Here is a 55,769-nt window from a genome sequence, read left to right as displayed (position 1 = left end):
GGCCGATGTAGCCGCCGCCGACCACGGCCAGGCGCTTGGGCAGGACCTTGGGCGCCAGGGCCTCGGTGGAAGAGATGATCGGACCGCCGATGGGCAGCATCGGCAGGTTGACGCTCTTGGAACCGGTGGCCAGCAGCAGGTGTTCGCACTGGATGCGGGTATTGGCACCGTCGATTTCCACGGTCTTGCCGTCGATCACCCGGGCCCAGCCATGGATCACCTGGACCTTGTTCTTTTTCAGCAGGGCGGCCACACCGGTGGTCAGGCGGTCGACGATGCCGTCCTTCCATTCCACGCTCTTGCCGATGTTCAGGGTCGGCGCCGCCACTTCGATGCCCAGTGCCGAGCCCTGGCTGTGGTGGCGGGTCTGGTGGAACTGCTCGGCCACGTGGATCAGCGCCTTGGACGGGATGCAGCCGATGTTCAGGCACGTGCCGCCCAGGGCCTGGCCTTCCACCAGGATGGTGGAGATGCCCAGCTGGCCGGCACGGATTGCTGCGACGTAGCCGCCAGGGCCGCCGCCGATGATCAGCAGCTGGGTGTTGAGAGTCTGTTGCATGCCTGCTCCTCTTGATCAGTCCACGAACAACGTGGCGGGTTGTTCGAGCAGGCCGCGGATGGCCTGGATGAATTGCGCGGCGTCCATGCCGTCGACCACCCGGTGATCGAAGGAGCTGGAGAGGTTCATCATCTTGCGGATCACGATCTGGCCCTTGATCACCATGGGCCGCTCGACGATCTTGTTGACCCCGACGATGGCCACTTCCGGCAGGTTCAGCACCGGAGTGCTGACGATCCCGCCCAGGGCACCGAGGCTGGTGAGGGTGATGGTCGAGCCGGACAGCTCTTCACGCGCGGCCTTGCCGGCGCGGGCGGCCTTGGCCAGGCGCACGATCTCCTCGGCGTTGCCCCACAGGCTGCGGGCCTCGGCGTGGCGTACCACTGGCACCATCAGGCCGACGTCGCTCTGGGTGGCGACCCCGACGTGCACCGCGCCGTGGCGGGTGATGACCTGGGCTTCATCGTCGTAGCGCGCGTTGATCTGCGGGAAGTCGCGCAGGGCCACCACCATCGCCCGTACCAGGAACGGCAGCAGGGTCAGCTTGCCGCGGGTAGCGCCATGCTTCTCGTTGAGGTGGATGCGCAGTTCTTCCAGGGCGGTGACGTCCACTTCCTCGACGTAGCTGAAGTGCGCGGCGCGGTGCTTGGATTCCTGCATGCGTTGGGCAATCTTGCGACGCATGCCGATCACCTGGATCTGCTCTTCGTCGTGGCGCTCGGCATAACCGGCACCTGGCGCCGAATGGCCACCGAACGGCTGGCTGCCCTGGGCCAGGTAGGCGTCCAGGTCTTCATGCAGCACGCGTCCGGCGGGGCCGCTGCCTTGTACCAGGCGCAGCTGGATGCCCAGGTCCAGGGCATGCTTGCGCACCGCCGGCGAGGCCAGCGGGCGCTCGTTGGCTTCCCGGGCGACCGGAGCCTGGGCCGGACGGCTGGCAGCGGCCTGGCAGGCCGGTGCCGGTTTTTCCACTTGTGGTGCGGCGGCTACCGGCGCGGCGGTCGGTTTTTCCGCGGCGGCTGGCGCCTTGCTCGGCGTCGGCAGTTGGTCGGAGTCCTTGAGGTTGCCCGCGCCCTCCACCTCGATGCTGATCAGGATGCTGCCCACCGCCATCACTTCACCCGGCTCGCCGCCCAGGGCCAGCACTTTGCCGTGGACCGGGGAGGGGATGTCGACCATGGCCTTGTCGGTCATCACGTCTGCCAGCACCTGGTCTTCGACCACCAGGTCGCCGACCTTCACGTGCCACTGCGACAGTTCTACTTCTGCGATGCCTTCGCCGATGTCCGGCATCTTGATAACGTGCGTGCCCATTCAGACCTCCATGACCCGTTGCAGCGCCGCGCCCACTCGGGACGGCCCTGGGAAATATGCCCACTCCTGCGCGTGGGGATACGGCGTATCCCAACCTGTGACGCGCTCGATCGGGGCCTCCAGGTGATGGAAGCAATGCTCTTGCACCAGCGACACCAGCTCGGCGCCGAAACCGCAGGTACGGGTGGCCTCGTGCACCACCACGCAACGGCCGGTCTTCTTCACCGACTTGACGATGGTGTCCAGGTCCAGTGGCCACAGGCTGCGCAGGTCGATGACCTCGGCGTCGATGCCGGTTTCCTCGGCCGCCACTTGCGAGACATAGACCGTGGTGCCGTAGGTCAGCACGGTGACGTCCTTGCCGGGGCGGGCAATGGCTGCCACGTCCAGCGGGACCTTGTAGTAGCCGTCCGGCACCTGGGCCGACGGGTGCTTGGACCACGGGGTCACGGGACGGTCGTGGTGGCCGTCGAACGGACCGTTGTACAGGCGCTTGGGCTCCAGGAAGATCACCGGGTCATCGTTCTCGATGGAGGCGATCAGCAGGCCCTTGGCGTCGTAGGGGTTGGACGGCATCACGGTGCGCAGGCCGCAGACCTGGGTGAACACCGCCTCGATGCTCTGGCTGTGGGTCTGGCCGCCATAGATGCCGCCGCCGCAAGGCATGCGCATGGTCAGTGGTGCGGTGAACTGGCCGGCGGAGCGATAACGCAGGCGCGCTGCTTCGGAAATGATCTGGTCGGTGGCCGGGTAGACGTAGTCGGCGAACTGGATTTCCGCCACCGGCCGCAGGCCATAGGCGCCCATGCCGACGGCGGTGCCGATGATGCCGCTTTCGGAGATCGGCGCGTCGAACACTCGCGAGGTGCCGTACTTGGCCTGCAGGCCTTCGGTGCAGCGGAACACGCCGCCGAAGTAACCCACGTCCTGGCCGAACACCACGACGTTGTCATCACGCTCGAGCATCACATCCATGGCCGAGCGCAGGGCCTGGATCATGGTCATGGTGGTGGTGGTCATGGCGGTGTCCAGCTGGATATTGTTGTTGTGATCGTTCATCTCAGACCCCCAGTTGCTGGCGTTGGCGTTTCAGGTGTTCGGGCATGTCCTTGTAGACATCCTCGAACATGGTCGCGGCGCTGGGGATCTGGCCGCCGGCGAGGGTGCCGAACTGTTCGGCTTCCTTCTGCGCGGCGATGACCTGGGCTTCGAGTTCGGCACTGACTGCGGCGTGTTCCTCTTCGGACCACTGGCCGAGCTTGATCAGGTGCTGCTTGAGGCGGGCAATCGGGTCGCCCAGGGGGAAGTGGCTCCAGTCGTCGGACGGCCGGTACTTGGACGGATCGTCGGAGGTGGAGTGCGGGCCGGCACGGTAGGTGACCCACTCGATCAGGGTCGGGCCGAGGTTGCGGCGGGCACGTTCGGCGGCCCAGCGCGAAGCGGCGTAGACGGCGATGAAGTCGTTGCCGTCGACCCGCAGCGAGGCGATGCCGCAGCCCACGCCGCGTCCGGCGAAGGTGGTGGCTTCACCACCGGCGATGGCCTGGAAGGTGGAGATCGCCCACTGGTTGTTGACCACGTTGAGGATCACCGGCGCCCGGTAGACGTGGGCGAAGGTCAGGGCGGTGTGGAAGTCCGACTCGGCGGTGGCGCCATCGCCGATCCAGGCCGAGGCGATCTTGGTATCACCCTTGATTGCCGAGGCCATGCCCCAGCCCACGCCCTGCACGAACTGGGTCGCCAGGTTGCCGGAGATGGTGAAGAACCCGGCTTCTTTCACCGAGTACATGATTGGCAGCTGACGTCCCTTGAGCGGATCGCGCTCGTTGGACAGCAGCTGGCAGATCATGTCCACCAGTGGCACTTCGCGGGCCATCAGGATGCTCTGCTGGCGATAGGTCGGGAAGCACATGTCGTCGATGTTCAAGGCCAGCGCCTGGGCGCTGCCGATGGCTTCCTCGCCCAGGCTCTGCATGTAGAACGACATCTTCTTCTGACGCTGGGCGACCACCATGCGGTTGTCGAAGATGCGGGTCTTGAGCATGGCCCGCATGCCCTGGCGGAGGATCTCCACGGGCACATCCTCGGCCCATGCGCCCAGGGCGTTGCCCTGGTCATCGAGTACTCGGATCAGGCCACGGGAGAGGTCGGCGGTATCGGCGGGTTCTACATCGATCGGGGGTTTGCGCACCAGGCCGGCGTCGTTCAGGCGCAGGTAGGTGAAGTCGGTCTTGCAGCCGGGACGGCCCGAGGGTTCGGGAACGTGCAGGCGTAGCGGTGCATACGCTGGGGTCATGGCTTTCTACGCTCGATCTTGTGGATTTCTTGTAATTGGGCGCGCTAGCTGACAGTCCTTCCCTGGGTAAGGGAAATCTTGTCCTACAAACATCATAGGCCGGGAGAAGGAGAATATTTATCTCTGTTTCGTTGCGCTAAAACTCATTTGCAGATAAAAAATCTCTATAAACATAAAAAAAAGGATGTTTTATCTCATGCGTAAACTGGACCGCACCGACATCGGCATTCTCAACAGCCTTCAGGAGAACGCCCGCATCACCAACGCCGACCTCGCCCGCTCGGTGAACCTGTCGCCCACGCCTTGCTTCAACCGGGTCAGGGCCATGGAGGAACTGGGGCTGATCCGCGAGCAGGTGACCCTGCTGGACGCCGACCTCCTGGGCCTGCACGTCAACGTGTTCATCCATGTCAGCCTGGAGAAGCAGGTGGAAGAGGCCCTGCAGCATTTCGAAGAGGCCATCTCCGATCGTCCGGAGGTGATGGAGTGCTACCTGATGGCCGGCGACCCGGACTACCTGATCCGGGTGCTGGTACCCAGCATCCAGGCCCTGGAGCGCTTCATGATGGACTTCCTGACCAAGGTGCCCGGGGTGGCGAATATCCGCTCCAGCTTCGCCCTCAAGCAGGTGCGCTACAAGACCGCGCTGCCGCTGCCCGCCAACGGCCTGACCCTGGGCACCTGAGTCTCAGGCCGGCGTTTCCCGCCACCATCGGTCGAGTTCCTTGAAGTCCCGATTGCCCAGGGCTTTGCGGCCGGCTATGCGCTCCTGGCCCAGGATTCAGGCGCGCTCGGGCACGCCCTGTTCGCGTCGCAACACCCGGGGTCGAAATGACCGGCTCAGGGGGGCTGCGCCGGAGCGCCCCGGCCGGGCTTCAAGCGCGGTCGTGGTGATGCCTGGCGGTCACCGCCTCCTGGGCGGCGCCGGGAGTCTCACGCCGGTTTCTGTGCCAGCGCCCGATGGTGCCCCAGCTTTTGCAGGACCAGAATGTCCTGCTTGGGCGTGGCCCGGAAGAACCGAGCGTATTCCCGTACGAATTGCGAAACGCTCTCGTAGCCGACCTTGTAGGCAGCGGCACTGACATTCATGCCTTCATCCAGCATCAGGCGCCGGGCCTCGAACAGACGCAGTTGCTTCTGATACTGCAGGGGCGTCGCTCCAGTCAGTAATTTGAAATGACTATGAAATGAGGAGAGGCTCATCCCGCTTGCCTCTGCCAATTCGGCGACGGGGAGGGACTCCGTGAATCGGGTTTTCACCACCGAGATGGCGTTCATGACACCTCGCGAACGGGTTCCTGCCAGCCCCAGGTCCGCGAAGGCTGCGCCCTTGGGGCCAGTCAGCAGCCAGTAGCACACTTCGCGCATGATGCCTCGGGTCAGCAGGGGGATCGCGTCGGGCACGGCAACCAGGCGGATCAGGCGTTCCAGTGCATGTTCCAGATCGCTTCCCACATCGACGACGAACAGTCCTGGTTCCGGCCTGGCCCCGGCGGGCGGGCGCTGGGTGCCTGCGGCCATCTCCCGCAGGACTTCCAGGTCCAGCGTCAGCATGATGCCCAGGTAAGGCCTGTCGGCACTGGCTTCGACCACGCTGCCCGTGGCGGGTGCATCGATTCGGGCCGCGAGGGCTTGCCCGGGCCCATAGGTCATGACCCTGTCGGCCACCCGCGCTTCCTTGAGCCCTTGCAGGGTTACGCAAATCGCCGGTCGGTACAGCTGGTGATAGAGCGCAATGGGTTCGGTTGCCACGACCAGGAACAGGCCATCGATGGCTGTGCGCAGGAATCCGGTGCGGTGTTCCGGGCTGACGTGTTGTTCGACCATCTGCTTCAGCGCCGTTGCCATGGATGAGTCCCTGCATGAAATGACTATTTTCCAGCCTATTCGCAGTCGTTGGCGGCAACCAGTACATCAGGCGAGATTGCAGGAACAGGTGAAAAATTTGGATGTTTGTTCGTTTCCAAGGCGCATCGGCAGCCATAAAGTTCAAGGACGTTCCCTGCACAGTGTCAGTGGCCCGGCTCGCCATGCAGCCTGGGCAAAGCCCCGAGCTTCCTGGAACGCCGCCAGGCCCGCAGGGCTGACCATCATTCGCATTCAAGGACATCCTCATGGCCACATTTCCTTCCGACATGCCTTCTTGCCTGGCGATGCAGAGCTACCGCACGTTCAATCCGGCAACCGGAGAACTTCTAAAGGAATATCCCACCCTGACCGATGAGCAAGCGCACGCGCTGCTCGAAAAGGCGCACGAGGCCTATCTCGGGTGGCGTGGCGAGCCGCTTTCGCGGCGCATCGGACTGTTCCGGGAGCTGGCCGACATCATCGATGCCAGCGTCGAGCGCCTGGCCAGACAGATTACCGTCGAGATGGGCAAGCCCCTGGAGCAGGCAAGATTCGAGGTCGGTGTGGCTTCGGCCATGCTCCGTTACTACGCCGACCATGCCGCGCAATTCCTGGCTGACTCGGCCGTTGCGGTCTCGGGGTTCTCGCGGGTCTACACCCGGCGTGAACCGGTAGGAGTCGTCGTTGGCATCGAGCCCTGGAACGGGCCGTTGTACCAGGCCATGCGGGCGGCCGTTCCCAACCTGATGCTCGGCAACACCATCATTCTCAAGCCTGCCGAGATCACTGCAGGATCGACGCTCCTCCTGGAAGAGCTGCTGGTCGAGGCAGGGCTGCCTGAAGCGGTCTTCCAGGTCGCCCTGGTTTCCAGGGAACAGATCTCCAACTACATTGCCGACCCCCGTGTGCGGGGAGTGACGTTGACCGGTTCCGATCGGGCCGGGATGGAGATAGGCGCACAAGCCGGGCGGCACATCAAGCCGATGATCCTTGAGCTGGGGGGCTCGGACCCATTCATCGTCCTGGACTCTGCCGACATCCCCAGTGCCGCGGGTACGGCGGCCCTGTCCCGCCTGGCCCTGGGGGGACAAGTCTGCGTCTCGCCCAAGCGCGTCATCGTGACCGAGAAGGTGGCCGATGTGTTCATCGAGGCCTACAGCGACATCTTCAGGAACCAGAAGATCGGTGACCCACTGGATCCGCAAACCACCCTGGGGCCGCTCTCCAGTCCCGTGGCCGTCGATACATTGCAGGCCCAGTACGACGATGCCGTTGCAAAGGGGGCCAAGGTCCTGGTGGAGGGTGGGCGCATCCCCGGGCCGGGGGCTTATTTCAAGCCGGCGGTCCTGGCCGGGATCACCGCCCAGATGCGCCTCCATCACGAGGAAGCCTTCGGGCCCATTGGCATCATCTATCGCGTCGCCGATGCCGATGAAGCCGTCGCGCTGGCCAATGACAGTCCCTATGGCCTCGGTGGCACGGTCTATGGTCAGGATCTGGGCGAGGCTAACCGGGTCGCGCAGGCGCTGGACACCGGGATGGTCGGCATCAACCAGTACCTGGGCGGCCCCATCGAGATACCGTTCGGAGGCACGAAAGCGTCTGGCGTCGGCCGCGAACTGGGAAGCACCGGCATGGATGCGTTCTCCAATATCAAGACCTACGCGCTGGCCTGACGGTACCAGGCCGAATTCCCATGCCCGCTTGGGGCCTGTCATCAAGCCGGCGCTGCTCCATTTCTGGCACGCGGTCGCCCCATCGCGCCTCCCGGATCACTCGGGAAGGCGCCTCGAGTCTGCTTCCAGGGCCACGCCAGGCGCTGGGTTGTACGGGAGAAGTCTTATGAAAGCATCGGTATGTCGAGGAGTAGGGCTGGGTTTTGAAACGATGGATGTCGAAATCGACCATCCCATTGGGTCAGAGGTGCTGATCGATGTCCGTGCCTGTGGTCTTTGCCATACGGACTTGAGCCTTGCGGAAGCGGACTACGGTTTCACTTTTCCCGCGGTCTTCGGCCATGAAATGGCCGGTGTGGTCAGGGAAACCGGACCGCTGGTGAAGGATATCTGCGTTGGCGATCATGTCGTCGGCTGCCTGATTGCCTTCTGCGGACGGTGCGTGGCCTGCCTCAGTGGCCGCACCCATGAATGCGGCAAATCAGGTGCGACCCTGCGTTCGGCCGACGAACCGGCGAGACTGTCGCTCGCCGGAACCGCGATCACCCAGGGATTCGGCATCGGCGGATTCGCAGAGCAGGCACTGGTCCATGAAAATCAGTTGGCGGTGATCACCAGGGACCTCCCGTTCGCCCAGGCCGCGATCCTGGGGTGTGCGACAGTGACGGGCGCAGGCGCAGTCATCAACACGGCCCGGGTCCGTCCCGGCGAAACCGTCGCGGTGTTCGGCACTGGCGGGGTGGGGCTGAATGCGATCAATGCCGCTCGGCTCTCTGGCGCGTCGAGGATCATCGCGGTCGACATCATCGACTCCAAGCTCAAGCGCGCCCTCGATTTTGGGGCTACCCACCTGGTCAACGCCAATGACTCGGACCCTGTCGAAGCGGTTCGGGACATCACTGGCGGCGGAGTGGACTTCGCCTTCGAAGTCATTGGATTGCCCGCGACGCAGGAACAGGCGATTCGCGCGACACGCCATGGAGGGACAGCGCTGCTGATCGGATTGGGCAAGCCTGGCTCGCGTATCACGCTGGATACGTCGATCTCGATGCTAGTCGAGCACAAGACCATTCGAGGGGTGGCCATGGGGTCGACGAATCTGAAGCGGGATATTCCAATCTATGCCGATTTCTGCGTGGACGGACGCCTCCTGGTGGGTGAGCTTGTCAGCGAGGAAATTTCCATCCATGAGATCTCCAGTGCTTACCAGCGGTTGATGCTGGGCGAGACCCTGCGGTCCGTTGTCACCCGCTGGTAGTTACCACTGCGCTGGGCTGCGCGGGCATGGCCGGCGGCCGCGCTGCCGCTGCCGGCCAACGGCCTGGCCCTGGGCACCTGCGGCTCAGGCCGGCACTTCCCGCCACAACCGGTCGAGTTCCTTGAAGTCCCAGTTGCCCGGGGCTTCGCGGCCGACGATGCGCTCCTGGCCCTGGACCCTGGCGAGATCGATCACGCTCTGCTCCAGCGGCAGGTTCGAGCGGGTGGAGAAGAACACCCTGACCTTGGGCGTCAGCAAGGCCTCGGGGTGCTGCTCGAGCACCACCGCCAGCCGTCCGCTCTCCAGGCGTACCAGGGAGCCCACCGGGTAGATCCCGACACTCTTGACGAAGGCCTGGAACACCCGCTGGTCGAAGTGACCGGTCCAGGTGGACATCCGCTGGATCGCCTCGGCCGGGTCCCAACCACGGTTGTAGGGGCGGTTGGAGGTCACTGCGTCGTACACGTCGCAGACGGCGCCCATCTGTGCAAACAGGCTGATCTGCTCGCCCTTCAGGCGATGGGGGTAACCCGAGCCGTCGACTTTTTCATGGTGGTGCAGGCACACATCCAGTACCAGGGCATCCACGGCGCCGTTCTGGCGCAGGATCGCGCCGCCTGCCTCGGGGTGCAGCTTGACCTGTTCGAACTCGTTGTCCGAAAGCCGCTGGGGTTTGTTGAGGATGGTGTCGGGGATGGTCAGCTTGCCCACGTCGTGCAGCAACCCGGCGACCCCGGCAAGCTGTACCAGGTGTTCCGGCAGGCCCAGTTGGCGAGCCGTGGCCAGCATGAGGGCGCAGACCGCCACCGAATGCATGTAGGTGTAGTCGTCTGCACGCTTGAGCCGCGCCAGGCTGATCAGCGCATGGGGATGACGCAGCAGCGACCCGGTGATCATGCTCACCAGTTCGTTGACCGGCTGCACCTGGATCACCTGGCCCATGCGCACTTCCTGGAACATCTGCATCACCGCTTGGCGCGAGTGGGCGCAGACCTTGATGGCCCGCTGCAGCTCCTCGCCCATGCTGGCCCGGGGAACAGGGGTCGGGGAGGGCGAGGCGGGTGCTTCTGGTGTGCGCGGTTGCGCCTCGTCGGGCGCGGGCAGGTCGCGCCCCTTGGCCGGGTCGATCCACAGGCCGCTCAGGTTCGAGCGTTGCAGGCGCCGCAGGTCCTCATGGTTGTTCAGGACAAAACCGGCCTTCCAGAACGAGTGGTCCAGCCAGGAACCACAGAATTGATGGATGTACATGCCCATTTGCAGCTGTTGCACCGAGATCAGTTTCAACATGATCCGTACTCCCACAGAGCGCTCGACACTCATCCTCCCGGGGCTGCCTGGCAGCCGCCGGAAGGTGAACTGCGAACCACACGAGCGTTGTTCAACCGGTTTCGCCAATGCCGCGCGGCGTCACAGGGCGAAGCGTGCCACCAGTTTGTTCAGGCCGACGGCCAGCGACGACAGTTCGCTGCTGGCCAGGGAGGTCTGGCTGGCGGCGGATGAGCTTTGCAACGCCAGGTCGCGGATGCTCATCAGGTTCTGGTCCACCGAGCGCGCCACCTGCGCCTGCTCTTCGGAGGCGGTGGCGATCATCAGGTTGCGTTCGTTGATGTCGCTGATGGCATCGGTGATATGGCCGATGGCGCTGCCGGCCTCATGGGCGATCGCCAGGGTTTGGTTGGCATCCTCGCTGCTCTGCTGCATGGACAGCATGGCCTTGCTCGAGCCGTTCTGGATGCCCTGGATCATCTGCTCGATTTCCTGGGTCGACAGCTGGGTACGATGGGCCAGGGCTCGCACCTCGTCGGCCACCACGGCGAACCCACGGCCTTGTTCGCCGGCGCGGGCCGCCTCGATCGCGGCGTTCAGGGCCAGCAGGTTGGTCTGTTCGGCAATGGCGCGGATCACGTCCAGGACCTTGGTGATGTCCTGGGCCTGCTGGGCCAGGCCGGCCATTTCCACCCGGGTGTTCTCCACGGTGCCGGTGAGCTTCTCGATGGCATGGATGGTCTGCTCGACCCGTTCCTTGCCCAGGCCCGCCGAGCGTTCCGAGGCCTGGGTCGATTGCGAGGCGGACACCGCGTTGCGCGCCACTTCCTCCACCGCCGCGGTCATCTCGTTGACCGCCGTGGCGGCCTGGTCGGTCTCCATGCTCTGTTGCTGGATGCCGGCGTTGGATTCACGGGTGATGGCGCTCATCTCCTCGGCGGCCGAGGCCAGCTGGGTCGAGGAGTCGCTGATATGGCGAATGGTCGACTTGAGGCTGTCGAGCATGGACTGGGTCGCCGCCTGCAGGTCGGTCAGTTCGTCCTGGCCACTGACTTCCACCTGGGTGCGCAGGTCGCCCTCGGCGATCTTCCGGGTGCTGGCCAGCAACGACAGCACGGGCCGGGTGATGCTGCGGGTGAACAGCGTGGCGATGAGAATCGTCAGCACGATGGCCAGGACGATGATCACCGAGGTCACGACCAGGCCGCTGTTGAACTGCTCGTCGGCGACCACGGCGGATTGTTCGGCACCGCGTTCGTTGATCCTGATCAGCTCCTCGATGGCGGCCTGCAAGGTGTTGGCCAGCGGCACCGTGACCTGGTTGATGTAGTCGGCCGTCTGCTGGGCGGTGTTGGTCTGGCTGGAAGCGATCATGATCGCCAACTTGTCCAGGTAGTCCTGGGCGCCACGCTGGACCTGGGTGTAGGCGGTTTTTTCCTCGGGGCTGGAGACCAGCGGCTCGTAGTCCTTGATGACTTGGGCGAGGGTGGTCTTCAGGGTGCCCAGCTTGCCCAGCGAGGCAGCTTTCTGATTGTCGCTCTCAGTGGCGTAGTGCAGGGCCTCCAGGCGCACGCGCAAGGTACCGGATTCGATTTTCGTGGCTTGCCTCACGCTGGGCAGCCAACTGGATTGCAGGTCCTGCGCTACATCATGAATCTGTCCCATTTTCCACAATGCCAGCCCCCCCAGGCCGATCAGTAGTATGCAGATGGCGCCGAAGCTCAGCAGCGCCCTGGAAGTCAGTTTCAAGTTTCTTGTCACCATAAAGGCACCTTGCAGGTTGGAGTGATACAGCCAGATTCGCGTCGACTCCTTGTCGCCTTGATATCACTCTGACTCCTAAACCATGAAAAATCTGTAGAGGTGTTAAAAAATATTTCTGTAAACGATTCTCCGTTTCACCTAACACCCAGAACCCTGTAGTCGCTACCGAGCTGGCGAGGCTGCGCCCGGGCGCGCAGCGGCCGCAAACCAAACGATGCGTTCCCGCAGCCATGCCGCGCAGGCCGGCCTGGCGGCTCGTGCCGAGCCTGCGGCAGTGGCTACACGAAGCCTGCGGTCCCTGGCTTGACGCCCATCAACGCGCCTTTTGCGCTTTTGCGCCATGCTTGGCGCCCGTCCAATGGAGAAGGAAAGGCCCATGACTACGCCCCTGACAACGGCGCCCGCGGCCAAGGCTGCATTACCGATTGGATTGCTGATCGCCGTGCTGGCCATGATCGGCGTGCTGTTTCTGCCGCTGCCGGCCGACCTGCCCGTGGCGGGGCACCGGATGCTGGCGATCCTGGCATTTGCCGTGGTGGTATGGATCAGCGAAGCGGTGTCCTACGAGGCCAGCGCGATCATGATCACCGCCCTGATGGCGATCCTCATCGGCACCGCGCCGACCCTGAACGACCCGACCCAGCTCTACGGCAGCTCCGCGGCCATCAGCCTGGCCCTGACCGGTTTTTCCAACTCGGCCCTGGCCCTGGTGGCCGGCGCCTTGTTCATCGCCGCCGCCATGACCCACACCGGGCTGGATCGGCGCATCGCCCTGGTGACCCTGGCCCGGGTCGGCACCAGTACCCGGCGCATCCTGCTGGGTGCCATCGCCGTGACCATCCTGCTCAGCCTGCTGGTGCCCAGCGCCACCGCCCGCAGCGCCTGCGTGGTGCCGATCATGATGGGGGTGATCGCCGCGTTCGGCGTCGACAAGCGCTCGAACATCGCCGCCGGGCTGATGATCGTCGTCGCCCAGGGCACCAGTATCTGGAACGTCGGCATCCAGACCGCCGCCGCACAGAACCTTTTGACCGTGGGCTTCATGGACAAGATGCTCGGCCAGCGCGTGGCCTGGCTCGATTGGCTGATCGCCGGAGCCCCCTGGGCCGTGATCATGTCCCTGGTGCTGCTGTGGCTGGTGCTGAAGATGCTGCCCCCGGAAACCGACAGCATTCCCGGCGGCAAGGAAGCGGTGGCCAAGTCCCTGGCGGACATCGGGCCCATGACCGGACCGCAAAAGCGCCTGCTGGCGGTGTCGCTGCTGCTGCTCCTGGCCTGGTCCACCGAAGGCAAGCTGCACCCCTTCGACACCACGACCACCACCTATGCGGGCCTGGTGATCCTGCTGCTGCCGCGGATCGGCATCATGACCTGGAAGGATGTGCAGTCGCGCATTCCCTGGGGCACGGTGATCGTCTTCGGGGTCGGCATCAGCCTCGGTTCGGCGTTGCTCAGCACCCAGGCCGGGCAATGGCTGGGCACCCAGGTGGTGGCCCACACCGGGCTGGACCAGGTGGGGCCACTGGCAGTCTTCGCCATCCTCGGCGCCTTCCTGATCCTGATCCACCTCGGGTTCGCCAGCGCCACCGCACTGACCTCGGCCTTGCTGCCGATCCTCATCGCCGTGTTGCAAACCCTGCCGGGCGAGTTCAGCCGCCTGGGCATGACCATGCTCCTGGGGTTCGTGGTCAGCTACGGGTTCATCCTGCCGATCAACGCGCCGCAGAACATGGTCTGCCTGGGCACCGAGACCTTCACCGCCCGCCAGTTCGCCAAGGTCGGGTTGCTGGTGACCCTGGTCGGCTACCTGCTGATGCTGGTGTTCGCCATGACCTGGTGGAAGTGGCTGGGCTGGTTGTGAGCCGATCCCGGGGCAGGGCAGGCGCTACAGCCAGCCACTGAACACCCGGGTCACGCTGCCGGCCAGGCGCACCTTGCCCTGGCCGTCCCAGCTCACCGTCACCGGGCCGCCATCGCACAGCACCGTCACCGGGCTGTCCAGCAAGCCGCGGCGGATGCCGTTGACCACCGCCCCACAGGAGCAGGAACCCGACCCCAGGGGAATGCCACCGTTGCGTTCCCAGATCCGCAGGCGAACGGTCTGGCGATCGATGACCTGGATGAAATGCACATTGGTCTTGTGCACGAACAACGGGTGGGTCTCGACCGGTGGCCCCAGCTGGGCGATGTCCAGATGCTCCACCTCTTCGACGAAGAAGCTGCAATGGGGGTTGCCCATGCTGCACGCCGCCGGTTCCCCGGGCAGCGGCAGGCGCAGGCTGTCCAGCTCCCGGGCCAGAGGAATGTCCTGCCAGGCGAGCCCGGGAACTCCCATCTCCACTGACACGCTGTAGTCGGCCAGGCGCTGGCACTCTTGTATACCGCGAGCGGTCTTCAGGCGCAGCGAACTGGCACCGCTTTCGCGCATCAACAGTTCGGCGGCACCACGGGTGGCGCTGCCGCAGGCATCGAGGCTGGAACCATCGGCATTGAAGAAGGTCAGTTGCGCCGCGCTCTCGCGACAATCGCCCAGCACCACCAGTTGATTGAAACCTATGCCGCGTCGACGGTCGCCCAAGGCCCTGGCGCGTTCGGCGGTGATCGGCTGGCCGCGACCACGGGCGTCGATCACCACGAAATCGTCGCCATTGGCATGCATCTTCACGAAATTAAGCGGCATTCATGCTCCCAGGGACAGGACAAGATTTGAAACCCGGCCAGGATCGACCGGTCAGCGGCACTCGTCGCCACCCGTTGCAGGATTTCGAAAAAACGCCGGCGATGCCAGCGTCTTGAAATAAAATTCACCCAATGCATTCCAGGTTCGCCTGGGTCCCGGGGTTTGCGGCACACTGCCGGTCACCGGGATGAGTGCCGGTGGCCTCGGTATCGGCCAGAACACTAATAAGGTCACGGCATGGATCACTACGCCCCGCGCAACTGGCAGCCCCACGAAAAGCCCAGCTTGCCCGGTTCCCCCTCGACACCGCTGCACCCCACCCACAAGCGCCTGGCCTATGCGCTGGTGGGCCTGCTGGTGGCGATCACCGGCGGCCTGGGCAACTCCCTGGTGATCGCCAACCTGCCGTACTTGCAAGGGGCTCTGGGGGCCACCACGGCGGAAATGGCCTGGTTGCCGGCCGCCTATGTCATGACCAACGTCTCGATGAACCTGCTGCTGGTGAAATTCCGCCAGCAGTTCGGCCTGCGCGCCTTCACCGAAGTGTTCCTGGTGCTCTACGCCCTGGTGACCTTCGGCCACCTGTTCGTCAACGACCTGAGCTCGGCCATCGCCGTGCGCGCGGCCCATGGCATGGTGGGCGCAGCCTTGAGCTCCCTGGGCCTGTACTACATGGTCCAGGCCTTCCCGGCCAAATGGCGACTCAAGGCCCTGGTGCTGGGCCTGGGCACTTCGCAACTGGCCTTGCCCCTGGCCCGGCTGTTTTCCGAAGACCTGCTGCAGATCGCCGAATGGCGCGGCCTGTACCTGTTCGAGCTGGGGTTGGCGCTGGCCTCCCTGGGATGCGTGTTCATGCTCAAGCTGCCCCCCGGGGATCGCTTTCGCACCTTCGAGAAACTCGACTTCCTGACCTTCGCCTTGCTGGCCACCGGCGTGGCGCTGCTGTGCGCGGTGCTGTCCCTGGGGCGCATCGACTGGTGGCTGGAAGCACCGTGGATCGGCTACGCCAGCGCTGCCTCGATCCTGCTGATCATGGCCGGCCTGTGCATCGAGCATAACCGCAGCAACCCGATGCTGATGACCCGCTGGCTGGGCAGTGGGGCGATGATCCGCCTGGCCCTGGCGGTGATCCTGATCCGCATGGTGCTCTCGGAGCAGTCCACCGGCGCCGTGGGTTTCCTCCAGGCGCTGAACATGAGCAGTGAGCAGATGCGCCTGCTCTACGGGGTGATGCTGCTGGGCAGCATCGCCGGGCTGGCCACCAGCGCCCTGACCATCAACCCGGGGCACCTGTTCATGCCCCTGGTCATCTCCCTGGCACTGATGGCCACCGGTTCGGTGATGGACAGCTTCTCCAGCAACCTCACGCGCCCGGCCAACATGTACATCAGCCAGTTCCTGCTGGCGTTCGGCGGCACCTTCTTCCTCGGACCGACCATGGTCCTGGGCACCCGCAACGTGCTGACCAACCCACGCAACCTGGTGAGCTTCTCGGTGCTGTTCGGCATCTGCCAGAACCTCGGCGGGCTGATCGGCTCGGCCCTGCTGGGGACCTTCCAGATCGTGCGCGAGAAATACCACTCCAGTCATATCGTCGAGCAACTGACCTTGCTCGATCCCCAGGTCCTGGCCCGGGTGCAGAGCGGTGCGGCGGCCTACGGCAAGGTGATCGCCGACCCTGACCTGCGCACGCTGCAAGGCATGCGCAGCCTGGCCTCGGCGGCCACCCGCGAAGCCAACGTGATGGCCTACAACGATGTATTCATGCTGATCGCGGTGATCGCCGTGCTGACCATGATCTGGATCTTCATCCGCAGCCTGTGGCTGATGAGCACCACCAAGCCCGTCGCGCCGCAGGCTCCCGTCCAACCCAGTGGTGCCTCTTCTTCATGAGCGAAACCGTCAATCCCACCACCAATGCCATCGCATCGGCCCCCGAACCCAGTGGCCCGCCGACCCTTCCCGCCACCGAGCCCCGGCCGCTGGCGGTGCGGATCATCTCGTCCCTGGGGTTTGCCGCGATCGCCATCGTCGGTGTGCTGATCGTGCTCTACGCCTGGCAGTTGCCGCCGTTTTCAAGCGCCATCGAAAGCACCGAGAACGCCCTGGTGCGCGGCCAGGTGACCATCATCGGCCCGCAGCTCAGCGGGTATGTGTTCGAAGTGCCGGTGCAGGACTTCCAGCACGTCAAGGCCGGCGACCTGCTGGTGCGCCTGGACGACCGCATCTACCAGCAGCGCCTGGACCAGTCCCTGGCCCAGCTGGCGGTGCAGAAGGCCTCCCTGGCCAATAACCTGCAACAGCGCAACAGTGCCGAAGCCACCATCAAGCTGCGCCAGGCGGCCCTGGCCGATAGCCAGGCCCAGGCGCGCAAGAGCGCCGCGGACCTGTCGCGCAACGAGGCGTTGATCGCCGACGGCTCGGTGTCGCGCCGTGAGCTGGACGTGACCCGCGCCGCCAATGCCCAGACCGTGGCGGCGGTGGCCCAGGCCCAGGCCCAGCTGGAAATTGCCCGCCAGGACCTGCAGACCGTGATCGTCAATCGCGGCTCCCTGGAGGCGGCGGTGGCCAACGCTGAAGCGGCGGTGCAACTGGCGCGCATCGACCTGTCCAACACTCGGGTCCTGGCGCCGCGCGATGGCCAGCTGGGGCAGATCGGCGTGCGCCTGGGGGCCTACGTCAACTCCGGGGCGCAGTTGATGGCCCTGGTGCCGGACCAGCTGTGGGTGATCGCCAACATGAAGGAAACCCAGATGGACAACGTCCGGTTGGGGCAACCGGTGAACTTCACCGTGGATGCGTTGAACCATCGCAAGTTCACCGGCAAGGTGCAGCTGATCTCGCCGGCCACTGGCTCGGAATTCGCCTTGCTCCAGGCGGACAACGCCACCGGCAACTTCGTCAAGATCGCCCAGCGGGTACCGGTGCGCATCACCGTCGACCCCGACCAGCCAGGGCTTGAACGCCTGCGCCCGGGCCTGTCGGTGGTGGTCAGCATCGACACCTCAATCACCCCTGGCGCTACAGACCTGTAGCCGCTGTCGAGCTTGCGAGGCTGCGCACGAGGACGTAGTCCTCGCCAAACCTGCCGATGCATTCCAGCTGGACAATCGCGGTGCCTGTTTTCACGGGTGCTGCGCCCCCGGTCGCAGCCGCGCTGGCGCTTGGCAGCGGCTACAAGATCAAGGGCTGCACCCTGTAGCCGCTGTCGAGCTTGCGAGGCTGCGCACGAGGACGCAGTCCTCGCCAAACCGGCCCCTGCATTCCAGCTGGACAATCGCGGTGCCTGTTTCCACGGGTGCTGCGCCCCCGGTCGCAGCCGCGCTGGCGCTTGGCAGCGGCCAGAGGGGTTACAGCAGGGCGGCGCCGACCAGGCCGCAGACGATGCCCACCAACATGGTCAACACGGCGACGGTGACCAGCACCCGGGTGTCGAAATCCTTGCGCAGCATCAACAGCGACGGCAGGCTGATGCTGGGCAGGGTCATTAGCAGGGCCACGGCGGGGCCGGTGCCCAGGCCCAGGGTCATCATGGTCTGCACGATGGGGATTTCCGCGGCGGTAGGAATCACGAACAAGGTGCCGGCAATCGCCAGGGGCACCAGCCACAGCAGGCTGTCGCCCATGGCCCCGTCGATATGCGGGAACAGCCAGACCCGCGCCGCGCCCAGCAGCAGGACCGCCACGATATAGATCGGGATGGTGCTCCAGAACAGCTGCCACAGGGTCTTGCCCCAGCGTGCCAGGAAGGGTTCTTCGTTCGCCGTGCTGGCTTGCACCACCGCATCCACCGCGGCTTCCGGCAATTGCTCGGGCCGAGCCACGCGCTGGGCGATCAGCGATACCCCCAGCACCAGGACGATGCCCGCCACCAGGCGCAGGGCGCTGAAACCCCAGCCCAGGACAAAGCCCATGAACACCAGGGTTGCGGGGTTGAGCACCGGGTTGGCGATCCAGAAGGCCAGCGCCGCGCCCACCGACACGTTCTGCCGGCGCAGGCCGGCGGCTACCGGAGCGGCGCAGCAGGAACACATCATGCCCGGCAGAGCGAACAGCCCGCCGCGCAGGGTCGAGCCGAAGCCTGCGCGGCCGAACAGGCGCAGCAACCAGTCCCGGGGGATCAGCACTTGCAGCAGGGAGCCGAGGATCACCGCCAGCACCGCGGCTTTCCAGATCGCCAGGAAGTACACCTGGGCATAGGCCAGGGCGGCGCTCCAGGGTGAGCTTTGCTGATCGTTGAGGATCGAGGCGCCGATGCTGTGGCTGTCGGCAGCGACGAAGGCCTTGAAGTAGTAGGGCGACCACTTCACGTAGTACAGGCCGATAGCGGCGATCAGCAGGAACAGCAGGGGTTTCCACCAGAACGACCAGCCACGGGCGGGCTGGGTGGAGGCGAGGTTGGACATGAAGGGAGTTTCCACACTAAGACAATAAGCGCGAATTGTAGCCGCTGGCGCCTGTGCGCCGCGAACCGATCGACGCGTGTAGCCGCTGTCGAGCCTGCGAGGCTGCGCAAAGGCCCGCAGGGCCTTGCCTGGTGATCACCCGCCGGACGCGTAGCAGCCTCAGGATCGCGGCGTCTCCCGCGCAGTCGTTCGCAGCCTGTGGCAGTGGCTACAGGGGAGCGATTTTCAGAGGGTGCGGATCGAGGCGCGGATCGCCCGGGCGCATTCGATCACTGAAGGCGCGAGCTTGCGTTCGGCTTCTTCCAGGGTCCAGCGGCTGCTGGGCACCACCCCATGCACGGCGGCCACCGGCAGGCCCTGGCTACCGAGGATCGGCGCCGCGATGCTCATGTCGCCCAGAAACAGCTCTTCGGCATTCAAGGCATAGCCGCGCTGCTGGCTGGCCTCGATTTCCCGCAGGATGTCCGTGAGTTCGGTGAGGGTATGTCGGGTATGGGCCTGGCGCTCGCTGTCCTCCAGAATCTGCCCGGCGTCGGCTGCCGGCAGGGCGCTGAGAAGGGCGCGTCCGGAGCCGGTGCAGTACAGCGGGATGCGGCTGCCGATGGGCATGTGGATGGGGATGAACTTGGGCGCCACGAAACGCGCCACGTAGACCATGTCCAGGCCATCGGGCCCGGTGAGGTTGGTGGTTTCCCCGGTGACCTGGGCCAGTTCGGCAAGGAACGGGTTGGCCACGCCCACCAGGGTGTCGGCGGGCAGGTAGTTGTAGCCGATCTCCATCACCCGCGGGGTCAGCTGGAAGCGCTTGGTCCGTTGCCCGCCGGGCTGCGCCAGAGCATCTTGCCCGGTGGAGAGGTGTGTTCCGATGCCCGGCGCCTGCTGCTGTACTTCAAGCAGGATGCCCAGGGGCGCCTGTTGCTGGGTGGGTGCGGGCCGTTCTCTGAACCGCGCCGGGATGCCGGCTGGAGCCACCTGGAACGCTCGTTGCTGAGCCTGTTTCCGCAACTGGCGGGCATCCCCATCGAGTATCGCTGGAGCGGGCGCTGGCCCTGACCCCGAGTTTCCTGCCGCAATTGCATGAGCCGGCGCCGGGGTTGTCGATCCTCTTGGGCTACAACGGTCGCGGCATTGCCTTGTCGACCTTGCTGGGCAGGCACCTGGCGCAACGCTTGATGGGCACAGGGCAGGGCTTTCCATTCCGCTTACGCCGCTGCGACCGATCCCGCTGCATGGCTTGCAACGCCTGTACCTGGGGGTGGGGATTGCCTGGTTGCGAATGCTCGATGCCCTGGGCTGATCAGCTCGGGCAATCCTGCGCGCCGTTGTCCAGGCCCTGCTTGTAGCTCTGGCTGTGCAGGCTCGCCTTGCCGTCGCGCCAGACCAGGGTCAGCACATACAGCGAGTCGAAGTCGTTGGACGCCCAGTCTTCGGTGATCGGGCGTTTCTCGCCCACGGCCTCTTCGGCGACCTTGTTGATCAACTCCGGCAGGTAACCGTGGGACCAGGCGGTGTAGATGATCGAGTTGTGGTAGCGATCGTGCAGCAGCTCGTCCGCCAGGTCGCTGGTGTCGTTGGCGGCAAAATCGATGTTCACCGGCAGGCCGAGCTTGATGGCACTGGGGCTGATGGTCATCAGGGGGCGGATGTAGCTGTAGGAGTTGTCCAACTCGCCTTCCTCGACGTTGCGCGTCGGGTCGGCGGCGAACACGTACTGCGCCTTGCCGAACTTTTCCGGCAGCAGCGAGGCCAGGTCGATGGCCCGGTTCAGGCCCTGGCAGTTGAGCTGGCCGAGGCCGCCGGCGGGTTTTTCCGCGTGGCGCAAAAAAACCAGGGTCTGGGTGCCATCCACCGGTTGCGCGCGGCTGATGCTGGATTCCAGGGACAGGCACAACGCGCTGCCCAGCAGCAGGGCCGGGAGCGGCAGGTAGCGGCGGTGCAGGACGGAGCGGGCAAGGCGGCGGGGCAGGCTCATGGGCTTGTCATTCTTCGCAGGCATTGATGGTGGCTGACAAACCCGTGGTCCTTGTCATTGTTCACGGCCTGTCGGGGCCGTGGGTTCTGAGTCTCTGAATGGCATTTGGTTCGATCACTGGCAGGTTAAACGCTGCATGTTGCCGATTTAAGAAAAGCCGGCGGATAATTCCCCGCGGCTGCCCGCCTGTGGCGCTGACCCCCTTTTGATTGAGACTGGAAACCTGTCATGACCGAACTTTCCGCTTTTGCCGTCACCCGGAAATGGCCCGCGCAATTTCCCGAGTGGATCCAGTTGTATTCGCTGCCGACCCCCAACGGGGTCAAGGTCTCGATCATGCTCGAAGAGATCGGCCTGCCTTACGAGGCCCATCGGGTCAGCTTCGATACCCAGGACCAGATGACGCCCGAGTTCCTCAGTGTCAGCCCCAACAACAAGATCCCGGCGATCCTCGATCCCCATGGCCCGGGCGACCAGCCGCTGGCACTGTTCGAGTCCGGGGCGATCCTGATCTACCTGGCCGACAAGAGCGGACAACTGCTGGTCCAGGAGTCGGCGGCCCGTTATGAAACCATTCAGTGGCTGATGTTCCAGATGGGCGGCATCGGCCCGATGTTCGGCCAGGTGGGTTTCTTCAACAAGTTCGCCGGCAGGGAATACGAAGACAAGCGCCCCCTGGAGCGCTATGTGAACGAAGCCAAGCGCCTGCTCGGCGTGCTCGACAAGCACCTGCAGGGGCGCGACTGGATCATGGGCGAGCGCTACACCATCGCCGACATCGCCACCTTCCCGTGGATCCGCAACCTGATCGGCTTCTACGAAGCCGGCGAGTTGGTGGGCATCGACCAATTCGCCAACGTGCAGCGGGTACTGGAGCGCTTCCTGGCCCGGCCAGCGGTGATCCGCGGCCTGGAAATCCCCAAGGTGGCCTGATCCTGCCTGTCGTTGCTGCCGCAGTATTTCAGGCACCTGGCACAGGTCGGTTAGGCGACTCGTGCCGAGCCGTATGCAGCCTGCGGCAGCGGCTACACGAGGCGACATTCGTTGTAGCCGCTGCCGAGCGGGCGAGGCTGCGTACGGGCGCGCAGCGGCCGTGAAACCAGGCGGCGCGGCGCATCAGGTACACCGTGGACACAGACCTTGCGGCTCGTGCCGAGCCGTACGCAGCCTGCGGCAGCGGCTACCGGGCGGCCCTAGGTGCCCCGCACCAGGGCAACCTCGATTCGCCATCCCAGGACCCGCAATGCTTGCTCCACCTTCTCGATCTTCGACCGGTGCAGCAGGTTCACCAACCTGTCCACCTGGGGCCGGTTCACCCCCAGGCGCCTGGCCATCTCCGCCTTGCTCACCCGTTGCCTGAGCATGGCATTCCACAGCGCCACCTTGGCCACGCTCAGCGTCGGCAAACGCACCAGCACTTGCCCCGGGGCACGGGGCGAGGGCAGCGGAATGGACATCCGCTGCATGACATACAACGACAGGGCGATTTCCAGGGCGATCACCGCATCTGCCATGGCCTGCTCCGGCGTATCGCCGACGCAAGCCATGCCGGGCACATCGATGCAGCTGATCCGAGGGTGGCCGTTTTCCAGGTGCATGATCACAGGATATGCGTACATGGTTGCTCATCCTTCTGTAGGGCCGGACTTCATTCCTTAAAGAAGCAATTGCAAGGGCAGGCTTTCCCCACCAGATCGCACTATAAAAATGATCCGCAAGCCGGCACAACAGACCGTACCCGGCCAATGTTTGAACGATTATGTCCAAGGCTCTGCACCGCCGTTCCAGGCACGGTGCCGAACGGGCAGGGCGAAAGATTTCATCGGCATGGCGCCCTGGGACGGCGTTGGCAGGAACTGCCCGGCGTTCAAGCCGGGGTGGCTGGCGGCAGCGCGCTGGGTTGATTGAGTGCCACGACGTAAGCGCTGAACATGTCCGCCAGTCCATCGGCATACCGCGTGATTGCCGCTTCGGTATGCGGGCTGGCGGAAAAATCCTTGCCCACCGAACTGAGCGTGGTCAGGAGCAGGTCGCAGGCCGCCGTGCGGGTAGCCTCGCTGACTTCGGGCAGCAAGTGGAACATGAAGCCTGCGAAAATCTGCCGGCCTGCCGCGCGCGCTTCACAGGCCTCGGGGGCGTCGCGATAGAGCGGGGCGGCGTCGTTCAAGGCCCCGCGCACCTGGGCCTCCTCGCACTCCGAGCGGATGAAGGCCTGCACCAGGCTGCGCAGGCGAGCCAGCGGTGGCTGCTCGAGGTTCTCCAGGATCCGGCGCAGCATCTGCTGGGTCTGCAACCACTCATCGCTCTGCAGCCGAAACAGGATCGCGGCCTTGTTGGGGAAGTACTGATACAGCGAACCGATGCTCACGCCGGCCTTTTCCGCGACCCGGGCGGTGGTGAAGCGGGTGGCGCCCTGTTCGCTCAAAACCTGAACAGCAGCTTGCAGGATCGCCGCCACCAGATCGGTGGAGCGTGCCTGCTGTGGTTGTTTGCGTGAGGAAATACGGGTGCTCTGGCGCTGGGTCATGGACGGCTCGGGCGTAGGGGGTGAATGCGAATAGCCGGGGCGGCGAATCGCTCGCATCATTTGAATGTGACGAAATAGTCGCATTTTAGCCCTCATCCGATGGAAAACAATCATGACGACCCTCACCACCGAGCCCATGGCAAGCCTGATCGATCGCCTCTACGCCCTGGCCGATGCCGCCACCAGCCCGGCGCTGGACAACGTGCCGAGCCAGGAACGCGAGCGCCTGATGCACAGCAAGACCGACTACCTGCAGTTCTATTCACTGCTCAAGGACCTGTGGCTGCCAGTCTCCCGCGACACCGGCAAGCTCTTGTACCTGCTGGCACGCAACGCCCAGGCCAGGGCCATCGTCGAATTCGGCACCTCGTTCGGCCTGTCCACCCTGCACCTGGCGGCCGCCCTGCGGGACAACGGCGGCGGCGTGCTGATCGGCAGCGAGTTCGAGCCGTCGAAGGTCGCCCTGGCCCGCGAGCACCTGGCCGAGGGGGGAGTCGGCGACCTGGTGCAGATTCGTCAGGGCGATGCCCTGGTGACCCTGGCCAGTGACCTGCCGGCAGCCGTCGACCTGTTGCTGCTCGATGGTGCCAAGGCGCTGTATGGCGAGGTCCTGGGCCTGGTGGAACCGCACCTGAAACCTGGCGCACTGGTGGTGGCGGACAACACCGACTACTGCCCCGAGTACCTGGAATACGTCCGCGCGCCGCAGAACGGCTACCTGTCCGTGCCGTTTGCCGATGACATCGAGTTGTCGATGCGCCTGGGTTGATGCTCCGCGCGGCAGGGGCCACCGATGGGCGGTGGCGCCTGCCCGGTGCACGGTCAGCAGCAACCACGACCGGCCTTCATGGACGCCAGGCGCTCGCCCACTGCACAATTGCGCCGACCTTTGCCTCATCCGTCATTCTCTCGTCGCAGGTTGCCTATCGACGAGTCACGCCAGGGAAGCCCCGATTCATGACCGTCTCCGAACTGCTTGTCGCCATTCGCAAGCCCTATGTTGAAACGCTGGCCCGCCAAGCAGCAGAAGGGGCCGGCTACGTTGAGCCTGCCTACCGCAACAGCGACGGCTCACTGGCCATCGAAGGGGCCATGGCCATGCCGTGCCGGGTCGACATGATTGCGCGGGAAAGCGCTGCGGCCGGGGAAGCACTCCAGGTCGATGCCGAGTCCGAGCTGGCCTTCGAGCCCGTGGGTTTTGCGATCGAACAGATGACGGTGCTTATCTCGCCCTTTGGCTGGGACTGGCTTGCGCTGGAGGTCCGCGGCCTGAGCCAGGAGGCGCTCGTGCAGGTCATGGGGGCGTGGTTTCTCGAATGGTTCGACGTGGAAGATGAAAACACTCCGACCGAAGAGGGGCTGCAAGGGGTGGTGCACTTTATCTCCGACCCCGAGCCAACGGCCGAAGGCTTCCAGTTGAAGATCGACCTGGGGTCTGCTCCGGCGCCGGCAGTGGAGGATCTTCTTTTTGCACTGGCCGATGGCGGTGCCACTGGGGCTTTGCTTGGATAACAGTCGGTTTGGGTGGTGACGCGAATCGAATCGCCCAAGGGCGCTGCCATCTGTCGTGGTCAAGCGCCTCGGCTGGGCGATAGTGTCGCTGCTTTCAACTCGAGGACGACCTGATGAATGACATTGTCGACTACTCCAACCCACACCATCGCCTGGGCGTCATTGCGTTATGGGAGACGGTTTTCGGTTACGAAACCGCACACAACACCCCGAGCCTGGCCATCGACAGGAAACTCGCCGTGGCCGACGGGCTGTTCTTTGTCGCGGTGCAGGGGCAGGCGGTGATAGGCACGGTACTGGCGGGGTATGACGGTCATCGAGGCTGGTTGTACTCGGTGGCGGTGCACCCCGCGCATCGCCGAAAAGGCCTGGGCGTGAACCTGGTGCAGCATGCCGAGCGCGCCTTGACCGCGCGTGGTTGCATGAAGATCAACCTGCAAATCGTCAGCAGCAATGAAAGCGTCAAAAGCTTCTATGAAGCCCTGGGCTATTCGACCGAACCGCGCATCAGCATGGGCAAGAAGATTGATGTGAATATCGTGACGCCCGGCGAGCAGTCCTGAATGGTGTTTTTGCGGCCGTTATCTAGCCCGTAAGGGGATGCGTGCTTGCGTGGGGCATGTAGCCGCTGTCGAGCGCAGCGAGGCTGCGCACGAGGACGCAGTCCTCGCCAAACCTGCCCATATTTTTCACCGACTCCACGCGGTTCTGTGTACCTATCCGTTGTTGCGCCCCCACTCGTGCGTGGGGCTCGTTGAGAACTGTAGCCGCTGTCGAGCGCAGCGAGGCTGCGCACGAGGACGCAGTCCTCGCCCAGCCTGCCGACGCTTTGCATCTGACTTAACGCGGTTCTGTGTACATACCCATTGCTGCGGGTGCGGCCACTGGCGGTTCCGCTCTTACAGCGGCTCACTTTTGAGAAGCGCAAAAGTAAGCAAAACGCTTCTGCCCCTCCACTCGGTGCCTCGCATAGCGAGGCATGCCCTCTCTCCGGTATTGCTCCGTGGGCCGCCGCCATCGGCCATCCATGGCCGCAGGGCGGCTAACCCGGCGTCCTGCCGGGTTACCCACGGTTCAATACCTGCGTTCGGCCATCGTGTTTAAAGGGGCAGGTGGATCAAGATCAAGATCAAAAGCCAAAGCCAAAGCCAGGTGAAGCTGTTGTCGTCACGGCCGAAGGTTGTGCATGGCTCGGCTGGAGTCGCCAGGGCGTCAAGACGTCTGTCGTGTTGTTCAGCCCAACCCTCGCGATCTAGCCCTTAGGCGACCTCGCCCTTAGAGCTTCATCCCCACCGCTAGCCGGTTGAAGGCGTTCATCAGGGACACGGCCAGCGTCAGGTCGGAAATCTCGACGTCGTTCAGGTGCGCTTTCAGCGGTTCGTACAGCGCGTCCGGCGCGCCTTTGTCATGGACGTAGGTGAGGGTTTCGGTCCAGGCCAGGGCCGCGCGTTCGCGGTCGTCGAACAGTTCGCTGACGCGCCAGCCGGCCAGGCAATCCAGCTTGTCTTGTGCCACTCCACACTCGCGCAGGGCCTGTGAGTGCATGCCCAGGCAGTAAGAGCAGCCGTTGATCTGCGACACACGCAAATACACCAGTTCCACCAGGGGCAAGCCCAGGGGGCTGGCGGCCAGGGCGGTGTTGGTGGCGAGCAGGCCTTGATAGGCGGCCGGCGACAGGGTGGCAAAGGGCAGTCTGAGTTGGCTCATGCTGAGACTCCGGTAGGGAAAAAGTGATCAAGCACACACGAGGGGGTTGAACAGGGGCTTGGAGAACAGTGCAGTGCGGGCTTCTTCGATGGTCTGCCGCACGGCGTCGTCCCCGAACACCAAGCCCTGAAGGTAGGTGAACTGCAGGTCGAACAGGCCGAGGGTGTTGAGCACGTGGCGCAGGTAGGGCGTCAGGAAGTCCGGTTGGCGTGCCCGCTCGCCCTGGTGAAAACCGCCGGAGCTCACCAGCACATGCACCGGGCGGTCCTTGAGCAGGCCGACCTTGCCCTCCGGGAGGGCGCTGAAGGTGCGGTGAATACGCAGGACATAGTCGACCCAGAGCTTGAGCGCGGCCGGCAGGGTGAAGTTGTGCATCGGCGTGGCAATGATCAGGGCATCGCTGCGCTCCAACTCGCCGATCAACCCTTCGGACACCTCGAACAGCGGCGCGTCGAAGGGCGTGGGGGCGGTGAGGGCGTGGGCGTAGTCCAGGCCGAGCGGTGGCAGCGGTTGCGCCACCAGGTCGCGTTCGAGCAGTTCGAGGTGCGGATAGCCTTGGCGCAGGTCGCCCGCCAGTTCCAGGGCCAGCTGGTGCCCGTGGGAAACCTGGCCATGGGGGCTGGCGTTGATCAGCAGCAGGTTGTTCATGCCGGCTCCTCACCACGCAGGCGCTGGGTGAAGTGCATGCCGCGGGCCAGCAACCCCTGGCGAAAATAGAAGCGCTGGGCCAGGGGCATGTGCAGGCCGGTGTCCAGCACAAAGTGCTCGCATTCACGTTGCACGGCCTCATCCCGCACCGCGCTCAACAGCCGGGCGCCCACGCCGCTGCGCTGAAGCTGTGAGCACACCACCAGGTCATCGACGTAGATGAAGTGCCCGTAGAGCAGGTTTTCCATTTCGCGGTAACCCGCCAGGCCGACGATGCGCTCAGCGTCCCACGCGGCGAGCAAGCGGTAGCCCTGCGCGGCTTGCCGAGCCAGTTGTGCGGTATAGGCCGCGGGGCTGGTGAGGTGTGGGCGCAGGACGCGCATCAAGTCGAAACTTTCGGCAAAGGCTTCTTCGCTGTCGAGGTGTCGAAGGGTGTAGGGCATGTCCGTCATCCGCTGAAAAGAGATGGCCCACTGTAGAAGGCCGATGGCTTAAGCTGTAGAGCCAAAAAGTGCATAAATGACTAGGCCATGATGCTCGCATTCGAACTGGATCGCAGCCAGACGGCGCCGATCTATCGTCAGCTTTATCAACGGTTTCGCGAGTCCATCGCCGATGGCCGCCTGCGTCCGGGAGACCGGGTGCCGGCGGTGCGCGCCCTGGCGGCGGAACTGAACCTGGCGCGTGGCACCGTGGAGGCGGCCTACCAACTGCTGATGGGCGAGGGCTACCTGACGGCTCGCGGAGCTGCCGGGACCATGGTCACCCCGCAACTGGCGCCGGTTGCCGCGTCCATGCCGCGCACGCCGGTGGCTGCCACGGCCTACCAGGCCACCCATGCCGGCACGCCGCCGTTGGCGCTGCAAATGGGCCTGCCAGCGCTGGACGCCTTTCCGCGCAAGCTCTGGACCCGCCTCGCGGGCCGGCAACTGCGCCAGGCGGGCCTCGAAGGCCTCATCTACCCGGACTCGCGAGGTTATGCGCCGTTGCGGGCGGCCATTGCGTCCTACCTGGGGATTTCCCGGGGCATCAGCTGCCAGCCGGAGCAGATTTTCGTCTGTGCCGGCTACCGCGCCTGCCTCGACCTGATCAGCCACACGCTGATGCACAAAGGGGCCACCTGCTGGCTGGAGGAGCCCGGCTACTTCATGGCCAGGAGCGCACTGCTGGCGGCCGGCGCCCAGCTGGTGCCGGTGCCCGTGGACGATCAGGGCCTGGACGTCGCCCAAGGCATCGCCCGCGCCCCAGAGGCCGATTTTGCCGTGGTCACCCCGACCCACCAGAGCCCGCTGGGCGTGTCGCTGTCCTTGCCGCGGCGCCTGGCCTTGCTGGACTGGGCCAACCGCCAGGGCAGCTGGATCATCGAGGACGACTACGACAGCGAGTACCGCTACCAGGGCAAGCCCTTGCCGGCCCTCAAGAGCCTCGACCAGCAGGGCCGCGTGCTCTACACCGGCACCTTCAGCAAGGTGTTGTTTCCAGGGTTGCGCCTGGCCTACCTGGTGGTGCCCGCCGAACAGGCCCAGGCGTTCGCCCGGCAGGCGGATCGTTTGCACAACCACTGCCCGCACCTGCTGCAGGCGACGGTGGCGGCCTTTCTCAACGAGGGGCACTTTGCCCGGCACTTGAAGAAGATGCGTGGCCTGTATGCGCGTCGACGGCAATGGCTGGTTGAGGCGTTGCACCAGCAGTTGGCTGGGCGGTTGCAGATAGACCCGCAGGCCGGGGGCATGCATGTGGTGGCCGGCTTGGCGGAGGGGGACGACGTGCAGATTGCCCAGCGGGCCTGGGCGCAGGGCATCGCTGTGGAGCCGCTGTCGCAGTGGTACCTGGGGGAGGGGGGGAGGCAGGGGTTGGTGATGGGGTTTACCAATGTGGGCAGTGCGGAGCAGGCGGTGGGCGTGGCGGTACGGTTGGCTCGGGCCATTGGCTGAAAAGGGGGGCTACGGCCGCAGAGGCTGGAGTCTTTCCCGTGGCAGCCCCCGCCATTTGGCAGGCCACACCCCCTGTGGCGAGGGAGCTTGCTCCCGCTGGGTTGCGCAGCAACCACAACCGGCCTCACGCCACTTGGCCTGCCCTCCGGAGCCGCTTTCAGCGCCCGAGCTTTTCCAGCGCGGCATCGGCCAGGAAGGACGACCGGCTCTTGATGTTGTGCTCGCGGACAAAGCGGTCGATCTGCTGAATCACATAACCGGGCAACGTCACGTTGACCTTCTCGGTCTTGCCCAGGTAGGGCGTGATGTCGATGTCCAGCATGCCCCAGCCCATGCCTGTGAAATCGGGGTTGGCGCGGTGCTTGTGGGTGGGCGAGGGCAGGGGAATGGCTTGCCCGGCGCGGGCCAGTTCTTCGAGCATGACGTGGGCGATCTCGATGGCGGCGCTGTAGGCGCTCTCGAAGGTGTCGCCGGCGGTGACTGCACCGGGGATGTCGGGAATCTGGATGCCGGTGGCGGTGTGTTCGTCGCCCCATTCGATGCAGATGGGATATTGCATGGGGATCTCCTCAATAGGTGCGAAAGTGGCAGGCGCTAAATCAGTTCGGCCAGTTTCCGGATGGCCCTGACCGTTCCCCGTGGCAGGTCCTTCTTCGGGTGAGGCACCGGAACGGTGTTGGGTCTGTAAGGATGCTTGAACAGATGGTGGCTTCCGGTTATCCGGTCCAGTATCCATCCAGCGGCTTCAAGCTCCTTGATTAGCTGTCTGCTTTGCACCTCCATCTCCTTGTCGGGGTGAGAGGTGCTTTATAACTCCAGGTGCATAGTAAATCGGCTGAATTTGTGTGTCTGGAGTTATGTATCATGCTTTGTCCGATGTTCCAAGGATGTACTCGAAACCTGTAGCCGCTGTCGAGCGTAGCGAGGCTGAGTACGAGGACGCAGTCCTTTTCACCTGGCTGCATACGGCTCTGTGTACATATCCGTTGCTGCGGGTGCAGCCACTATCGGTTCCGCTCTTACAGCGGGTCACTTTGGATGGAGCCCAAAGTAACCAAAGGCTCTTTGCCCCCTCACTCGGTGCCTCGCCTAGGCTCGGCATGCCCTCTCTCCGGTATTGCTCCGTGGGCCGCCGCAATGGGCCATCCATGGCCCAGCGCGGCTAACCCGGCGTCCTGCCGGGTTACCCACGGCTCAATACCTGCGTTCGGCCATCGTGTCTAAAGGGGCAGGTGGATCAAGATCAAAAGCCAAAAAGCCAAAGCCAGATCAAAGACCGAAGCAAAGCCGAGCGCGTTTTATGCGCTTGTTGAGTCGCGCTCAGCTCTCCAGCGTCGTACGCCACTGAATCACCTCCAGCACCGCGCAACCCTCCCGGGTGAGCAGATGGACCCCTCGAGTGACCCGCGCCAGATCGCAGTCGGCAATGTCTTTCAGGTTAAGCGTGGATAGCGTGTCCATCAGATCCCGCACCACGGTGAAACGATGGGCCGCACTGCTGGCCAGATCGCTCAGGGAGGCTTGGGTGTCGAGGTAGAAAACAGCTTGGTTGGCGTCGTGGGTGTCGACGGGGGAGAAGCGGGAAATCGATTGATCGTCCATGGTCGTTACTCGTTGTAGAGCTTCCACCATCTGCGGCCAAGCAAATTGAGGGTGGCAGCTGTGTGAGGGTTGGCCGACCGGTAACAACGACACCGGCACACCCGAAGGTGTCCCGCACACAGCCGCCATAACACAGAATCGCAGGCACAAAAAAAGCGTCTGCAATGGTGTTTTGGACGCTGATGCGTCGTTGTAATTCGACCGGCCAAGGTCGTTCGCGGATTTTGCCGCGAGGGCGAATTTTAGTGGGGGAGCTTGAACAGTGCAACTGTGGGATTGTAGGGATGTTTGAGTGGTTATGTTGTAGCGACAGCCGAGTGGCTATGACAGGTGTGTAATTGGGTTGTGGATCAATCCTAGAGGTATAGAGAGATATGAGAGGTAGCTATTAGTTGAGGGCACATACCCAAAGCTGAGAGTGGTCAGATATGTAGGGACATTCAACAGAAGGCTGATAGTCTTCTGATGCTATATGTGTTACTGCTCTAAGAGTTCTCTCAAAGACTATCGTCTCTTCGATGCTATGAAGAAATTCTGGATTTTCACGAGGTTTAAAGAAAAATAAAATCATTCTGCGGTGATAAGAAAATGAAGCGCGTAACAGTTGTCATGAATATTAAAAATTAAGCTGTCTCAAGATAGGTGGAAGTGGTTGTTGATGGGGGTTATAAGACAATGTTGTAAAGTAAGTATCTTGTTTTTTAGTATTCTACACTCTGTTAAATCCAGGGCGAAAAATTATCGCCCTGGAAGAACTAGGTTGTTTTAAAAGCTGGTAATGAACGCTGAAAGTGATGGGGGGATAGTCGATAGTGATGCAAGCACTCGGATGATATCTCCGTTAGGATCAAATTTTACCCCTGCTTTTTTTTCAAAAAATTTAGGCGTTTCAGAGGTTCTATCATTTTTGAGCTGATGTAGGAATTTAATAAAAAGCTCGAAGATAAATTTTCCGCGCCATTGCATGTGAGGGTCAATTTTGGAAAAATCAGCCTCTATTGAACTTATATCTCTTGTGGTTTCTTCTGGCCATCCAATTAAGTTGAAGTAATCGGTTTTTTTGTCAGTTATGCTATCCAGTGTGAAAAGAAAATATTCTCCGATCCGGTCCTCTATGTTTTTAAGTTTCACGTTGTGAGTCCGGGCATAAAAAATAGCTTGATTTACAGGCCTCATGATCTCAAAGAATGCTGCAAGGAAATGATTGAATAAATCATTTATAGTGGTGACGGTCTTTTCGTCATTTTCTGAGCAACATTTAAATTCTGAGTTTAGAAGTGATGATAGTATTTTTCTGTCGGCTAAATGATTTTCAATGGAATAACCTTCAGTGACGTAAATGTCATTTCCTCGTGTGTACCCCTTTAGGCCGTCAAAGTCATGATCCACAAAGAAGCGGATTCTATCGTCTTGGTAGTAATTTTCCTGAAGGATAGCCCGTAGTGCAAGTACTTGGTCTTTGCCTTTTGCAATTATGGAGCTGAATTCAATTGTATTTCCAACTCTATTGAATATGGTTTCGTAATATGGGAGATCTTCATATCCTTCGAAGACGCAAATTAGTTTTTCGGGGTTTTTTCCTCGGACAGTCGTATAGGAAATTAGTGCGACTTGAGGGTTGTTTCGGGATGCACGCATTTTTTCTAGATTCATTTGGCTCCCCTTTCATAAGAAACAAAAAGAGGTTGTGCATACTTATCTAGGGTGTTCTCGAAAATGAAGGGTGAATGAGTTATCGCTATCAGTTGCTCGCAGCTCGGCGCTTCCAATAGGTCAGGTAGAAATAGCTTTTGCCATGCCATGGAAAGTGATAGTTCAGGCTCGTCTATAAGCACAACAAATTTTTTGTCTTTTTGAAGATGTAGTTTGGCGAATATGGAAACTATCTGCTTTTCGCCTGAAGATAGTTGTGAAAGTTCAATTGGTTCGGAACTGTATGGTGTTCTAATGTCAATATCGAGCGACATCTTATCGAATACAAATGTTTTTTCTGCTTGTGAGCTTGATTCAAAGGCAGAGGCGCTCCAGTATTTGTTTATAACTTTCACAAACCCTTCGATCGACTGCTCATCTTTTTGTGTAGAGGTGTAAATTTCAAGCATCTGAAATAAATACGAACGAAGGTTGTCGTAATGTTCGAGGTTTATCTGGCTGGAATCTATCAGGTCAAGAATCTTTGCACCGGCTTGCCCCTCAGCTTGCCCTAGTCGGGCAAGGACCAAACGTAGTTGATTTCCAAGTATCTTATTGTCCGAAGGTATCGGCTCCGGTTTTTTCGTTTCTGGCGACAGCAAGTCCTCAAGTGAGCGCACACTTAAGTGTGAATAGGCAGTGAAGGTTTCAGATTGAATTGTTGATTTTATGTTCTCTAGCTGTGCCTCGACGTCGCTCATACCAAACCACATTAGAGTTTCATCGGTTTCAGTCTGTGTTATACGCTCAAATCCTTCGCGATGCCTTGATTGACGCTTTTCAAAACTAGTGTTCTCTACTTCGATTCGTCTAAAGGTTGGGAGGTATAAAACTTCTAGAGATCCCATTCCCTTGTTTATGTAGTTCAGGAAGCCGCTATACACTTGGGTTCTTTCTAGGGATGGCATTGCGCGTCGAAACATTCGTAAAGTGTCGGGGTGGTCGTAAGGGCACTCGTTATATACTCTATGGTATATGTAATGTGCACGTACTTTTCTTACGTCAAAAACAGGTCCAATCTCCGTAAATAACTCATATAGCTCTGCTTCGGAAACGCCATACTCGGTTAGCTCTGAAAATGCTGCTGCATTCTGAGGTTTTGCATCTGATGGGAAAAGCTCATCTTTGGAGACTATAAACTTTTCTAGACCTTCGAATTGTATGGTTAGTGTTTCGAAATCCAAAGTATAAAGTTTTGCGACGCGACGAGATAGTATGGTGTACAACGTATTGAGAAGAGTGGTTTTGCCTGTTCCGTTTTCTGCTACGACAATTCTTACGCATGTTGGTGTTTGAAGCGTAAGTGTCTTGAAGCCGTTTAGTCCAGATATCTGAAACAGCTTTATAATAGGTTTAGTGCTGGCAATTTCTTCCTGCTTAGGCATTCGGCTCTCCTTGCATTTTTTCACTATTTGAAGTCGTATTGACTTTGATTCAGGGCAAAACGCTATCAGACGCTTTCTTAACTGTCGAGCGTCGCAGCGATAGCTATGTAACGAGGAAATCTCGACGGATTCTAGATGTTCTCAATGGTGGGCTCTGGTAGGTGGTAACTTTTGGTAATCGAACAGCGAGTGCTGATAGTTAGGAGAAATCATTGAGTCAACTGTTAACCTTTTCTAAGGAAAAAACTATTGTCTATGTGCTTGAGCTGGTGTGTTACCTGTGTGTGAATCATACCGCCGTCTGCTTTTGATCTGGGCGCCCCGTTAACCACGATGGCCGAACGCAGGTATTGAGCCGTGGGTAAACCGGCAAGGATGCCGGGTTAGCCGCCCTCCGGCCAGGGATGGCCGGTGGCGGCGGCCCACGGATCAATGCCGGAGTGAGGGCATGCCGAGCCTAGGCGAGGCACCGAGTGAGGGGGCGGAAGCCTTTTGGTTACTTTGGGGCTTTTCCAAAGTGACCCGCTGTAAGAGCGGAACCCTAAGTGGCCGTTACCGCAGCAATGGATATGTACACCAACCTCGGGTTTACGACCGCTGCACGCCGGTACGCCGGCCGACTGAGCGGGAGCAAGCAATAAGCTCGCTGAGCCCCTTGCTCACTGCGGCGTTCCAACCTGACTCGTTGCAGGACGCCGCCGCACCCGCAGCAACGAACCTGCCCCCAACCTCAATGCACAATCTGCGCAAGAAACGCCTTCGCCCGCTCACTCTTGGGCGCCGCAAAAAACGCCTCCGGCGGCGCATCCTCCACAATCCGCCCCCCATCCAGAAACAACACTCGCTCCGCCACCTGCCGGGCAAACCCCATCTCATGGGTCACGCACAGCATGGTCATGCCGCTGTCGGCCAGTTTCACCATCACATCCAGCACTTCGCTGACCATCTCCGGGTCCAGCGCCGAGGTGGGTTCGTCGAACAGCATGATCTTCGGTTCCATGCACAGCGCCCGGGCAATCGCCACGCGTTGTTGCTGCCCCCCGGATAGTTGGCTGGGGTATTTGCCGGCCTGGCTTTCGATGCCGACCTTGGCCAGGAAGCTGCGGGCCAGTTCTTCGGCCTTTTTGCGTGATAGGCCGCGCACGGTGGTGGGGGCTAGGGTGCAGTTGTCCAGCACGCTCATGTGCGGGAACAGGTTGAAGTGCTGGAACACCATGCCCACCTGGCTGCGTACCTTGGCCGCTTCGCGGGTGTTTTGTGCAAGGTCGGTGCGGTCCACCAGGATCTGGCCCTTCTCGGCGATTTCCAGGCGGTTGATGCAGCGGATCAAGGTCGATTTGCCGGAGCCGGAGGGGCCGCAGAGGACGATGCGTTCGCCCTGGCGGACCTTGAGGTCGATGTCGTGCAGGACGTGGAAGGCGCCGTAGAACTTGTTCAGCCCGGCGATATCGATCACCACCTCGCGGCGGTCGATGGTGGCGCGGGCGGCGGGTTCGGGCACGGCGGACAGCGGGGCGGTCTGGGTCAGCATGGCAGGTCTCCGACGGTCAGTTGAAGCGCTCGGCGCGATAGGGGGCAGGGTCGGTGAAGGGGGTCTGGCCGGTCATCAGTTGCGCCAGCAGTTGGCCGCTCACCGGGCCCAGGGTCAGGCCGTGGTGGGCGTGGCCGAAGTTGAACCACAGGCCGGGGTGGCGCGGGGCGGGGCCGATCACCGGGCACATGTCCGGCAGGCACGGGCGGCGGCCCAGCCAGGGCTCGGCGTCGAGGCGTTCGCCCAGGGGGTAGAACTGCCGGGCCAGGGTTTCGCAGCGGCGCAGTTGGATTTCGTTGATCGGGTCATCGCTGTCGGCGAACTCGATGCCGGTGGTCAGGCGGATGCCACCCACCATCGGCGCCAGCACGTAGCCGCCCACCGGGTCGAGGATCGGGTGCCGCAGGCGGGTGCCGGGCAGGGCGGCGTAGTGCATGTGGTAGCCACGCTTGATCGCCAGCGGGATGCGGTAGCCCAGGGGCTCGAAGAGGCCTGCGGCTTGCGGACCGAGGGCGACCACCACTTCCTGGGCGGTGATCGGGCCGTGTTCGCCCTGCACCTGCCAGCCGCCTTCGACCTGGGTCAGGCTCAGGGCATCGCCGATGACGAACTGGCCGCCGCGTTGCTTGAACAGTTCGGCGTAGCCCCGGGTCAGGCCGCCGGGGTCGCTGACGGTCTTGGGGTCGAGCCAGTGCAGGCCGCCCACTACGTCTTGGTGCAGGCCGGGTTCCAGGGACAAGAGTTCAGCGCGGTCCAGTACCCGGTAGTTGAGCTGGTAGTCCCGCAGGTCGGCGGCGGCGCGCTGGGCGAAGTCGAAGGCTTGTTGGTCGTTGAAGGCTTCGAGCCAGCCGCCGTCGGCGATCAGCTCCTGCATGTTGGCCGGGCGGGCCAGGGCCAGGTGTTCGGTGACGCAGCGTTCGATCAGCGGCAGCATGGCGCGGGTGGCGGCGGCCAGGCCCTTGGGCGAGGAGTGGCGCCAGTATTGCAGCAGCCAGGGGCCGGCCTTGGGCAGGTGGCGCAGGCTGTAACGCACGTCCGATTGCTGGTTGAGGCCGTAGCGCACCAGCTTGGTCACTTCCCGGGGGAAGGCGTAGGGAATCACGCTGGCGCGTTCGATCAGCCCGGCGTTGCCGTGGCTGGTGCCGTTGCCCGGAGGCTGACGGTCCAGTAGCACTACTTGGCGGCCGCGGGCCTGCAGGTGCAGGGCGCTGCTGACGCCGACGATTCCGGCGCCCAGAACGAGGGTTTGGCAATGCATGTTTCAGTCCTTATGACAGGGGCCGCGCGGCGGCCCGCTAAAGGGTTCAGTTCAGGTGCCGGCCCAGGCGGCCTTCCAGGTATTTGAGGCTGCGCCGCACCACCTCGACGATCACCAGGTACAGCACTGCGGCCCACAGGTAGATCTGGAAATCGAAGCTGCGGGAGAAGGCCAGCTTGGTCACCCCCATCAGGTCGTAAATGGTCACCAGGGAGGCGATGGCGCTGGCCTTGATCATCAAAATCAGCTCGTTGCCCAGAGGCCCGATGGCGATCAGCAGCGACTGCGGCAGTATCACCTTGCGAAACGCGGTCCAGCGCGACAGGCCCAGGGCGTTGCAGGCTTCGCGCTGGCCCTGGGCTACGGCTAGCAGGCTGCCGCGCAGGATCTCCGCCTGGTAGGCGGCGGTGTTCAGGGTGAAGGCCAGCAGGGTGCAGAACCACGCGTCGCGAAAGAACCACCACAGCCCCACGTCCTGCCAGAAGCCTTTGAACGAGCCCAGGCCGTAATACAGCATGAACAACTGGGCCAGCAGCGGCGAGCCGCGGAAGAAGTACACATACGCGCCGGTAAAACGCCGCAGCAGCGGATTGCCGGACAGCCGCCCAAGGGCGATCAGCAGGCCGAGCACGGCGCCCAGGCTGAAGGAAATCGCCACCAGCTTGGCGGTCACCAGCAGGCCGTCGATAAAGCGCGGGCCGTAGCGCTCCAGCAGTTCCTGGTTGAGGAACAGGTTCAGCAGATCATCCAGGTTCATGGCTGCAGGCTCCGTTGATGACGGCTGAAGCGCCGTTCGAGAAAACCGAACAGCTGCCCGGACAACGCCGAGAACAGCAGGTAGCCGCAACAGGCCACGCTGTAGAACAGCATGGGTTCCTTGGTCACGCTGACCGCCAGGTTGGTCTGGCGCATCAGGTCCACCAGGGAGATGGTCGACACCAGCGAGGTGTCCTTGAGCAGCGACAGCCAGTTGTTGGACAGGCCCGGCAGGGCGATGCGGGTCAGTTGCGGCAGCAGCACCTGGTTGAAGGTGGTGCGCCGCGACAGGCCCAGGGCGCTGGCGGCTTCGTACTGGCCCTTGGGCAGGGTCTTGAACGCCGCCAGCCAGATCTCGCTGGAGAAGGCGGCGAACACCAGGCTGAAGGCGATCATCGCGGCGACGAAGGTGTTGATCGCCACTTCACCGGGGTAGCCCAGGGCGCCGAGGATCTTCTGCGCGGCGATCTGGCAGCCGTAGTAGATGATCAGCAGGGTCAACAGCTCCGGCAGGCCGCGAAACACCGTGGAGAAGGTGGTGGCCCAGGCCCGCGCCCAGCGGTTTTTCGAGCGGGCGGCCAGGGCCACCAGCAAGCCCAGGGGCAGGCCGATGGGCACGCAGGCCAGTGCCAGGGCGATGGTCATCAGGGCCCCGGCCAACAAGGCCGAGCCCCAGCCGCCGCTGGCCAGGGAAAGAAGAGACAGCTGTTCGAACATGCTCGGACCCTCTTGCGCAATGCTTCGTGCAGCCGAGCGCCGCGCCAGGTCGGCGCGGCACCGTGGCGGCGGATCAGTAGATGTCGAAGGCGAAGTAGCGGCTGGAAATCTTCTTGTAGGTGCCGTCGGCGACGATCTCGTCCAGGGCCTGGTTCAGGCGCTCGCGCAGGGCGTTGTCTTCCTTGCGCACGGCGATCGAGGCGTCGGCGGTGGTGCCATTGACGTCACCGATGATCTTGCAGCAGTCCTTGCCGGCGCTTTCGGCCCAGGCCAGCAGCGGGAACTTGTCGGCGATCACCCCGTCCACGCGCCCGGCCGCCAGGTCGCTGTTGGCTTCGTCCAGGGTCGGGTAGAACTTCACGTCGGCGCCGGCCGGGCCGTAGTGGTCCTCGGCGTAGATGGCCTGGGTCGAGGAGGCCTGGGCGCCCACGGTGCGGCCCTTGAAGTTGGTCTGGGCGTCGGTGATGTCCGAGTCCCTGGGCACCGCCACCGACAGCGGAGTGCGGTAGTAGTGGTTGCTGAAGGCGATCTTTTTCTTGCGCTCGTCGGTGGCGATCATCGAGGCCACCACGGCGTCGTATTTTTTCGCCAGCAGTGCCGGGATGATGCCTTCCCAGTCCTGGGCGACGATCTGGCACTCGACCTTCATGCGTTCGCACAGGGCGTTGGCGATGTCCACGTCAAAGCCGTGCAGCTGGTTGCTGGAGTCCACATAGTTGAAGGGCGGGTAGGCGCCCTCGGTGGCGATCCTCAAGACCTCGGCCTGGGCCGTGGTGGCGGCGACGGCCAGGACGCAGGCACTGGCGAAGCGAACGACGTTTTTCATGGAGCACCTCGGTTATTTATTGTTTTGGTCGGGCGGACGATGTGTAACCAACAAACTCGTTATGCAGGGCAGCGGTGGCTTCCAGGCGTTTTTCCACCTCGGGTCCCAGGTGCTTGCACACCTCGTTGACCAGCAGGTGCACCAGCGACAGCATGGCCGCGGTGGACTCCCAGAACAGGTTGAATTCGGTGGGCACGCGGAACACCTCATCGGCGTTCTGTTCGGCCCAGTCGCAGAAGGTGTCGGTGACCAGGGTCACCGGAATCCCCGCCTCGCGGGCCTTGTGGCACAGGGTCAGGGCGTGGCGCGAATAGCGCCGGGCCTCGAACACCACCAGGGCGCAGTCTTCGGCGGGGCTGAGCAGCACATCGGCGAAATGCCCGGCGGCGCCGTCCACCAGGTACACGCCGTCGCGCAGGTATTGCAGGAGGTGGACCATGGAGGCGGCGATGCCGCGCTCGGTCTGGAACCCCGCCACGTACACCCGGCGCCGGCTGGCCAGGCGCTGGACCACGGTCTGCCAGGCCGGGGTCAGGCTGTATTCATAGACCTTGACCAGCGCCGCCACCTCCAGCTCGAAGCTGCGGGGCAGGCCCTGGGCCGCCGGGTTGGGCTGCTGGCGAAACTCCTGCAGGCGATCGCCCACCAGCCACGGCCCTTCGCCGAGGTCGTTCTTCAGGTCGTTCTTCAGATCCTTGAAATGGCTGTAGCCGATGGCGCGGCAGAAACGGCCGACGCTGGACTCGCTGACGCCGAGTTTTTCGGCGATGTCGGCGGCGGTCTGGAAGGGCAGCTCATAGAGGTTGGCCAGCATGTAGCTGGCGATTGCCCGACCCGACGCGGTGGCGCTGGATAGGCTGCTTTCAAGGCGTTGCTTGATGGATTGGCTCATGGTTTTTCATTGTTATTGGCCGTTGACAATGGAAAGTGAATGTTTTCTGTCATTAAGTCAATATTTGACAGTTAACTGGCGTGACGCGATAGTCAGGCACCTTCCAATAACAATTCCAATGGAGCTGCAATGACCGACGCGAACCACGCGACCCTGGCGCAGGCACCCGTCGAGTACCTCGACCTGCCTGCCTTGACCGACTTGCTGCAACGGATTTTTCTTCGCCACGGCACCTCTGCCGAGGTGGCCCGGGTGCTGGCCGACAACTGCGCCCGGGCCCAGCGCGACGGCTCCCACAGCCACGGGGTGTTTCGCATTCCCGGTTACCTGTCGTCCCTGGCCAGCGGCTGGGTCGATGGCCAGGCGGTGCCGCAAGTGGAGGATGTAGCCCCCGGCGTGGTGGCGGTGGATGCTGGCGGCGGGTTTGCCCAGCCGGCCCTGGCGGCGGCCCGCGAGGCGCTGGTGAGCAAGGCCCGTAGCGCCGGGATCGCGGTGCTGGCGATCCGCAATTCCCATCACTTCGCCGCGCTCTGGCCGGATGTCGAGCCCTTCGCCGAAGAAGGCCTGGTGGCCCTGAGCCTGGTCAACAGCATGACCTGCGTGGTGCCCCACGGCGCCCAGCGGCCGTTGTTCGGCACCAACCCGATTGCCTTCGCCGCGCCCCGCGAAGGCGCCGAGCCCATCGTCTTCGACCTGGCCACCAGCGCCATCGCCCATGGCGACGTGCAGATCGCCAAGCGCCAGGGCCAGCAGCTGCCGGAGGGCATGGGGGTGGATCGCCATGGCCAGCCCACCTGCGATCCGGCGGCGATCCTCGACGGTGGCGCCTTGCTGCCCTTTGGTGGGCACAAGGGCTCGGCGCTGTCGATGATGGTGGAGCTGCTGGCGGCGGCGCTGACCGGAGGCAACTTTTCCTTCGAGTTCGACTGGTCCCGGCATCCCGGGGCACAGACACCCTGGACCGGCCAGTTGCTGATCGTCATCGACCCCAGCCACTGCGGCGGTGGACGCTTCGCCCAGCGCAGCCAGGAGCTGGTGCGGCAGATGCAGGCCGTGGGCCTGGAGCGCCTGCCCGGTGACCGGCGCTACCGCACCCGGGCCAGATCCCTGCAAGAGGGCATTCCCCTGGCCACCGCCGAACTGGCGCGGCTGCGGGGCCTGGCGGGCGACGACTAAGGGCTTCATCCCTTCGCATCCGGGTCCATGGGCCCTTGGTGTTACTCCAGGTAGGGGGGCCGGTAGCGGGGCAGGTCGTGGATCGAAGTTGCCGCTCCCCTCCAGCCCCTCCAAAGCACCGGCCACTTGCCCCCAAGGCAGCCTATGGGCGCTTGCGGCGCCTTTTGATAATCGCCTCCGACATCTCGTCCCCCGAATGCGGAGCGCGCCATGCACAACAATAAGAACCGCCAGCACCCTCTGTTCCCGGCCCTGATCGCCGGCCTGTCCACCCTGGGCCTGGGCAATGCCGCCCAGGCCGAGATCATGCTCTACGACAAGGACCAGACCACCTTTTCCACCGACGGCTACGTCAACGCCTTCTACGTCAACAGCAAGGTCGACCGTGCCGGCGAGCAGTACGACCGGCGCCAGGCGCGGGTGAAGATGGGCTTTCTGCCCAACTACCTGGGCTTCAACATGGGCAGGCAGGTGGACGACCTCAAGCTCGGCGCCCGGGCCTCGTTCTGGGTGACCATCAACGACAGCCAGGACAACGGCACCGACACCGCCATCGACGTGCGCCAGTTCTACGGCACCGTGGCCAACCCGGAGTGGGGCGAGGTGTTGATCGGCAAGGACTTCGGCCTGTTCGCCCGTTCCAACATCCTGCTCGACGAAATGCTCGCAGGTTATGGCCAGGTCAGCGACAGCCTGGGGCTGGTGGATGGCGGCGGGGTGTCGTTCGGCAATATTGGCAGCGGTTATCCCTATCCCTTTCCCACCTCGCAGATCACCTACCGCAGCCCGTTGATGGATGGCCTGCGGGTGGCGGTGGGCATCCTCGACCCGGTGGATACCAACGACAGCAGCGCCCTGGGCAAGGCCTACCAGAAAAATCCGCGCACCGAGAGCGAGATCACCTACCAGTTCGACCTGGGTGGGGCCAAGTTCTACAGCTGGCTCAACGGCAGCTACCAGACCTCCGACAACACCGATCCCGAGGTGCAATCGGTGACCTCCAAGGGCCTGGGCTATGGCCTGCAGGCCAAGATGGGCGGCCTGTCGCTGACCGGTTCCGGGTTCCAGGCCAAGGGCATCAACCCCTTCTTCACCAACAACGCCGGCGAAGCAACCCTGCGCAATGTCGACAGCAAGGGCTACCTGCTGCAGGGCTCGTACAAGGTGGGCAAGAATCGCCTGGCGCTGTCCTACGGCAAGACTAAGGACGACGGCAATGGCGTGGTCGGCAGCGGCGCCGACTACCAGACCCGGGGCGTGGCGCTGTTCCACGACATCAACGACAACCTCAAGCTGGTGGCCGAGTACAACCAGTTCCAGATCGACGGCCACCACACCAATGCACAGAACGAAAACACCGACACCTTCGCCGTGGGCGCAGTGCTGACCTGGTAACGGCAGCGGCAAGCCGCAAATTGCCCGCTGCAAGTGGTTTGCATCCGTTATTGCGGCCGGTTGAAAAAAAACCTGTGGCGAACAGTTGCAAGCCGCCCGTTGCGAGGTCGAACAAGCCTTGTGGCGAGCGAGCTTGCTCGCGTTGGAAGGCGCAGCCTTCCCAAGGCCTGAATCCGCGGTCGTTCAGGTAGATCGCATACTCAGGCCTTGCGGCCGCTGCGCGCCCGAGCGGGAGCAAGCTCCCTCGCCACAGACGAGCAGTTGCAAGCCGCCCGTTGCGAGGTGGAACAAGCCTTGTGGCGAGCGAGCTTGCTCGCGCTGGAAGGCGCAGCCTTCCCAAGGCCTGAGTCCGTGGTCTGCCTGGCTGATCGCGGATTCAGGTTTCGCGCCCGCTGCGCGCCCGAGCGGGAGCAAGCTCCCTCGCCACAGACGAGCAGTTGCAAGCCGCCCGTTGCGAGGTGGAATAAGCCTTGTGGCGAGCGAGCTTGCTCGCGCTGGAAGGCGCAGCCTTCCCAAGGCCTGAATCCGCAGTCTGTCAGGCAGATCGCGGATTCAGGTTTCGCGCCCGAGCGGGAGCAAGCTCCCTCGCCACCGACGAGCAGTTGCAAGCCGCCCGTTGCGAGGTGGAATAAGCCTTGTGGTGAGCGAGCTTGCTCGCGCTGGAAGGCGCAGCCTTCCCAAGGCCTGAGTCCGCGGTCTGCCTGGCTGATCGCGGATTCAGGTTTTACGGCCGCTGCGCGCCCGAGCGGGAGCAAGCTCCCTCGCCACAGAAGAGCAACAGAGCCGCCAGTTGGTTTGCCTCTGGGTGGGCGCCAGTTGTGTGGTTGAACAAGCCTTGTGGCGAGCGAGCGTGCTCGCGTTGGAAGGCGCAGCCTTCCCAAGGCTTGAGTCCGCGGTCTGCCTGGCTGATCGCGGATTCAGGTTTCGCGGCCGCTGCGCGCCCGAGCGGGAGCAAGCTCCCTCGCCACACCAGCGCCTACGCCCATGGAACCGGCCACCCGCTACCCAAGTAGCATTCGTGCCCCGGGGCCGGCTTCGTACACTCATCCCTCAGACAATCCCGCGCCGGAGGCGACGATGCAGCAAGCCCAGAGCGAGGGCGTGGTCAGCGCCATGTCCCAGGCCGGCGACCCGCAACAGGTGGCCCAGGACCTGGCCCGCCAGCTGCTGCATCCGCACCTGGGCTTCGTGCTGTTCTTCTGTTCCGCCGAATACCCGCTGCAAGCCCTCGGCCAGGCCCTGCAACAGGGCTTTGGCGGTATCCGCCTGGTGGGCTGCACCAGCGCCGGGGAAATCACGCCCCAGGGCTACGGGCGCAATTGCGTGACCGCCATCGGTTTCGATCACCGGCACTTTTCCATCGCCGCCGAACTCATCGACCAGATGGAACACTTCAGCCTGATCGACGCCCAGCAGATGGTCGAGCGCTTGGTGGGCGGCTGTCGCAGCAACACCCTGGCGCCGATCAAGGGCAACACCTTCGCCCTGACCCTGCTGGATGGCCTGTCGAGCCGCGAGGAAATGGTCCTGGCGGCCCTCAGCGCGGCCCTGGGGGACATTCCGCATTTCGGCGGTTCGGCCGGCGACGACAACTACCTGACCCACACCCACGTATATTTCGGCGGCGAGTTCCACAGCGGCGCGGCGGTGGTGGTGCTGGTCAACACCTGGCTGGATTTCGAGGTATTCACCACCCACCACATCCTGCCCCGGGAGGAAAAACTGGTGGTCACCGGCGTCGACAGTACCTTGCGCCGGGTCTATGAACTGAACGCCGAGCCCGCCGCCGAGGAATACGCGCGGCTGATCGGCGTACCGCTGGCGCGCCTTGACCACCGGGTGTTCGCCGCCCATCCGCTGGCGGTGCGGATCAACCAGCACTACTACGTGCGCGCGGTGCAGCAGGTGCACCCGGACCTGAGCCTGAGTTTCTACTGCGCGGTGGAGAACGGCATCGTCCTCACCGCCATGACCCCCGGCCCCTTGCTGCCCAACCTGCAAACGCTGTTCGACGGTTTGCAGCAACGCCTGGGCAGTTTGCTGCTGACCATCGGCTGCGACTGCTTCCTGCGCCGCCTGGAGCTGGAAGACCACGGCAGCCTGGACCAGATCGGGGCCTTTCTGCGCGAGCAGCGGGTGATGGGTTTCAACACCTACGGAGAACAGTTCAATGGCATGCACATCAACCAGACCTTCACCGGGGTCGCCATTGCCCGCAGCCGGACTCCGGCCCGTCGCTGAGCTGCAAGCCCGGATCGATTGCCTGCAGCACGAGAACCGCAAGCTGCGGCGGATCAACAGCGCGCTGATCGAACGGGTCGAATCCGGCATCACCCGGGGCAACGATCCCTATGCGGCGTTTCAGCACTCGGTGGTGCTGGCCGAGCAGGTGCGCGAGCGCACCGACGCCTTGAACCAGGCCATGGCCGAGCTCAAGGCCGGCAACCATTTGCTCAGCGAGGCGCGGTTGCGGGCCGAGACCGCCCACCAGCATCTGATCGATGCCATCGAGAGCATTTCCGATGCCTTCGTGCTGTTCGACCAGGAGCAGCGCATCGTCCTGTTTAACAGCCGCTTTCGCGCCTTCTGGGCCCACAGCCGGCTGCGAGTCATGGCTGGCATGCGCCTGGCCGAGGTGCGGCGGTTGCTGACCAGCACCGGGCTGTTCAGCGAAGAACCGCGCAGCGGTGGTGACGAACACCTGCTGTACCGCCTGCACAACGGCCGCTGGCTGCAGGTCAGCGAACGGCCGACCCGCGAGGGTGGGCGGGTGATCCTGTTCACCGACATCACCGAGGTCAAGCACAGCGAGACCCTGCGCCGCGAGCAGGCGGTGGCGCAAAAGTCCCACCTGTTGCAACGGGCCGTGGACAACCTGTCCCAGGGCGTGGCCATGGTCAACGCCGAGGGTGTGCTGGAGTTGTGGAACCGGCGTTTCCTGGAGCTCAGTGGGCTGGCGCCGGTGGCCGCGCATCGCTTGTTTGCCGAAGTCATCGGCGACAGCGAACTGCACCTGCTCAGCCCCGACAGCCGCGATGCCAATGGCCGGCCGATCCACGAATGCGAGCAGCGCCTGAGCGATGGCCGGGTCCTGGAGATCCGCACCCATCCGCTGCCCACTGGCGGTTTCGTCAACACCTTCACCGACATCACCGAGCGCTACCAGCACGCCGAGGCCCTGAGCGAAAGCGAGCGCTGGATTCGCCTGATCACCGACCATGTGCCCGCGCTGATCGCCTACCTCAATGCCGACCTAGTGTACGAGTTCACCAACAAGGTCTACGAAGAGTGGTACTGCTGGCCCCGGGGCGTGATGCTCGGCCAGAGCCTGCGCGAGGTGCACAGCGAGCAGCACTACCAGCGCCTGGAAAGCTATGTGGAGCGGGCCTTGGCGGGGGAGAGCGTGACCTTCGAATTCGCCGAGACCAACATCAACCACCAGGAGCGCTACATGCTGCGCTCCTACGTGCCCAACCGCCTGGCCAATGGCGAGGTGGTAGGGATCTTCGTGCTGATCCGCGACATCACCGAGCGCCGGCGCACCGCCGAGGCGCTGCACCAGGCCTACCAGAACCTGGAGCTGCGGGTGCGCGAGCGCACCACCGAGCTGACCACCCTCAACCAGCAACTGCTGCGCGAGATCGAGGAGCGCAGCCGGGTCGAATCGCGCCTGCGCGAGGCCAAGGGCGAGGCCGAGCGGGCCAACCTGTCGAAGACCAAGTTCCTCGCCGCAGTCAGCCACGACCTGCTGCAACCCTTGAACGCCGCGCGCCTGTTCACCAGCGCCCTGCTCGAGCGCCGCGATCCCGAGGCGAGCCAGGCCCTGGTGCGCAATGTCAGCAACTCCCTGGAGGACGTGGAAAACCTGCTGGGCACCCTGGTGGACATCTCCAAGCTGGACGCCGGGGTGATCAAGGCCGACGTCGCGCCCTTCGCCTTGCGCGAACTGCTGGAGAACCTTGCCGCCGAGTACGTCCAGGTGGCCCGCAGCGAGGGCCTGGAACTGCACTTCGTGGCTTGTTCGGCGCTGGTGCGCAGCGACATCCAGCTGCTGGCGCGGATTCTGCGCAACCTGTTGAGCAACGCCATCCGCTACACCCGCCAGGGCCGGGTGGTGCTGGGCTGCCGGCGCCAGGGCCGCTGGCTGTCGATCGAAGTCTGGGACAGCGGCCTGGGCATCGCCGCCGAACGCCTGGAAGAGATCTTCCTGGAGTTCAAGCGCGGGGACGAACAACTCCCCAACCAGGACCGCGGCCTGGGCCTGGGGCTGGCCATCGTCGAGAAGATTGCCGGGATCCTTGGGCATCGCATCGGCGTGCGTTCCTGGCCGGGGCGCGGTTCGGTGTTCAGCGTGCAAGTGCCGATCAGCACCAGCGCGCCGCTACCGGCACCGTGCCTGGAATGGCGGGCGGCGCCGCTGGAGCGTTTGCAGGGGGCGCGGATCTGGGTGCTGGACAACGATGCGGCGATTTGCGCCGGCATGCGCACCCTGCTCGAAGGCTGGGGCTGCCAGGTGGTCACGGCGCTGTCCGAGCAAGACCTGGCACGCCAGGTGGACGACTACCGCGCCGAGGCCGACCTGCTGATCGCCGACTACCACCTGGACCAGCAACAGAACGGCATCGATGCCGTGGCACGGATCAACGCCCGGCGTGCCCTGGCGATCCCGGCGATGATGATCACCGCCAACTACAGCAACGACCTCAAGCAGCAACTGCGCGAACTGGGCCACACCCTGATGCACAAGCCGGTACGACCGATGAAGCTCAAGACCGCCATCAGCCACCTGTTGAGCGGCAAGCTGCAAGCGGCAAGTTCCAAGCTTGAGGCTTGAGGCTTGAGGCTTACAGCTTGCCGCTCGAACCTGCTTCCTAGCGGCGCAGGTAGGCGCCGAAGTCGATGTCGCCGGCGCTGAGGATCGCCTGCACCCGGTTGTGCACGTTGAGCTTGCGCAGGATCGCCGAGACATGGGCCTTCACCGTGGTCTCGGCGATGTCCAGGGTGTAGGCGATCTGCTTGTTGGATTCGCCCTTGGTCATGCGCTCCAGCACCAGCAGTTGCTTGCGGGTCAGGGCCTGCAGCAGTTCCGGCGCAAAGCTCGGGGCCTCGCTGCTGCGTCGCCCCGATGGGCTCTTCTGAGTGCGGATGATGTCTGGCGGCAGGTACACGTTGCCATTGAGGATCTGCTCGATGGCTTCGGTCATCTGCGAGCGCGGCGAGGACTTGGTGATGAAACCCACGGCGCCGTAGGTAATGGCCTGCAGCACGATCTGCTTGTCCTGCTCGGCGGAGACGATCACCACCGGGATGGTCGGCGCTTCGTTGCGCAGGGTGATCAGGCCATTGAGGCCATGCATGCCGGGCATGTTCAGGTCCAGCAGGATCAGGTCCAGGTCGTCGTGGTCCTGGGTCAGGGCCAGGGCGCTGTCCAGGTCGGCGGTCTCCATCACCTCGCTGCCGGGGAAACCGTCGCTGATGACGTTGTGGATGGCTTCGCGAAACAGTGGGTGATCATCGGCTATCAGGATTCTGTACACGGCCTTTCACCTCGTTATTGTGGTTATGGGGGCACTTGAGCCAGGCAGGGTCAGGGCAGGGGTTCGGGCTGGGCCGCCACCAGGGGCAACCCGGCGGCTTCCCAGGCATCCAGGCCATCGCGGTACCAGTAGATATTTTTATAGCCCAGGGCTGCGGCGCGTTTTACCGCGTTCCAGCTCAGCCAGCAATCGGCGCGGCAATAGAACACCAGCGGCCGTTGCCAGTCGCCCTGGCTCAGGTGTTGCAGCTGCTGGTTGAAGTACGCCTGCCACTGGGGCGTCAGTTCGCCGTCGCCGGTATTGGCCAGCCAGTGGCTGCCGGGCAGGTTGGCGTGGGGTTCGCTGTCGATGAACCGGCCTTGCAGCCATTGGCGGCGATAGACGTCGATCAGCAGCGGTGCCGGGCGCGCTTGCAGCAGGCGTTGCAGGGCCTGGGTGTCGACGATCTGCGCTGCCTCGATGTGCAGCGGGGTCGGGCTGCGATAGAGGCTGGTGCGATAACCCTCGGCGGAAAACAACGGGTCAGCGGCCTGGGCGCAGCCCAGCACCAGGCTCATGAGCAGTGCGGCCAGGGTCTCTAAGGCACGGGGCATAAGGCTTCGATCCTTTTTGTTATAGGCCCATTACATGCCAGGGCAGGAGCATTTGTGAATGCGACCATCGACAGCAAAAGCAGTACCAAAGTCGTAGAAAACCATGCCGCCAAGAGGGTGTTTGCCAAGGGGAGATGGGGGCTTTGCGGCGGCTGCCTGACGCGAGTGTTCGCCGGCTATGCAGAAAGTAGCGGGGCAGCAGTACCAAGGTAGTAGGCCGGCACTCTTGCGCTGGCCTTAGCATGGGCTGCAGCGGCCATGGCCACCCGGAGGACCTCCCCATGCGCATCCTGAAAGTGCTGCTCTTGCCGTTGCTGCTGATCCTCAGCCTGATCGGCGTCGATCGCCTGCACGGCTCACGGCCGGCACCGGCGGCGAGCCAGCCGGCGGCGCTGGGGCGCTAGGCATGTCGGCCCTGTGGCGGATCAACCTGTGGGTTACTGCCTGTTTTGCGCTGCTGACCCTGGCCTGTGCCGGGCTGTTGCTGCGCCAGGCGGCGGACGATGTGGAGCGCGAAGTGCAATCCGCCGAGGCCCTGGTGCAGTACCTGGGGGATAGCGCCGAACGGCAGCCTGCCAGCCTGCAACCAGAACTGACCCGCAGCCTGCGGCATGTGCGGGTGCACTGGCTGGCTCCGGATGAAGACCCGGCGCCGCTCGGTATCATTGCTGCCGATGGCTGGCTGGAGCGCCTGTTGCTGGGTGACAGCCCACCCAGTGCCCGGCTGCTTCAACTCAATGATGGCCGGCGCGTGCTGATCGCGGTGAATGCCGCCGCCGAACTGGGGGAAGTGCGCCAGGCCTTGCAGCAATGGTTTGGCCTGTGCGCGCTGGCGCTGCTGCTCAGCTTGCTGAGCATCGGTTGGGCGGTGCGCCGTGGCCGGGCCTGGCTCGATGAAGTGCTGCGTGCTCTGGGCCAGGTGTCCGACGGCCAGATGGTGGTGCGCCTGCGCAGCGGCGCGCTGCCGGAAACCCGACAACTGGCTGAACATTTCAACCGCATGGCCAGCGCCCTGGAGCAGGCCCATTGCGACAACCAGCAACTGACCCAGACCCTGCTGGCGGTGCAGGAGCAAGAGCGCAACCACCTGGCGCAGACCTTGCACGACGACCTTGGCCAGTACCTGGCCGGCATTCGCGCCCAGGCCTGCCTGCTGCGCCTGGTGGTGGACCAGCCGGCGCTGGCGGCCAGCACCGCCCAATCCCTGGAGCTCAACTGCGAGCACCTGCAACAGGGTTTTCGCGCCATGGTCCAGGACCTGTACCCGGTGGTGCTGGGCCATCTGCCCCTGGCCGAAGCCCTGGGGTTGCTGGTGCAACAGTGGCAAGCGCGCCAGGGGATTGAATGCCGGCTGCGGGTTGGCGAGCGCCTGCCGGCATTGTCGGGGGCGAGCAACACCCACCTCTATCGCCTGTTGCAGGAAGCCCTGACCAACGTCGCCCGGCACGCCGGCGCCAGTCAGGTGCGGGTGCGCCTGCAACGAAGCGGCCCAGGGCTGCGCCTGCTGATCCGCGATAACGGTCGCGGTGCACCCCAGGTCCGGCGTGCGGGTGTCGGCCTGCACTCCATGGCCGAAAGGGCCCGCAGCCTGGGCGGTGAACTGCGCATCATCAACTGCCCCGGCGCCGGCTGGGCGCTGGCTCTGAATATTCCCCTGGAGGCCTGATGAATATCTTGTTGGTGGATGACCACGCGGTGGTCCGTCAGGGTTACGCCAGCCTGTTGCAGGCGGTGTTGCCGACCATGCAGGTGCGTGAAGCAGCCAATGGTGAAGAAGCCCTGGCCCGGGTGCTGGAAGACGTGCCGCAACTGGTGATCATGGATTTTGCCTTGCCGGGTATCAGCGGTTTGGAGACGACTCGGCGCTTGCGCCAGCGTTTGCCGCAGTTGCGGGTGCTGTTTTTCAGCATGCACGACGAACTGCCGCTGGTGCGCCAGGCCCTGGAGGCAGGAGCCTCGGGCTACCTGACCAAGAACTCGGCGCCCCAGGTGCTGATCGAGGCGGTGCACCGGGTGCTGGCCGGGCATGCGTACATCGAGCAACCCTTGGCCACCCAACTGGCCTGCACCCCCCAGGCGAACGCCAGCGACCCGCGCTTGCAGAGCATGACCCAGCGTGAGCTGGAGATCTTTGTGATGCTGGCCCGGGGCACTCCGGCGCGACTGATTGCCGAGCAGCTGTGCATCAGCGCCAAGACCGTGTCCAACCACCTGACTCTGCTCAAGAGCAAGTTGCAGGTCAGTTCCCATGGGGAGTTGGTGCATTTGGGGATTGATATGGGGGTGGTCAGGGTGGCGGGGTGAGTTTGTTTTTTTGGGGGGGTACCTATCCATTTCTGCGGTAACGGCCGCTTGTGGCTGAGAGACTGAGTACATATCCGTTGCTGCGGTCATGGCGGCTTATGGTTTCGTCTTTACGGCGAGGGGTTGAGTACATATCCATTGCTGCGGTCATGGCCACTTAGGGTTTCGCCCTTACGGCGAGTCCCTTTTGTCAGTCGACACAAAAGGAACCAAAAGGTCTTGCCCCTCCATACGGCCCCTCGCCTAGGCTCGGGGTGCCCTCGCTCCGGCATTGCTCCGGGGGCACGCCGCCACAGGCCATCCATGGCCTGGGGCGGCTAGCTCGGCATCCTTGCCGAGCTGCCCCCTACGCAACGCCTGCGCTCGGCCTGCTGGGAAGGGGCTTGAAGATCAAGATCAAGATCCAGATCAAAAGCAAAAGCAAAAGCCAAGCGCGTTTACGCGCTCTTCGCAGGAGCCGGCTTGCCGGCGAAGAGGCCGTTAAGTCATGCATCGCCTGGGCCGACGCCTTCGCTGGCAAGCCAGCTCCTACGTGGCGGTACACACGGCCGCATCTTCAGGCCGGCCGCAGGCCGCCGTCAGATTTTGATCTTGATCTGCCTGCCCCCTTAGACACGATGGCCGAACGCAGGCATTGAGCCGTGGGTAACCCGGCAGGGATGCCGGGTTAGCCGCCCACAGGCCATGGATGGCCTGTGGCGGCGGCCCACGGATCAATGCCGGAGTGAGGGCATGCCGAGCCTAGGCGAGGCACCGAGTGGAGGGGCAGAAGCGTTTTGCTTACTTTTGCGCTCTTCAAAAGTGAGTCGCTGTAAGAGCGAAACCGCCAGCCGCCGTAACCGCAGCAACGGATATGTACTCAATCCCTCAGCCACAAGTGGCCGCTACCGCCACACCGGATACGCACTCACCCCCTACTTATCCCACGTCCGAGGACACCCCATGCACCCCTCCATATTGGCATCCTGAAAGTTCCCATAATGCTGCCGCGCCCCGCGCAGATCGGCCCCCTGCAGATTGCTCTCGCCAAACTTCGCTTCCTGCAGATTGGCATCACTCAGGTCAGCCCCCTGCAGATCCGCCTTGCTCAACCAGGTCATCTCCAGGTCCGCCGCTTGCAGGTTGGCCTGGTGCAGCTTGGCCCCGGACAAGCGGGCAAATTGCAGGTAGGCGCCGTTGAGGTTGGCGTTGGCGAACTGCGCGCCCTGGGCAAACAGGCCCCAGCCCTGGATCGCCACCAGCTTGGCGTCGGTAAAGTCCGCCAACCGCAGGTTGCTTTGCTGCAGGCTGGCGCGGGTCAGGTTGGCGCCTTGCAGGCGGGCTTTTTCCAGGTTGGCCAGGTCCAGTTGGGCGTGACGCAGGTCTGCATCGCGCAGATCGGCGCCGGCCAGGTTCATCTTGCGCAGGTCCTGGTTGGCCAGGTTGGCGCCCCGCAGGTTGGCCCCGGGGCACTGGCTGGATTCGGCAATCACGCAGCCGTTGACGGTCAGCGGTACGTCGTTGCCGTCGTCGTCGACGTTCATTGCGAAGGCGGGGGAGAGGGTCAGCAGTAGAGCAAGGGGCAGGTAGTTCATGGGGCGGTTCTCCGGAAGCAGTGAAGGCGGGTGTGGCGAGGGAGCAAGCTCCCTCGCCACAGGTCGATCAGCGCTGGGCGGTCTTGCTGTCCCAGCTGGGTATCTTGAATACCCAGAACGAGCCGCCCTGGGCCACCGGCTTGGTCAACTCGGCCATGTCACCGCCCCATAGCGGCACGGCGCCGCCGTAACCCACGGTCACGCCGATGTACTGCTCGCCATCCTGCTCCCAGGTGATGGGCGGCGAGACGATGCCGCTGCCGGTCTGGAATTTCCACAGCTCCTTGCCGGTCTTGGCGTCGAAGGCCTTGAAGAAACCGTCGCCGGTGCCGGTGAACACCAGGTTGCCCTTGGTGGCCAAGACCCCGGCCCACAGCGGCAGCTGTTCCTTGTGCTCCCAGACCAGCTTGCCGGTGGCGGGGTCCATGGCCCGCAGGGTGCCGACGTGGTCGTCGTACATGCGCTTGATTCGAAAGCCCATCCCCAGGTAGGCCGAGCCTTTCTTGTAGTTCACTTCCTCGGTCCAGTACTCCTCCTTCCACTGGTTGCCAGGGATGTAGAACAGACCGGTGTCCTGGCTGTAGGCCATGGGGTTCCAGTTCTTGCCGCCCAGGAACGGCGGCGAGACTTCCACCGGCTTGCCCTTGGTTTCACCGGGCAGCGGCTTGGCCGGACGCTGGCCGGGGTTTTCCACCGGGCGCCCGGTCTTCAGGTCGATGTGGCTGGCCCAGGTGATGTTGTCGACGAAGGGGAAGGCGTTCTGCAATTTGCCGTTGTTGCGGTCCACCACGTAGAAGAAACCGTTGCGGTCGGCGTGGCCGGTGGCCTTGACCACCTTGCCGTCCTTGCCCTTGTAGTCGAACAGCACCAGCTCGTTGTTGCCGGAGAAGTCCCAGGCATCGTTCGGGGTGTGCTGGTAGAACCATTTCACTTCGCCGGTGCTCGGGTCGACGCCGACCTGGCCCGAGGTGTACAGGCTGTCGTAGTCGTGGGGGTTGCCGTCCTTGGCGGTGCGCGCCCAGGTGTTCCAGGGGCCGGGGTTGCCGGCGCCGACGATGATGGTGTTGGTCTCAGGGTCAAAGCTGGCGCTCTGCCAAGGGGCGCCGCCGCCATGGCTCCAGGCCTCGACCTTGCCGGTCTCGGTGGTCTTGTCGTCGGGCCAGGACGGCGCCTTGACGTCGCCGGTGGGGGTGCTGTCCTTGCCGTTCAGGCGGCCCATGTGGCCTTCGACGAAGGGCCGCATCCACACCTCTTCACCGGTGTCCGGGTCGCGGGCGAACAGCTGGCCGACCACGCCGAATTCATCGCCGGAGCTGCCGTGGATCAGCAGCACCTTGCCGCTGGTCTTGTCCTTGATCAGCACCGGGGCGCCGGTCATGGTGTAGCCGGCGCTGTGGTCGCCGAACTTCTTGTTCCACACCACCTTGCCGGTGTTCTTGTCCAGGGCGATGACCCGGGCGTCGAGGGTGCCGAAGTAGATCTTGTCGCCGTAGATCGCCGCGCCACGGTTGACCACGTCGCAGCACGGGCGAATGTTGTCCGGCAGGCGGTGGTTGTAGGTCCACAGGCGTTTGCCGGTCTTGGCGTCGAGGGCGAACACCCGCGAGTAGGAGCCGGTGACGTAGACCACGCCGTCGCTGACGATGGCCTGGGATTCCTGGCCGCGCTGCTTCTCGTCGCCGAAGGAATAGGACCAGGCGGGGGTCAGCTTGAACACGTTCTGGTCGTTGACCTGGGCCAGCGGGCTCCAGCGCTGGGCGTTGGTGCCCATGCCGTACTGCAGCACGTCCTTGGTGGTCAGGTGGTCGTTGGCGATGTCTTCCCAGGTAACGTTGCGGGTGCTCGGTGCGGCTGTGGTGGCGGCACTGGCGCCGGCGCTCAGGGACAGGCTGCCAGCGAGCAAAAAGGCCTGCATGGCCAGGGTCAGCGGGGAAAGGGTGGGTAGCGTTCTTATTCTCATGGTGGCAGTTCCCAGTGGAGGTTTTGGCCTGACTAGGGTGTGCCGGGGCGTGGCCTGGAGATACGGAAAAAGTCCCGCGCTTGCCGGGAAAAATTCCCAGCCGGCACCTGATTTAGAACCGCACCACAAGCCCTACTACCAAGGGAGTAAGGCCCGGCCACCAAAGCAGCATACGGCTGCCCGGGAGGCTGTTTCTAAGATGGCGCCACGGCCTCTGTCGAGAGGCCTCGCGTGCAATCTTGAGGGCATGACAATGATAAGAAAACACAACGCCTGGCTGGCCGCCGGGCTGCTGGCCGGCCTGTTGAACAGCGGTGCATGGGCCCACGGCAACGTAGTGCCCCAGGCGGTGGAAACCAAGGGCCTGACCCCGGTCAAGGACGCCGGGGTGACCCTGGACGGCGACGGCTGGGCCGCGGTCAACCCCTACCGGGCCAGCCCCGAGCGGGCCAAGGCGGTGGAAATCGGCGCCTCGGCCTACAACCAGAACTGCGCCGCCTGCCATGGCCTGGAAGCCAAGTCCGGAGGGATCGCCCCGGACCTGCGCATGCTCGATGCCGGCGACGCCGGGGACGAATGGTTCGTCGAACGGGTACGCCACGGCGCGGTGCGCGATGGCCGGGTGTACATGCCGAAGATGGCCGATTACCTGAGCCAGGAAGCCTTGTGGGCGGTGCGCAGCTACCTCGACAGCGTGCACGTCGAGGAGTGACGGCCATGCGCCTCTGGGTGCTGTACCTGGGCGGCCTGCTGCTGAGTTCGCCACTGGCCTTGGCGGCCCCCATCGAGCCCGGCCCTGACCCGGTGCCGTCGGTGATGTGGGCCTACTACCATCGGCAGATCCTGGCGGACGCGCCCTTCGTCTTCGATGAACGGGTCAAGCTGCTGGCGCCGCCGTTCGCCGAGGATGCGCGCCAGGTGCCGCTGGAAATCGACGCCCGGGCCTTTGCCGGCGAAGTGGTGAAGATCCTCGCCTGGGCCGAGCTCAACCCGCTGCCGCGGATCGTCGATTTCGCCCCCGGCGCGGGGGTGCAGCCCTGGTTGTCGATCCGTATCCGCATCGAGCAGGCCACGCCCCTGCGCGCCGCGGTGCTGACCCGCGATGGCCTGTGGCACGTCGGCTCGGCCCTGATCGATGCCGCTGGCGGCGGCTGCACCGCCCCCAGCGTGGTGCGCAGCCAGCCCGGCTGGGAAGAGCACGTCG

Annotated in this window: 51 protein-coding genes and 2 pseudogenes (2 of these 53 running past the window's edge); 22 read left to right on the top strand and 31 right to left on the bottom strand. The window is 63.6% G+C overall.

The window, feature by feature from the left end; genetic code table 11:
* The 4 genes in view from lpdA to LGQ10_RS07095 are tightly spaced (at most 15 nt apart) and all read right to left on the bottom strand, a layout consistent with a single transcriptional unit that may run on beyond the window.
* A protein-coding gene (lpdA, locus tag LGQ10_RS07110; RefSeq protein WP_226525107.1) for a dihydrolipoyl dehydrogenase crosses the window boundary here: on the bottom strand, positions 1-559 show its beginning. It extends 833 nt beyond the left edge of the window; 559 of the gene's 1,392 nt are visible here — the first part of the coding sequence; its start codon is at positions 557-559; the stop codon falls past the left edge of the window.
* 15 nt (positions 560-574) lie between these two features.
* On the bottom strand, positions 575-1,873 hold the full coding sequence (locus tag LGQ10_RS07105) for a dihydrolipoamide acetyltransferase family protein (RefSeq protein ID WP_226525106.1): 1,299 nt from the start codon (positions 1,871-1,873) through the stop codon (positions 575-577).
* Positions 1,874-2,932, bottom strand: coding sequence for an alpha-ketoacid dehydrogenase subunit beta (locus LGQ10_RS07100; RefSeq protein WP_068584462.1), 1,059 nt, complete (start codon positions 2,930-2,932; stop codon positions 1,874-1,876).
* Position 2,933: 1 nt separating this feature from the next.
* The gene (locus LGQ10_RS07095; RefSeq protein ID WP_226525105.1) at positions 2,934-4,169 is read right to left on the bottom strand and encodes a 3-methyl-2-oxobutanoate dehydrogenase (2-methylpropanoyl-transferring) subunit alpha; all 1,236 of its coding nucleotides are present in this window, start codon (positions 4,167-4,169) and stop codon (positions 2,934-2,936) included.
* Between the two features lie 196 nt (positions 4,170-4,365).
* Here LGQ10_RS07095 and bkdR point away from each other — a divergent pair, with 196 nt between their 5' ends.
* Entirely contained in the window at positions 4,366-4,854 is a 489-nt protein-coding gene (gene bkdR, locus LGQ10_RS07090) for a Bkd operon transcriptional regulator BkdR (RefSeq protein ID WP_226525104.1), read from the top strand.
* A gap of 248 nt (positions 4,855-5,102) precedes the next feature.
* Here bkdR and LGQ10_RS07085 read toward each other — a convergent pair whose 3' ends face one another.
* The gene (locus LGQ10_RS07085) at positions 5,103-6,017 is read right to left on the bottom strand and encodes an AraC family transcriptional regulator (protein WP_226525103.1); all 915 of its coding nucleotides are present in this window, start codon (positions 6,015-6,017) and stop codon (positions 5,103-5,105) included.
* A 266-nt stretch (positions 6,018-6,283) separates the two neighbouring features.
* Between LGQ10_RS07085 and LGQ10_RS07080 the strand changes: the two genes are divergently transcribed.
* Entirely contained in the window at positions 6,284-7,693 is a 1,410-nt protein-coding gene (locus LGQ10_RS07080) for an aldehyde dehydrogenase family protein (RefSeq protein WP_226525102.1), read from the top strand.
* Between the two features lie 166 nt (positions 7,694-7,859).
* Positions 7,860-8,951, top strand: coding sequence for a zinc-binding dehydrogenase (locus tag LGQ10_RS07075; protein ID WP_226525101.1), 1,092 nt, complete (start codon positions 7,860-7,862; stop codon positions 8,949-8,951).
* An 84-nt stretch (positions 8,952-9,035) separates the two neighbouring features.
* On the opposite strand, the gene LGQ10_RS07070 is transcribed toward LGQ10_RS07075, so the two are convergent.
* Both LGQ10_RS07070 and LGQ10_RS07065 read right to left on the bottom strand, forming a co-directional pair.
* Positions 9,036-10,238, bottom strand: coding sequence for an HD-GYP domain-containing protein (locus tag LGQ10_RS07070; RefSeq protein WP_226525100.1), 1,203 nt, complete (start codon positions 10,236-10,238; stop codon positions 9,036-9,038).
* Between the two features lie 120 nt (positions 10,239-10,358).
* On the bottom strand, positions 10,359-11,981 hold the full coding sequence (locus tag LGQ10_RS07065) for a methyl-accepting chemotaxis protein (RefSeq protein WP_226525099.1): 1,623 nt from the start codon (positions 11,979-11,981) through the stop codon (positions 10,359-10,361).
* Between the two features lie 376 nt (positions 11,982-12,357).
* Between LGQ10_RS07065 and LGQ10_RS07060 the strand changes: the two genes are divergently transcribed.
* The gene (locus LGQ10_RS07060; RefSeq protein ID WP_226525098.1) at positions 12,358-13,842 is read left to right on the top strand and encodes a DASS family sodium-coupled anion symporter; all 1,485 of its coding nucleotides are present in this window, start codon (positions 12,358-12,360) and stop codon (positions 13,840-13,842) included.
* Positions 13,843-13,866: 24 nt separating this feature from the next.
* Here the strand turns inward: LGQ10_RS07060 and dapF are convergent, their stop codons facing one another.
* Positions 13,867-14,661: a diaminopimelate epimerase gene (gene dapF, locus LGQ10_RS07055; protein ID WP_226525097.1), complete on the bottom strand. Its 795-nt coding sequence runs from the start codon at positions 14,659-14,661 to the stop codon at positions 13,867-13,869.
* Between the two features lie 237 nt (positions 14,662-14,898).
* Here dapF and LGQ10_RS07050 point away from each other — a divergent pair, with 237 nt between their 5' ends.
* Together LGQ10_RS07050 and LGQ10_RS07045 are read left to right on the top strand one after the other, a co-directional pair.
* The gene (locus LGQ10_RS07050) at positions 14,899-16,554 is read left to right on the top strand and encodes an MFS transporter (RefSeq protein ID WP_226525096.1); all 1,656 of its coding nucleotides are present in this window, start codon (positions 14,899-14,901) and stop codon (positions 16,552-16,554) included.
* Positions 16,551-17,696, top strand: coding sequence for an HlyD family secretion protein (locus LGQ10_RS07045; RefSeq protein WP_226525095.1), 1,146 nt, complete (start codon positions 16,551-16,553; stop codon positions 17,694-17,696). The genes LGQ10_RS07050 and LGQ10_RS07045 overlap by 4 nt, the downstream gene beginning before the upstream one ends.
* A 315-nt stretch (positions 17,697-18,011) precedes the next feature.
* Here LGQ10_RS07045 and LGQ10_RS07040 read toward each other — a convergent pair whose 3' ends face one another.
* Positions 18,012-19,067 carry a permease gene (locus tag LGQ10_RS07040; RefSeq protein ID WP_226525094.1) on the bottom strand — a complete coding sequence of 352 codons (1,056 nt, stop codon included), beginning with the start codon at positions 19,065-19,067 and terminating at the stop codon, positions 18,012-18,014.
* Between the two features lie 225 nt (positions 19,068-19,292).
* A pseudogene (locus tag LGQ10_RS07035) lies at positions 19,293-19,880 on the bottom strand (IclR family transcriptional regulator); the annotation flags it as partial.
* On the opposite strand from LGQ10_RS07035, the pseudogene LGQ10_RS07030 reads away from it, so the two are divergent.
* Positions 19,869-20,364, top strand: a pseudogene (locus LGQ10_RS07030) (NAD(P)/FAD-dependent oxidoreductase); the annotation flags it as partial. The pseudogenes LGQ10_RS07035 and LGQ10_RS07030 overlap by 12 nt on opposite strands.
* Here the strand turns inward: LGQ10_RS07030 and LGQ10_RS07025 are convergent.
* A complete protein-coding gene (locus LGQ10_RS07025) occupies positions 20,365-21,039 on the bottom strand; it encodes a histidine phosphatase family protein (protein WP_226525092.1) in 675 nt (224 codons plus the stop codon).
* 228 nt (positions 21,040-21,267) lie between these two features.
* Here LGQ10_RS07025 and LGQ10_RS07020 point away from each other — a divergent pair, with 228 nt between their 5' ends.
* The gene (locus tag LGQ10_RS07020) at positions 21,268-21,972 is read left to right on the top strand and encodes a glutathione binding-like protein (protein ID WP_226525091.1); all 705 of its coding nucleotides are present in this window, start codon (positions 21,268-21,270) and stop codon (positions 21,970-21,972) included.
* A 260-nt stretch (positions 21,973-22,232) separates the two neighbouring features.
* Here LGQ10_RS07020 and LGQ10_RS07015 read toward each other — a convergent pair whose 3' ends face one another.
* On the bottom strand, positions 22,233-22,658 hold the full coding sequence (locus LGQ10_RS07015) for a type II toxin-antitoxin system HicB family antitoxin (RefSeq protein WP_226525090.1): 426 nt from the start codon (positions 22,656-22,658) through the stop codon (positions 22,233-22,235).
* 248 nt (positions 22,659-22,906) lie between these two features.
* Positions 22,907-23,566 carry a TetR family transcriptional regulator gene (locus tag LGQ10_RS07010; protein ID WP_226525089.1) on the bottom strand — a complete coding sequence of 220 codons (660 nt, stop codon included), beginning with the start codon at positions 23,564-23,566 and terminating at the stop codon, positions 22,907-22,909.
* Between the two features lie 112 nt (positions 23,567-23,678).
* Here LGQ10_RS07010 and LGQ10_RS07005 point away from each other — a divergent pair, with 112 nt between their 5' ends.
* From LGQ10_RS07005 to LGQ10_RS06995, 3 genes are all read left to right on the top strand, one after another.
* Positions 23,679-24,335: an O-methyltransferase gene (locus tag LGQ10_RS07005; protein WP_226525088.1), complete on the top strand. Its 657-nt coding sequence runs from the start codon at positions 23,679-23,681 to the stop codon at positions 24,333-24,335.
* A 188-nt stretch (positions 24,336-24,523) separates the two neighbouring features.
* Positions 24,524-25,078 carry a hypothetical protein gene (locus LGQ10_RS07000; protein ID WP_226525087.1) on the top strand — a complete coding sequence of 185 codons (555 nt, stop codon included), beginning with the start codon at positions 24,524-24,526 and terminating at the stop codon, positions 25,076-25,078.
* Between the two features lie 113 nt (positions 25,079-25,191).
* Positions 25,192-25,641 (top strand): GNAT family acetyltransferase, encoded by a 450-nt coding sequence (locus LGQ10_RS06995; RefSeq protein WP_226525086.1) that lies wholly within the window; start codon positions 25,192-25,194, stop codon positions 25,639-25,641.
* 712 nt (positions 25,642-26,353) lie between these two features.
* Here the strand turns inward: LGQ10_RS06995 and LGQ10_RS06990 are convergent.
* Genes LGQ10_RS06990 through LGQ10_RS06980 form a run of 3 tightly spaced genes read right to left on the bottom strand, consistent with a single transcriptional unit; the run spans position 26,354 to position 27,876 of the window.
* Positions 26,354-26,785 (bottom strand): carboxymuconolactone decarboxylase family protein, encoded by a 432-nt coding sequence (locus LGQ10_RS06990; RefSeq protein ID WP_226525085.1) that lies wholly within the window; start codon positions 26,783-26,785, stop codon positions 26,354-26,356.
* Between the two features lie 27 nt (positions 26,786-26,812).
* Positions 26,813-27,433 carry an FMN-dependent NADH-azoreductase gene (locus LGQ10_RS06985; RefSeq protein ID WP_226525084.1) on the bottom strand — a complete coding sequence of 207 codons (621 nt, stop codon included), beginning with the start codon at positions 27,431-27,433 and terminating at the stop codon, positions 26,813-26,815.
* On the bottom strand, positions 27,430-27,876 hold the full coding sequence (locus LGQ10_RS06980) for a GNAT family N-acetyltransferase (RefSeq protein ID WP_226525083.1): 447 nt from the start codon (positions 27,874-27,876) through the stop codon (positions 27,430-27,432). Before LGQ10_RS06980 ends, LGQ10_RS06985 begins: the two co-directional genes overlap by 4 nt.
* An 87-nt stretch (positions 27,877-27,963) precedes the next feature.
* Between LGQ10_RS06980 and LGQ10_RS06975 the strand changes: the two genes are divergently transcribed.
* Positions 27,964-29,367, top strand: coding sequence for a PLP-dependent aminotransferase family protein (locus tag LGQ10_RS06975; protein ID WP_226525082.1), 1,404 nt, complete (start codon positions 27,964-27,966; stop codon positions 29,365-29,367).
* 157 nt (positions 29,368-29,524) lie between these two features.
* Here LGQ10_RS06975 and LGQ10_RS06970 read toward each other — a convergent pair whose 3' ends face one another.
* The 11 genes from LGQ10_RS06970 to LGQ10_RS06920 form a co-directional block, all read right to left on the bottom strand.
* The gene (locus LGQ10_RS06970) at positions 29,525-29,926 is read right to left on the bottom strand and encodes a type II toxin-antitoxin system HicB family antitoxin (protein ID WP_226525081.1); all 402 of its coding nucleotides are present in this window, start codon (positions 29,924-29,926) and stop codon (positions 29,525-29,527) included.
* A 35-nt stretch (positions 29,927-29,961) separates the two neighbouring features.
* Positions 29,962-30,144, bottom strand: a complete 183-nt coding sequence (locus LGQ10_RS06965) for a type II toxin-antitoxin system HicA family toxin (protein ID WP_068588599.1) — start codon at positions 30,142-30,144, stop codon at positions 29,962-29,964.
* Positions 30,145-30,687: 543 nt separating this feature from the next.
* Complete coding sequence (locus LGQ10_RS06960; protein ID WP_226525080.1) at positions 30,688-30,969, bottom strand: hypothetical protein; 282 nt, start codon at positions 30,967-30,969, stop codon at positions 30,688-30,690.
* Between the two features lie 765 nt (positions 30,970-31,734).
* On the bottom strand, positions 31,735-32,622 hold the full coding sequence (locus LGQ10_RS06955; protein ID WP_226525079.1) for a DUF4435 domain-containing protein: 888 nt from the start codon (positions 32,620-32,622) through the stop codon (positions 31,735-31,737).
* Entirely contained in the window at positions 32,619-34,046 is a 1,428-nt protein-coding gene (locus LGQ10_RS06950) for an AAA family ATPase (protein ID WP_226525078.1), read from the bottom strand. The genes LGQ10_RS06955 and LGQ10_RS06950 overlap by 4 nt, the downstream gene beginning before the upstream one ends.
* A gap of 730 nt (positions 34,047-34,776) precedes the next feature.
* Positions 34,777-35,577 carry an amino acid ABC transporter ATP-binding protein gene (locus LGQ10_RS06945; protein ID WP_413247589.1) on the bottom strand — a complete coding sequence of 267 codons (801 nt, stop codon included), beginning with the start codon at positions 35,575-35,577 and terminating at the stop codon, positions 34,777-34,779.
* A 16-nt stretch (positions 35,578-35,593) separates the two neighbouring features.
* Positions 35,594-36,835, bottom strand: a complete 1,242-nt coding sequence (locus tag LGQ10_RS06940) for an NAD(P)/FAD-dependent oxidoreductase (protein WP_226525077.1) — start codon at positions 36,833-36,835, stop codon at positions 35,594-35,596.
* Positions 36,836-36,881: 46 nt separating this feature from the next.
* Positions 36,882-37,592, bottom strand: a complete 711-nt coding sequence (locus LGQ10_RS06935) for an ABC transporter permease (RefSeq protein WP_226525076.1) — start codon at positions 37,590-37,592, stop codon at positions 36,882-36,884.
* A complete protein-coding gene (locus LGQ10_RS06930) occupies positions 37,589-38,308 on the bottom strand; it encodes an ABC transporter permease (RefSeq protein WP_226525075.1) in 720 nt (239 codons plus the stop codon). Before LGQ10_RS06930 ends, LGQ10_RS06935 begins: the two co-directional genes overlap by 4 nt.
* Before the next feature lie 73 nt (positions 38,309-38,381).
* Positions 38,382-39,134, bottom strand: a complete 753-nt coding sequence (locus tag LGQ10_RS06925) for a transporter substrate-binding domain-containing protein (RefSeq protein ID WP_226525074.1) — start codon at positions 39,132-39,134, stop codon at positions 38,382-38,384.
* Between the two features lie 16 nt (positions 39,135-39,150).
* A complete protein-coding gene (locus tag LGQ10_RS06920) occupies positions 39,151-40,026 on the bottom strand; it encodes a MurR/RpiR family transcriptional regulator (protein WP_226525073.1) in 876 nt (291 codons plus the stop codon).
* A 129-nt stretch (positions 40,027-40,155) separates the two neighbouring features.
* On the opposite strand from LGQ10_RS06920, the gene LGQ10_RS06915 reads away from it, so the two are divergent.
* The 4 genes from LGQ10_RS06915 (at position 40,156) to nahK (ending at position 47,431) form a co-directional block, all read left to right on the top strand.
* Positions 40,156-41,202, top strand: a complete 1,047-nt coding sequence (locus LGQ10_RS06915) for an Ldh family oxidoreductase (RefSeq protein WP_226525072.1) — start codon at positions 40,156-40,158, stop codon at positions 41,200-41,202.
* Between the two features lie 210 nt (positions 41,203-41,412).
* On the top strand, positions 41,413-42,597 hold the full coding sequence (locus tag LGQ10_RS06910) for a porin (protein ID WP_226525071.1): 1,185 nt from the start codon (positions 41,413-41,415) through the stop codon (positions 42,595-42,597).
* A gap of 1,077 nt (positions 42,598-43,674) precedes the next feature.
* Entirely contained in the window at positions 43,675-44,838 is a 1,164-nt protein-coding gene (gene nosP, locus LGQ10_RS06905) for a nitric oxide-sensing protein NosP (protein WP_226525070.1), read from the top strand.
* Complete coding sequence (nahK, locus tag LGQ10_RS06900; RefSeq protein ID WP_226525069.1) at positions 44,768-47,431, top strand: hybrid sensor histidine kinase/response regulator NahK/ErcS'; 2,664 nt, start codon at positions 44,768-44,770, stop codon at positions 47,429-47,431. The genes nosP and nahK overlap by 71 nt, the downstream gene beginning before the upstream one ends.
* Before the next feature lie 37 nt (positions 47,432-47,468).
* On the opposite strand, the gene LGQ10_RS06895 is transcribed toward nahK, so the two are convergent.
* Positions 47,469-48,134 (bottom strand): response regulator transcription factor, encoded by a 666-nt coding sequence (locus LGQ10_RS06895; RefSeq protein ID WP_058434442.1) that lies wholly within the window; start codon positions 48,132-48,134, stop codon positions 47,469-47,471.
* A gap of 50 nt (positions 48,135-48,184) precedes the next feature.
* Positions 48,185-48,727, bottom strand: a complete 543-nt coding sequence (locus LGQ10_RS06890; protein ID WP_226525068.1) for a PQQ-dependent catabolism-associated CXXCW motif protein — start codon at positions 48,725-48,727, stop codon at positions 48,185-48,187.
* A 281-nt stretch (positions 48,728-49,008) separates the two neighbouring features.
* Between LGQ10_RS06890 and LGQ10_RS31350 the strand changes: the two genes are divergently transcribed.
* The 4 genes from LGQ10_RS31350 to LGQ10_RS06875 all read left to right on the top strand — a co-directional run bounded on the left by LGQ10_RS31350 (position 49,009) and on the right by LGQ10_RS06875 (position 51,669).
* Positions 49,009-49,131, top strand: a complete 123-nt coding sequence (locus LGQ10_RS31350; protein ID WP_263986923.1) for a hypothetical protein — start codon at positions 49,009-49,011, stop codon at positions 49,129-49,131.
* Between the two features lie 2 nt (positions 49,132-49,133).
* Positions 49,134-50,393, top strand: coding sequence for a sensor histidine kinase (locus LGQ10_RS06885; protein ID WP_058434444.1), 1,260 nt, complete (start codon positions 49,134-49,136; stop codon positions 50,391-50,393).
* Positions 50,393-51,031, top strand: a complete 639-nt coding sequence (locus LGQ10_RS06880) for a response regulator transcription factor (RefSeq protein ID WP_058434445.1) — start codon at positions 50,393-50,395, stop codon at positions 51,029-51,031. The genes LGQ10_RS06885 and LGQ10_RS06880 overlap by 1 nt, the downstream gene beginning before the upstream one ends.
* A 383-nt stretch (positions 51,032-51,414) precedes the next feature.
* Complete coding sequence (locus LGQ10_RS06875; RefSeq protein ID WP_226525067.1) at positions 51,415-51,669, top strand: hypothetical protein; 255 nt, start codon at positions 51,415-51,417, stop codon at positions 51,667-51,669.
* Positions 51,670-51,945: 276 nt separating this feature from the next.
* Here the strand turns inward: LGQ10_RS06875 and LGQ10_RS06870 are convergent, their stop codons facing one another.
* A complete protein-coding gene (locus tag LGQ10_RS06870; protein ID WP_226525066.1) occupies positions 51,946-52,605 on the bottom strand; it encodes a pentapeptide repeat-containing protein in 660 nt (219 codons plus the stop codon).
* Positions 52,606-52,672: 67 nt separating this feature from the next.
* Positions 52,673-54,520, bottom strand: coding sequence for a quinoprotein ethanol dehydrogenase (exaA, locus tag LGQ10_RS06865; protein WP_413247610.1), 1,848 nt, complete (start codon positions 54,518-54,520; stop codon positions 52,673-52,675).
* A 298-nt stretch (positions 54,521-54,818) separates the two neighbouring features.
* Between exaA and pedF the strand changes: the two genes are divergently transcribed.
* Together pedF and LGQ10_RS06855 are read left to right on the top strand one after the other, a co-directional pair.
* Positions 54,819-55,277, top strand: a complete 459-nt coding sequence (pedF, locus tag LGQ10_RS06860) for a cytochrome c-550 PedF (protein ID WP_058436170.1) — start codon at positions 54,819-54,821, stop codon at positions 55,275-55,277.
* 5 nt (positions 55,278-55,282) lie between these two features.
* Positions 55,283-55,769: the 5' portion of a quinoprotein dehydrogenase-associated SoxYZ-like carrier gene (locus LGQ10_RS06855; protein ID WP_226525064.1), read on the top strand. 278 nt of this gene lie beyond the right edge of the window; the window shows 487 of its 765 coding nt (coding positions 1-487); it begins with the start codon at positions 55,283-55,285; its stop codon lies beyond the right edge, outside the window.

Source organism: Pseudomonas sp. L5B5 (assembly GCF_020520285.1).
Taxonomy (GTDB): Bacteria; Pseudomonadota; Gammaproteobacteria; order Pseudomonadales; family Pseudomonadaceae; genus Aquipseudomonas.
Note: the sequence above shows the minus strand (reverse complement) of the source record. Positions and strands in the feature narration are given on the sequence as shown.

Excerpts from the sequence above, each read along its gene's own strand:
- LGQ10_RS07020 (WP_226525091.1), top strand. The coding sequence starts at position 21,268 with ATGACCGAACTTTCCGCTTTTGCCGTCACCCGGAAATGGCCCGCGCAA.
- LGQ10_RS06880 (WP_058434445.1), top strand. The coding sequence starts at position 50,393 with ATGAATATCTTGTTGGTGGATGACCACGCGGTGGTCCGTCAGGGTTAC.
- nosP (WP_226525070.1), top strand. The coding sequence starts at position 43,675 with ATGCAGCAAGCCCAGAGCGAGGGCGTGGTCAGCGCCATGTCCCAGGCC.
- LGQ10_RS06925 (WP_226525074.1), bottom strand. The coding sequence starts at position 39,134 with ATGAAAAACGTCGTTCGCTTCGCCAGTGCCTGCGTCCTGGCCGTCGCC.
- LGQ10_RS06930 (WP_226525075.1), bottom strand. The coding sequence starts at position 38,308 with ATGTTCGAACAGCTGTCTCTTCTTTCCCTGGCCAGCGGCGGCTGGGGC.
- LGQ10_RS07105 (WP_226525106.1), bottom strand. The coding sequence starts at position 1,873 with ATGGGCACGCACGTTATCAAGATGCCGGACATCGGCGAAGGCATCGCA.
- LGQ10_RS06970 (WP_226525081.1), bottom strand. The coding sequence starts at position 29,926 with ATGCAATATCCCATCTGCATCGAATGGGGCGACGAACACACCGCCACC.
- LGQ10_RS06885 (WP_058434444.1), top strand. The coding sequence starts at position 49,134 with ATGTCGGCCCTGTGGCGGATCAACCTGTGGGTTACTGCCTGTTTTGCG.
- LGQ10_RS06940 (WP_226525077.1), bottom strand. The coding sequence starts at position 36,835 with ATGCATTGCCAAACCCTCGTTCTGGGCGCCGGAATCGTCGGCGTCAGC.
- LGQ10_RS06920 (WP_226525073.1), bottom strand. The coding sequence starts at position 40,026 with ATGAGCCAATCCATCAAGCAACGCCTTGAAAGCAGCCTATCCAGCGCC.
- LGQ10_RS06975 (WP_226525082.1), top strand. The coding sequence starts at position 27,964 with ATGATGCTCGCATTCGAACTGGATCGCAGCCAGACGGCGCCGATCTAT.
- LGQ10_RS06955 (WP_226525079.1), bottom strand. The coding sequence starts at position 32,622 with ATGAATCTAGAAAAAATGCGTGCATCCCGAAACAACCCTCAAGTCGCA.
- LGQ10_RS07095 (WP_226525105.1), bottom strand. The coding sequence starts at position 4,169 with ATGACCCCAGCGTATGCACCGCTACGCCTGCACGTTCCCGAACCCTCG.
- LGQ10_RS06935 (WP_226525076.1), bottom strand. The coding sequence starts at position 37,592 with ATGAACCTGGATGATCTGCTGAACCTGTTCCTCAACCAGGAACTGCTG.
- LGQ10_RS06990 (WP_226525085.1), bottom strand. The coding sequence starts at position 26,785 with ATGAGCCAACTCAGACTGCCCTTTGCCACCCTGTCGCCGGCCGCCTAT.
- LGQ10_RS06945 (WP_413247589.1), bottom strand. The coding sequence starts at position 35,577 with ATGCTGACCCAGACCGCCCCGCTGTCCGCCGTGCCCGAACCCGCCGCC.
- LGQ10_RS31350 (WP_263986923.1), top strand. The coding sequence starts at position 49,009 with ATGCGCATCCTGAAAGTGCTGCTCTTGCCGTTGCTGCTGATCCTCAGC.
- LGQ10_RS07060 (WP_226525098.1), top strand. The coding sequence starts at position 12,358 with ATGACTACGCCCCTGACAACGGCGCCCGCGGCCAAGGCTGCATTACCG.
- LGQ10_RS07025 (WP_226525092.1), bottom strand. The coding sequence starts at position 21,039 with ATGAGCCTGCCCCGCCGCCTTGCCCGCTCCGTCCTGCACCGCCGCTAC.
- LGQ10_RS06890 (WP_226525068.1), bottom strand. The coding sequence starts at position 48,727 with ATGCCCCGTGCCTTAGAGACCCTGGCCGCACTGCTCATGAGCCTGGTG.
- LGQ10_RS07100 (WP_068584462.1), bottom strand. The coding sequence starts at position 2,932 with ATGAACGATCACAACAACAATATCCAGCTGGACACCGCCATGACCACC.
- exaA (WP_413247610.1), bottom strand. The coding sequence starts at position 54,520 with ATGCAGGCCTTTTTGCTCGCTGGCAGCCTGTCCCTGAGCGCCGGCGCC.
- dapF (WP_226525097.1), bottom strand. The coding sequence starts at position 14,661 with ATGCCGCTTAATTTCGTGAAGATGCATGCCAATGGCGACGATTTCGTG.
- LGQ10_RS07010 (WP_226525089.1), bottom strand. The coding sequence starts at position 23,566 with ATGACCCAGCGCCAGAGCACCCGTATTTCCTCACGCAAACAACCACAG.
- LGQ10_RS07050 (WP_226525096.1), top strand. The coding sequence starts at position 14,899 with ATGGATCACTACGCCCCGCGCAACTGGCAGCCCCACGAAAAGCCCAGC.
- LGQ10_RS07070 (WP_226525100.1), bottom strand. The coding sequence starts at position 10,238 with ATGTTGAAACTGATCTCGGTGCAACAGCTGCAAATGGGCATGTACATC.
- LGQ10_RS07040 (WP_226525094.1), bottom strand. The coding sequence starts at position 19,067 with ATGTCCAACCTCGCCTCCACCCAGCCCGCCCGTGGCTGGTCGTTCTGG.
- LGQ10_RS07080 (WP_226525102.1), top strand. The coding sequence starts at position 6,284 with ATGGCCACATTTCCTTCCGACATGCCTTCTTGCCTGGCGATGCAGAGC.
- LGQ10_RS06910 (WP_226525071.1), top strand. The coding sequence starts at position 41,413 with ATGCACAACAATAAGAACCGCCAGCACCCTCTGTTCCCGGCCCTGATC.
- LGQ10_RS06915 (WP_226525072.1), top strand. The coding sequence starts at position 40,156 with ATGACCGACGCGAACCACGCGACCCTGGCGCAGGCACCCGTCGAGTAC.
- LGQ10_RS07045 (WP_226525095.1), top strand. The coding sequence starts at position 16,551 with ATGAGCGAAACCGTCAATCCCACCACCAATGCCATCGCATCGGCCCCC.
- LGQ10_RS06870 (WP_226525066.1), bottom strand. The coding sequence starts at position 52,605 with ATGAACTACCTGCCCCTTGCTCTACTGCTGACCCTCTCCCCCGCCTTC.
- LGQ10_RS06980 (WP_226525083.1), bottom strand. The coding sequence starts at position 27,876 with ATGCCCTACACCCTTCGACACCTCGACAGCGAAGAAGCCTTTGCCGAA.
- LGQ10_RS07065 (WP_226525099.1), bottom strand. The coding sequence starts at position 11,981 with ATGGTGACAAGAAACTTGAAACTGACTTCCAGGGCGCTGCTGAGCTTC.
- LGQ10_RS07085 (WP_226525103.1), bottom strand. The coding sequence starts at position 6,017 with ATGGCAACGGCGCTGAAGCAGATGGTCGAACAACACGTCAGCCCGGAA.
- LGQ10_RS07005 (WP_226525088.1), top strand. The coding sequence starts at position 23,679 with ATGACGACCCTCACCACCGAGCCCATGGCAAGCCTGATCGATCGCCTC.
- LGQ10_RS07075 (WP_226525101.1), top strand. The coding sequence starts at position 7,860 with ATGAAAGCATCGGTATGTCGAGGAGTAGGGCTGGGTTTTGAAACGATG.
- nahK (WP_226525069.1), top strand. The coding sequence starts at position 44,768 with ATGGCATGCACATCAACCAGACCTTCACCGGGGTCGCCATTGCCCGCA.
- LGQ10_RS06995 (WP_226525086.1), top strand. The coding sequence starts at position 25,192 with ATGAATGACATTGTCGACTACTCCAACCCACACCATCGCCTGGGCGTC.
- bkdR (WP_226525104.1), top strand. The coding sequence starts at position 4,366 with ATGCGTAAACTGGACCGCACCGACATCGGCATTCTCAACAGCCTTCAG.
- pedF (WP_058436170.1), top strand. The coding sequence starts at position 54,819 with ATGATAAGAAAACACAACGCCTGGCTGGCCGCCGGGCTGCTGGCCGGC.
- LGQ10_RS06950 (WP_226525078.1), bottom strand. The coding sequence starts at position 34,046 with ATGCCTAAGCAGGAAGAAATTGCCAGCACTAAACCTATTATAAAGCTG.
- LGQ10_RS07000 (WP_226525087.1), top strand. The coding sequence starts at position 24,524 with ATGACCGTCTCCGAACTGCTTGTCGCCATTCGCAAGCCCTATGTTGAA.
- LGQ10_RS06960 (WP_226525080.1), bottom strand. The coding sequence starts at position 30,969 with ATGGACGATCAATCGATTTCCCGCTTCTCCCCCGTCGACACCCACGAC.
- LGQ10_RS06985 (WP_226525084.1), bottom strand. The coding sequence starts at position 27,433 with ATGAACAACCTGCTGCTGATCAACGCCAGCCCCCATGGCCAGGTTTCC.
- LGQ10_RS07015 (WP_226525090.1), bottom strand. The coding sequence starts at position 22,658 with ATGTACGCATATCCTGTGATCATGCACCTGGAAAACGGCCACCCTCGG.